The following is a 57,671-nucleotide window of genomic DNA, read 5'->3' on the forward strand; positions in this document are numbered from 1 at the left end:
GGATAACGAGCATCCACTGCTTTGTAGTTGTGAGCAGGAATAATACCAATTTAATACAATTGGTATAAATACCAATTAGGGTGATCAAACATCCGATTGTTGTGGTATAAATTATTATCTCAGTAAGGGGTTGCCAATGCTAAACAAAGACTTAGAACTCACTTTAAATGCCGCGTTTCGTGAAGCGCGCACTCGCCGTCATGAGTTTATGACCGTAGAGCACCTTTTACTTGCGCTATTAGATAATCCTTCTGCAGGAGAAGCCTTAAACGCGTGTGGTGTTAATCTTTCAGGCTTAAAAACCGAATTATTAGAATTTATTGACGAAACAACACCTGTCATCCCAGATTTAGAAGAAGAGCGTGAAACTCAGCCAACGCTTGGTTTTCAGCGTGTATTACAACGTGCTGTGTTTCATGTGCAATCGTCAGGAAAAAACGAAGTGACGGGTGTCAATGTACTGGTCGCTATTTTTTCTGAGCAAGAGAGCCAAGCTGTTTATTTACTTAAAAAGCATGATGTATCGCGCTTAGATATTGTTAACTTTATTTCGCACGGCATTTCAAAAGCTGATGATGAACTAGGCGATGACAGCGATGATATACATGAAGAAGTGCAAGAAGTTCAAAGCGAAGAAGCAAGTAAGCTAGACAGCTTTACAACTAACTTAAACGCTCAGGCTCGTGAAGGTAATATTGACCCACTGATTGGGCGCGACAGCGAAGTAGAGCGTACGGTACAAGTATTGTGTCGTCGTAAAAAGAATAACCCATTACTTGTTGGTGAAGCGGGCGTTGGTAAAACAGCCATTGCTGAAGGTTTAGCGTACCGTATTGTGAACGAGCAAGTACCAGAAGTAATTGCAGATGCAGTTGTGTACTCACTAGATATGGGGGCATTGCTTGCAGGTACTAAATATCGTGGCGATTTTGAAAAGCGCTTTAAAAGCTTATTAAAAGAGCTTCAGGCACAACCTGGGTCTATTTTATTTATTGATGAAATACATACCATAATAGGTGCTGGCGCAGCGTCTGGTGGCGTTATGGACGCTTCAAACTTACTTAAACCACTTCTTTCAAGTGGTAAGTTACGTTGTATGGGTTCAACCACTTACAATGAGTATAAAAATATTTTTGAGAAAGACCGTGCATTAGTACGCCGTTTTCAAAAAATTGACGTACTTGAACCAAGTGTTGCCGATACCACTAAAATTTTAAATGGATTAAAAGAGCGTTACGAAGAGCACCATGGTATTCGCTATACTCAAAAAGCATTAAAAGCAGCTGCTGAACTTAGTGCTAAATACATTAATGAGCGCCACTTGCCAGATAAAGCAATTGATGTAATTGATGAAGCGGGCGCTAACCAACGTTTACAGCCTAGTTCTAAACGTAAAAAAACCATTGGTGTGTCTGATATAGAGCTAATAATATCGAAGATGGCTCGTATTCCACCACAAAATGTGTCTTCAACAGATAAAGAGACGCTTAAAAATCTAGACCGTAATCTTAAAATGCTTGTGTTTGGACAAGATCAATCTATTGATGCGCTTACATCGGCTATTCGTTTATCTCGCTCGGGTTTATCAAGCGAAGAAAAACCAGTGGGTTCGTTCTTGTTTGCAGGCCCAACAGGTGTTGGTAAAACAGAAGTAACTAAGCAACTTGCTAAATGTATGGGTGTTGAGTTTATTCGTTTTGATATGTCTGAGTATGTAGAGCGCCACGCAATCAGCCGATTAATTGGTGCTCCACCAGGATATGTTGGTTTTGAGCAAGGCGGGTTATTAACCGAGGCGGTTATTAAAAACCCACATGCGGTTGTACTTTTAGATGAGATTGAAAAAGCGCATCCAGATATTTACAATATTTTACTACAAGTTATGGATCACGGTACGTTAACCGATAATAACGGTCGTAAAGCTGATTTTAGAAATGTAGTGGTTGTAATGACTACCAATGCGGGCGTACAAGAAACCACACGTAAGTCGATTGGTTTTACAGAGCAAGATCACACGCATGATGCAATGGGCGAAATTAATAAAGTATTTTCGCCAGAATTTAGAAACCGTTTAGATAACATTATTTGGTTTAATCACCTTGAACGTGAAGTTATTTTACTGGTGGTTGATAAATTTATTGTGGAACTGCAAGCTCAGCTTGATAAAAAATCGGTTAATCTTGAGCTTACGCCTAAAGCGCGTGAATGGCTCGCAGATAAAGGTTATGACAAGGCTATGGGTGCACGACCAATGGCACGTGTTATTCAAGAAGAGCTTAAAAAGCAATTAGCTAATGAAATACTGTTTGGTGAACTTGTTGATGGCGGTACAGTTAAAGTATCGGTTAAAGACAAGAAGATTCGCTTTGATTACGAGAGCAATTTAACGCCAGCGTAAAACGTTAATTGCACAACTAAGTTAAATAAAAATGGCCCGCTAAATAATAGCGGGTCATTTTTTTGCCATTTTTATAGGCAACAAAAAACCCAGTAAAAACTGGGTTTTTTGTTTATTAAATGTAATTGCTAGTCAATGTCTATCAATTACATTTAATAAACGCTTAAAGCTAGTAAAACACTAGCCAAAAACTAAATCTCGTTTACGCACTTACTTAGCGAGCACGGAATACGATACGACCCTTTGATAAATCGTAAGGAGTCATTTCTACCGTTACTTTATCGCCGGTTAAAATACGGATATAGTTTTTGCGCATTTTGCCTGAAATGTGAGCCACAACTACGTGACCATTTTCTAGCTCAACTCGGAACATTGTATTTGGTAAAGTATCAAGGACTGTCCCTTGCATTTCGATTACGTCTTCTTTCGCCATGTTTAGCGTAACACCTCTTTAATAGTTAAACGCTGCAGATTTTGCCCAAAATACACCAATAAGTAAAGGCGCAGGGGCTATATTTGCAAATTAAATAGCCACCCACTCATCATTGAGCTGTTTTTGAGCTGGTAAAAACTGAGTTTTGTACTTCATTTTATCGCATTCATCAATTTGATAGCCTAAGTACACGTATTGCTTATTTTGCTCTTTTGCAAATTTAAGCTGCTCTAATATCATCACAGAGCCTAAACTATAGTGTTCAAAGTCGGGGTCAAAAAAAGTATAAATTGCAGAAATAGAGCTGTTCATACAATCAGTTACGGCAACTGCGGCTAAAGTATCTTGGTGCCATAGTTCAATAAATGTGATTTTGAGCCAACTGCAAAGTAAAAAGCTTTGAAACTGTTCTTTTTCAGGAGGATACATACTTCCATCCTGATGGCGCATCGTTATGTATTTACTATAGAGCGGATAATACTCAGGGCGTTCTTGCGTTGAATATTTTACCTCAAACTGGTTTTTTGCTTTGTTTAGTTTACGTTTTTGCGATTTTGAAGGGATAAAGTCTTGTGCTAATACACGTACAGAATTACATGCACTGCATATTGGGCAGTGTGGACGGTATATTTGGTTACCACTGCGACGAAATCCTAAGCCTAATAATGACTCAAATTTGTCTGTGCTGTAGCAACTAGGATCTAGAATAACTAATAGTTGCTCTTGTCTGTTGGGTAAATAACTACAGTCAAACTCTTGGGTTAAACCAACACGTGCAGGAAGTTGCTCATTCATAGATTGCGTCAAGTTCTTGTGGCTCCCACATAATAGGATTAATAATATAGTTATGTGCAGCTTTTAGTTTAGTCAAAAATGTTGAGCGGGGGATTACTTGTGCACCTAAGGTCATTAAATAAGGGTTTTCTAACTGGCAATCAATAAAATGCGCATTATGACGTTTAAGCCAATTTACCAGTGCCCACATAGCAAGCTTTGAGCAATTGGTTTGATGATGAAACATTGATTCACCACAAAAAACACCATTTTGCATAATACCGTATAATCCACCTGCAAGCTCTCCGTTGCTCCACACTTCTAAGCTATGGGCAATGCCAGCATTGTGTGCATTAACGTAAGCGTTGAGCATGTCAGAGGTGATCCAAGTGCCATCGGTATCAAGGCGTTGATCGCGACAGGCTTCTATCACTTCTTCAAAGGCATTATTAATGGTTACTTTTACAGGGTGTTTTTTTAAATGTTTACGCAGGCTCTTACTTATATGGAAATCATCCAGTTCAAAAATCCCGCGCTCGCTTGGCGACCACCACATAATAGGCTCATCTTCGCTAAACCAAGGGAATATTCCGCTTTTGTAGGCATTACTAAGGCGAGGTAAACTTAAATCTCCGCCAATTGCTAACAAGCCATCAGGGGATTCTAATGCGTATTCCGGATTGGGGAATGCTATATCGGTTTCACTTAATTGGTATAGCTGATTTCTCATACAGTACTTATTTTATAATTGATCGTAAAAGTGTAACTATATTTTAGACATAAAAAAAGGGCTGAATAATCAGCCCTATTATAATTTATTTAATTGCTTATAAATTATCTAAGAAACGCTCTGCATCAAGGGCAGCCATACAGCCTGTACCCGCTGATGTGATTGCTTGACGGTAAATGTGGTCAGACACATCACCTGCAGCAAAAACGCCCTCTACACTTGTTTGAGTTGCGTTACCATTCAATCCAGACTCTACAACTAAGTAGCCGTCTTTCATTTCTAGTTGACCAACAAACATATCTGTATTTGGCTTATGACCAATAGCAATAAATACACCGGCTAAATCTAGCTCTTGTGTTGCATCAGAGTGTGCATCTTTAATACGAATGCCAGTTACGCCCATTTGGTCGCCTAATACTTCGTCAAGCGTACGGTTGTAATGTAAAACAACGTTACCGTTAGCTGCTTTTTCAGCAAGGCGGTCTGCAAGTATTTTTTCACTACGGAAACTATCACGACGGTGAATAACATGTACTTCGTCAGCAATGTTAGATAAGTATAGCGCTTCTTCAACCGCTGTATTACCACCACCAACAACCGCTACTTTCTGACCTTTATAGAAAAAGCCATCACATGTAGCACAGGCTGAAACGCCACGGCCTTGGAAATTAGTTTCAGACTCTAAGCCTAAGTATTTAGCAGAAGCACCTGTTGCAATGATTAACGCATCACATGTGTAAGTACCTTGGTCGCCAGTTAGTGTGAAAGGGCGCTTAGATACATCTACTTTATTGATGTGATCGAATATGATTTCAGTTTCAAAGCGCTCAGCGTGCTCTTTCATACGATCCATTAATGCAGGGCCCGTTAAGCCGTGTGCATCACCAGGCCAGTTTTCAACTTCAGTTGTGGTTGTTAATTGACCACCTTGTTGAATGCCTGTAATTAAAACAGGGTTTAAATTTGCACGTGCTGCATATACTGCGGCAGTATAACCAGCTGGGCCAGAGCCTAAAATTAGTAGCTTACAATGTTTTGCTTCAGTCATTATTTTTTCCTAAACGTTTAATACGGTCTTTAATGCGCTCGATTCTAAGAAAATCAAGGCGGATGTAAACAAAATCCGCGATTATTTTTTTTCGCAAATCGAAAAGCTGTGCAGTATTGTGTACTAGAGCTCAGTACTTTTACAGTTAAAACACCCAAGTAGCTCAATAAATAGACTAACAGGCAACAAAACAGCGTTAATTCATGACCCCTTTGATTTTTTTTGTTATGTTTTACCTAATTTTATTTGTCACTGATAGATTATGTGACCTAAGCGAATAGGCAACTATGTTATTTTGGCAGGAAAAACCCGCATTCGGGTTGACTTCAAAAGACGTTAACGTCTTAACCAATGCGCAAGATTACCGAACGCAATTGCTACGTTTGATAGCTAATGCAAAAAAACGAATTTATATCACAGCGCTTTATTTACAGGATGACGAAGCAGGCCGCGAGATTTTAGAAGCCCTGCATCGAGTATCATTAGAGAACCCTGCGCTTGATGTAAAAGTGCTGGTGGATTTTCATCGTGCGCAACGTGGTTTAATTGGTGCAGAGAAGTCTGATGGTAACGCAAGTTTATACTGTGACGATTTAGAAAAGTTTAAATCGAACGTACAAGTTTATGGCGTACCTGTAAAAGCTAAAGAATTATTTGGCGTATTACATTTAAAGGGTTTTGTCATTGACGATACCTTACTTTACAGCGGCGCAAGCTTAAACAACGTGTATTTGCAGTATAACGAGCGTTACAGACTCGATCGTTACTTTTTAATAACGCGGAGCGAGCTGTGTGACTCAGTGGTTGATTTTATTGAGACAAAGCTAATTAGCTCCGATGCTGTGCCACGCATAGACACACGACCGCTTAAGCGTTTACACGACTTCAAACTTGATCAAAAGCAATTAATGCGTGACTTAAAAGTCGCAAGTTACAACGCAGCAGAGCAATTAAATACGCAAGCATTAGGTATTCGTTTGTTTTTAGGGCTTGGTCGTCGTAATAACGAATTAAATCGTTTAATAAAAGCGTTATTTGATACCACAGAGCAAGAGCTTGTGTTGTATACGCCATACTTTAATTTTCCGGCGCCACTTATGCGATCACTGCGCCGATTATTAAAGCAAGGCAAGCAAGTTACGATTGTGGTAGGGGATAAAACAGCCAATGACTTTTATTTACCGCCAAGCGAGCCGTTTAGTAAAATAGGGGCGTTGCCTTATTTATACGAAACTATTTTGCATAAGTTTGTAAAAACGCAAAAACGCCACATCGATAACGGTAATTTAAATGTGTATCTGTGGAAAGATGAAAGTAATTCATTTCATTTAAAAGGTATTTGCTCAGATAGAACAAAACATTTACTGAGTGGGCATAACTTAAATCCGCGTGCATGGGGTCTTGATATCGAAAACGGTATTTTAATAGAAGATCCAGAGCAAACAATTATGGATGCTATTGATAACGAAAAGCAGGAAATTTTACAACACTGCCGCCGTTTAACAGGCCCAGATGATTTAGAAACAATGGATGATTACCCGCAGCCAGTTAAAAAACTACTTGGCCAAGCTAAGCGCGTAAAAGTAGATTTTATAATTAAGCGTTTCATATAAATTTACTTTAAATCAGACATAAAAAAAGCAGCTAATTAGCTGCTTTTTTTATGGGTTGTAGTTAAGTTACTATATTATTTAATACCAACCTAACTACGAAACGCTAAATTATGCGTTTTCTACCGCTGTGCGTGGGTCAACATATTCCATGTTGAACGCTTCAGCTACTTCTTTGTAAGTTACTTGGCCTTTAATTACGTTTAAGCCTTTTAAGAAGTGAGCGTCATCTAGTAGCGCCTTTTTATAACCTTTGTTTGCAAGGTTAATGATGAAAGGCAATGTTGCATTGTTAAGTGCAAACGTAGATGTGCGTGGAACAGCACCTGGCATGTTAGCAACACAGTAGTGAACAACTTCATCAACGATGAAAGTTGGATCAGCATGCGTCGTTGCTTTAGAAGTAGCAATACAGCCACCTTGGTCGATTGCAACATCAACAATTGCAGAACCAGGTTTCATTGCTTTAATGTGCTCAGCTGTTACTAGTTTAGGTGCAGCTGCACCAGGGATCAGTACACCACCGATTACTAAATCAGCTTCTAGTACGTGTTTTTCTAGTGCATCAGCAGTTGAGTAAATAGCTTTAACTTTATTACCAAATTGCGCGTCTAGAGCACGTAATACGTCGATGTTACGATCAAGAACGACAACTTCAGCACCAAGACCAACAGCCATTTGCGCTGCGCTACGACCAACCATGCCGCCGCCAATGATAACAACTTTAGCAGCTTCAACGCCAGGTACGCCACCTAGTAGCATGCCACGACCGTGGTTAGATTTTTCTAGCGCTTGTGCACCAGCTTGAATAGACATACGACCAGCAACTTCGCTCATAGGAGCAAGAAGCGGTAAACCACCGCGTGAGTCAGTTACAGTTTCGTATGCAATACAAATAGCTTTGCTTTTTACAAGGTCTTCAGTTTGTGGAAGATCAGGTGCAAGGTGTAAGTAAGTGAAAAGAATTTGGTCTTCACGTAGCATTGCACGTTCAACAGCTTGCGGCTCTTTTACTTTTACAATCATGTCTGCTTTTGCAAAAACATCAGCTGCAGTTGCTAAAATTTCAGCACCCGCTTGTGTGTAATCTTCGTTAGTAAAACCAATGCCCATGCCTGCATCAGTTTCTACAATCACTTGGTGACCGTGGTTTACTAATTCACGAACACTTGCAGGAACCATACCTACACGGTATTCATGGTTTTTAATTTCTTTAGGAACACCAATAATCATATCATTTGCCTTATTAAGAACGGATTAACATTTTCCACTATTATATTCATCATAAGCCCGTGTGTCTCACCTTTTTTAAAGTCAAATCTAGTGTTATCATCTAGATAATAAAAATAAACAGCATAAAAAACTAGTTGGTACTATGCATCAATTATTAGATAGAATTGACCGTAAAATTTTAATGGAATTACAACACGATGGACGCTTGTCGAACGTAGAACTGGCCAGACGAGTTGGCCTAAGCGCCACGCCCTGCTTGGAGCGAGTAAAAAAGCTAGAACGAGAAGGTTACATACTTGGCTATAAAGCGGTGGTCGATCCCGCTAAGCTTGGGCAAGGTTTATCGGTGTATGTAGAAGTGACGATTACTAAAACATCTCCCGACGTATTTGATGAGTTTAGTGCTGCGGTTAAAAAGCACGAAGAAATTATTGAATGTCATTTAGTATCGGGTAATTTTGATTTTTTACTTAAAACGCGCGTAAATGATATGTCAGAATACCGTGGCGTATTAGGCGACATATTATTAAAATTGCCTAACGTAAGTGAAAGCCGAACTTATGTAGTAATGGAAGAAGTAAAAGGTGAAGAAGGCGTAATTATTCGTCCTTATATTACTTAAGGTTATTTATATTAACTGCGTCATTTGCTTATAGTAAGCTCAAATTATAAAAACTTGTTCATAATCAGGCCATCAAGGTTAAGATAAAGTGCAACAAATTGCATTTCCTGCTAAGGTATTTCACTGCTAAGTAAGTGTGAATAAAAATAGAATAATAAAGAGGAATAGGGAACTATGCGCCTAAATGGTGTGCAAAGACTATTAGAAACAGGGCTGATTATCAGTACCTTTACGGCAATATTTATTTTATGTGCCTTGATCAGCTTTGATCCAGCAGATGCTGCATGGTCGCAAACTAGTTTTAGCGAAGTAAGCAACATCACAGGAGCAGCCGGTGCATGGATAGCCGACATTTTATTACTCACCTTTGGTTGGTTGGCTTACTTAGTGCCTGCGGCCATTCAGCTATTTGGCTACTTGCTATTTAAACAACCTCACCGCATTTTACAGCTTGATTACACCACCTTAGCGCTGCGTGTTATTGGTTTTGCTTTATTTATTACCTCAGCTACCGCTATTAGTAGTATTAATTTCGACGATATTTATAATTTTTCATCGGGTGGAGTAGTGGGCGATGTTATTGCATCAGCCATGATGCCTGCGTTTAACTTTACCGGTACATCTATATTATTGCTGTGTTTCTTTTTTGCAGGGCTTACCTTGTTGACGGGAGTATCGTGGGTTGATTTTGTAGATTACCTTGGCGATTTAATGGTTAGGCTTTATCGCTATGTTGTCTCGTATGCAAAAGGCTGGATGCACCGAGAACACACTGCAGGTAAAGTAAATAATAACGATGAAGCAGACGCCCATTTTGAAGACGATATAAAAGAGCAAATAGAGCTGCCTACATCAGCTAAAAAAGCAGATAAACAAAAAGCAATAGATAAGCCTCAAACACCATTTAGTGAACCACAAATTAGTGATGACTTTATGCCGTTTGATGAACTTGACGATATACTCGATCAAGAAATTGGCTTTAGCGCAATAGATGACGAACCAATGGACACGGCTGCTGCATTAAATGCGCTTGATCAAAGCCCAGTTGTGGAGCCTGAAAAACCAGTTACAACGGTGGTATCGCCAGCAAGACCAATGCCTAAACCAAAAGCGCAATATCAACCACCACCAACGGCAAAAGAAAAGTTTGAGCAATTATTAACGCAAGAGCCACCACCAGGGCCATTACCATCGCTCGATTTACTCGACAGACCGGATAAAGCTAAAAACCCAATTTCGCAAGAAGAGCTTGATAGCGTATCGCGCCTAGTAGAGACAAAACTTCTCGACTTTAACGTACAAGCAACCGTAGTAGCGGTATACCCAGGCCCCGTTGTTACGCGTTTTGAGCTAGATTTAGCGCCAGGTATAAAAGTTTCTAAAATTACAGGTTTAGCTAAAGATTTGGCCCGTTCGCTTTCGGCAATTAGTGTACGTGTTGTAGAAGTTATACCAGGTAAAACCTATGTTGGTATTGAGCTTCCAAATAAACACCGTGAAATAGTTCGTTTATCAGAAGTTATAAACGCCCCTAAATTTGAGCAAAATCCGTCGCCACTTACCATGGTGCTTGGTAAAGACATTGCTGGTCAGCCGGTATGTGCTGATTTAGGTAAAATGCCACACTTACTCGTCGCTGGTACAACTGGTTCAGGTAAATCAGTGGGCGTTAATGTCATGATAGTAAGCTTGCTTTACAAATCGGGTCCTGACGATGTACGTATGATCATGATTGACCCTAAAATGCTTGAGCTTTCAGTATACGAAGGCATTCCGCATTTATTGTGTGAAGTAGTTACCGATATGAAAGAAGCTGCCAACGCACTGCGTTGGTGTGTAGGCGAAATGGAACGTCGTTATAAATTAATGTCAGCATTGGGTGTGCGTAACTTAAAAGGTTACAACCAAAAAGTGCTTGAAGCCAATGAAGCGGGTTACCCAATTCTTGATCCATTATTTAAAGACACCGATGGCATGAAAGAAGGCCCCGACGAGCTAGGTAAATTACCAAGTATTGTTGTAGTAATAGACGAATTTGCCGACATGATGATGATTGTAGGTAAAAAAGTAGAAGAACTTATTGCACGTATAGCCCAAAAGGCACGTGCGGCAGGCATTCACTTAGTGCTTGCTACGCAGCGCCCATCGGTTGATGTAATTACCGGCTTAATTAAAGCTAATATCCCAACACGTATGGCGTTTCAGGTATCAAGCAAAATAGATTCACGGACAATACTAGACCAACAAGGCGCTGAAAACTTACTAGGTATGGGCGACATGCTTTATTTACCGCCAGGCACTAGCGTACCAGAGCGTGTGCATGGCGCGTTTGTAGACGACCATGAAGTACACGCCGTAGTTAACGATTGGAAAGCACGTGCTAAACCAAATTACATTGACGAAATACTCAATGGCGATGCCACTGAAGATATTTTATTACCGGGTGAAGCTAGCGAAAATGCAGATGAAGAATCTGATCCGTTATACGACGAAGCTGTGTCGTTTGTAATTGAAACCGGCAAAGTATCTGTATCGTCAGTGCAACGTAAATTACGTGTTGGCTACAACCGCGCAGCACGTTTAGTAGAACAAATGGAAACATCGGGTATCGTGAGTTCACCTGGTCATAACGGCGCTCGCGATGTATTAGTACCTAATGGAGCAAATTCATGAAAAAAGTTAACGCCTTATTATTAGTGTTAGGCAGCGTACTTGCCGCACCAAGCTTTGCTGACGACAGCCAAGCATTACAAGACAGACTTGCCACTTTAAAAAGCTTTAAAGCGCAGTTTGCACAACAAGTAACAGATAAAGAAGGCCAAGCAGTTATGCAAGGCGAGGGCACAATAGCGCTTCAACAGCCTATGATGATTCGCTGGCAGCAAACTAATCCAGACGATACGTTATTTGTATCAAACGGTGATAAAACCTATTACTTCGACAGCTTTGCTGAGCAAGTAACAATTATGAAAACCAGCAGCCTAATCGACTCAACACCATTTGTGCTACTGACATCAAAAGACCCAGCACAGTGGGAAAAATACAGCGTACTTGCAACAAGTACAGGCTTTAGCGTAACGCCAAATAAAGGCGTAGAAAGCCAAGTAGAACAACTTGATATAGCATTTGCGGGTAACGAGCAAGGGCTTGCTAAACTAGTGGTTACCGACAACTCAGGGCAGCTATCGTCATTTACGTTTAACAATGCCCAAGTTAATACACCGCTTGATCAAAGTACTTTTGAATTTACGCCTCCTGAGGGTGTTGAAATAGACGATCAGAGTAACGGTGAGTAATTTAGGTTTTAATTTTGGGCCCGATGTACGCCCACTTGCCGCGCGTATGCGCCCTACAACGCTTGATGAATACATTGGTCAGCAGCACTTATTAAGCGGTGATAAACCACTGCATCAAGCCATTGTCGCAGGTCGCTGCCATAGTTTGATTTTATGGGGCCCGCCTGGTGTTGGTAAAACAACACTTGCGCAAATAATTGCCAACCATGCTGATGCCTCACTTATTCAAATGTCTGCGGTAACTGCAGGCGTAAAAGATATACGCGACAGCGTAACGCAAGCGCGGGACAACCTAGAAAGCCGTGGCCAACGCACCCTTATGTTTGTTGACGAGGTTCACCGCTTTAATAAGTCTCAGCAAGATGCGTTTTTACCGCACATAGAAGACGGCACCTTTATATTTGTAGGTGCAACCACCGAAAACCCATCGTTTGCTCTTAACAACGCTATATTGTCGCGTGCGCGCGTGTATGTTTTAAAATCGCTTGCCGATACCGACTTATACACCGTAATAGAGCGCGCACTTAAACAAGACGAGCAGCTAAGCCAAAAACACATCACTATTGCCGACAACGCTAAAAAGGCACTGTGCCAAGCAAGTGGCGGCGATGCTCGTAAAGTACTTAATTTACTTGAACAAGCAGTTGACTTAACAACCGAGAAAAACGGTCAATACAACGTAGATGAGCACGTACTTAGCCAAGTGCTACCCACGCATTTAGCTAAATACGATAAAGGCGGCGATGAGTTTTACGATTTAATATCGGCCTTTCATAAATCAGTACGAGGTAGCTCCCCCGACGGTGCACTGTATTGGTATTGCCGAATTTTAGCCGGTGGCGGCGACCCTTTGTATGTTGCAAGGCGTTTACTTGCCATAGCTACAGAAGACATTGGTAACGCCGATCCGCGCGCAATGGAAGTAGCCTTAAATGCGTGGGATATATTTCAACGTGTTGGCCCAAGCGAGGGCGAGCGTGCAATTGCACAAGCCACTCTATATTTAGCCAGCGCACCTAAAAGTAATGCGGTGTATATGGCGTTTAATCAAGCCAAAGCAGACGCTCAAAACGAGCCAAGTTACCCAGTGCCAGAGCATTTACGTAATGCGCCAACTAACTTAATGAAAGACATAGGGTATGGCGCTGAGTACCGTTATGCGCACAATGAAGAAGGCGCATTTGCCGCAGGTGAAAAATACTTACCACCAGAAATGGACGGCAAAGAATATTACTTACCGAGCGAGCGCGGACTTGAGCAAAAAATTAAACAAAAACTCGATTACCTAAAAGAGCGCGATGCGCAAAGCCCACTTAGACGATACGAAAATGATTAAACTTTATATGATGATCGCCCTTGGCGGAGCCTCAGGTGCGTGTTTACGGTTTTTTATTAGCGAAAGCATGCTAAAACTCCTCGGTAGGGGATTCCCTTTTGGCACGTTGACGGTTAATATTCTGGGTTCATTGTTAATGGGCATTTTGTACGGTTTGATAGATAAAGAAATTATCACCGCAAGCCCCGCTAAAACCCTTATCGGTATTGGCTTTTTAGGTGCATTAACCACCTTTTCAACATTCTCAATGGACTCGTTGTTGTTATTACAACAAGGTCACTTTATTAAAATGGCCCTCAATATCATCTTAAACGTGATGGTGTGTATTTTTATGGCTTGGCTGGGCCTTCAGCTAGTAATGCAAAAAGGTTAAAAAACTAACATGTTAGATTCTAAATTTTTACGTCAAGACATCGAACAAACTGCAGCACGTTTAGCTGCGCGCGGTTACGAACTCGATGTAGCGACGGTAACGGCACTTGAAGAAAAACGCAAAACATTACAAGTAAAAACGCAAGAACTTCAAAGTCAACGTAATGCAAGCGCAAAAGCAATTGGTCAAGCCAAAGCTAAAGGCGAAGACGCACAGCCACTACTTGATGCAGTGGCTAACTTAGGCAGTGAGCTAGACGCCGCTAAAACTGAGCAAGATGAAGTATTAGCCGCGATTAACGACATTGCTTTAGCAATTCCTAACTTGCCAGACGAGTCAGTACCTGCAGGTAAAGACGAAGACGACAACGTTGAAATTTTAACGTGGGGCACACCTAAAAAATTCGATTTTGAGGTTAAAGACCACGTAGATGTAGGCCAAGACCTAAACGGTTTAGACTTTGAAATGGGCGTTAAAATTAGTGGTGCACGCTTTACCGTAATGCGCGGCCAAGTAGCGCGTATGCACCGTGCACTAACGCAATTTATGCTAGATACACATGCTGATAAAAACGGCTATACAGAAATGTATGTACCGTACTTAGTAAATAGCGCAAGCCTTTATGGCACCAGCCAACTACCTAAATTTGCGGGCGATTTATTCCACACATTAGGTCTTGTAAATGACGATGGCGAACAACAAGCCGGCTTTAGCTTAATTCCTACAGCTGAAGTACCACTTACAAACAGCGCCCGCGACGAAATTTACGATGAAAGCGATTTACCAATTCGCTTAGTTGCCCACACTCCGTGTTTCAGAAGTGAAGCAGGCAGCTATGGTCGCGATACACGTGGCTTAATTCGTCAGCACCAGTTTGATAAAGTTGAACTTGTACAACTTGTAAAACCAGAAGACTCAATGGCAACGCTTGAAGAGTTAACAGGTCACGCAGAGCAAATACTACAAGCGCTTGAACTTCCGTACCGTAAAGTAATTTTATGTATGGGCGACATGGGCTTTGGTTCAGCTAAAACATACGATTTAGAAGTATGGTTACCTGCGCAAGACACGTACCGCGAAATTTCATCATGTTCAAACATGGCTGACTTTCAGGCGCGTAGAATGCAAGCACGTTTTCGCCGTGAAGGTGTTAAAAAGCCAGAGTTACTACATACACTAAATGGTTCAGGCTTAGCCGTTGGCCGTACACTAGTAGCAATACTAGAAAACTACCAACAAGCCGATGGTTCAGTAGTAGTACCAGAAGTATTACGCCCATACATGGGTGGACTTGAAGTGATTGGTAAACAATAAAAATCAAGTTTAAGTTAAGCAAGTTTTAAGCTTGTAAATCTTAATACGAAAGCCGCTGTTTGTAATAAACAGCGGCTTTTTTTTTAGGTTAAAGGCAAAAGCTTAGAGAAAAATTTAAGTTATCTTATTAATAATATCGCTTACACCTATTTTATGGCTCATTACTTTTTTGTCCGATATTACTGATCTCTACCATTTTGGGGTATTTCTACATCAAGGAAACTTAAATATCGGCTAACTAGTTGTTTACAAGTCCTTATTAGCTGGTTAAATTAGAATCTTTGTAATATTTGGACATTTGTCGGTTTATAAAGCGACAAATGTCGGATACAAAGTTGTTATGTCTCAGAAGGAGTTGATAAATGCGGTTAACTTTTTTACTACTTCTATTAGCCAATTTTGGCTGTCTTGCCTCATCTTGCATAGTCACCGATGAAATGCGCGAGCAATTTAATTTCAAACATGGTGAAAAAGTTACTATTGATACAACCCTTAGAGATTCGAACTTCTCTGTAACTATAAAATTACCAGAAAGTATTGAAGGTCAAAGTTCTTATTCAGTATGGCTGGTATCAGACAGCATTGAGGAACCAACCTTCATTTTCCCCTTAGATTTGTATGAAGAAGATAACCGAGCTATGGCGTGGTATGAAATAGATGCAGGACTTGTGAGAAAGCACTTTGTAGTAGTCAGCTTAAAAGACTTTTGTGCTCCAAGCCTGTTCAAGGAAGTTTTTTACCAATGAGACATAACAAAAAAATCAAGTCACTCACTTCGTTCGCTGGGACGCATACACGCAGGGCGGCTTCGCCATTATGCCCCACATGTATGCGCCCCTTATTTAAAAGTTATATTTCTTTCATCAAATCCACCATCGGTAAACTTTGCAATGTTGAATTTCAGAATTACAAAATACGATCCTAAAAATAGAAATTCCGATGGTCATTACAAAGTTGATGAATGGACGTGTCCATCAGAAGTCGGGAAATCATTTAACGGTGTTGAGTTTAAAGCATCGGAATACTTTGAAGTTGAAGAAAAATATATAAATGCTGTTATAGAATGCCTCCAGTCCAAACACATTAAGCACCTTCGAGTAGTAGACCTTGAGTCTAGGTTTGTACAAGATAACCTTTCGGATAAGGATAATCAGTGGTTAGTTAGCGAAGAGTTTAAGGTTATTGATCTCTTTGAAGACAAGAAACTCGAAATAGATGATCTTAAAATTGTAATCAAGATGATTTTACGAGGTTTTCTGTGGTGCAGATTAGAGATTAATGAACAATTTAGTCTTAGGTTTGGTTGGGACTACTACATGTATATTTGTTGTATTAATTTAAATGAGAGCACGATTAAAAAAATTAGTGAAACGGGATTGTTTGTTGAGCTACTTGAACCACTTTACGATATGAAACGTTGTGACTTTTATATCCAAACTTGTCGTACCGACGAAGATGGAGATTGCTTAGTTGAAGAAGAAACACTCCTTAAAACTATGACTCGGGAAAAAATAAAGCAAGGTTTAGGTTTTTCTGATGAACATACTGGAAATCATAGTTTTGACATAACTCCTCAAAATTATGCAATTTTTAAAAATGACTTTGAGTTTAACTTCACGGAATATGAGTATTGTCTATATTGCGATAAGATTTACATATAGGTTAAAACGAAATCTAACAACACGCCCTGAGGTGGACGACTAGTAAAATTTAGCTATTAACTGCAAATTTTAAAAGTGGTGAGCCTCTGCGTTTTAAGGCCGCTAAATACGTCGATTCATCGTAGGGTGCATTCGTTTTCCAGCACCTAAATACAATCTTTATCCATTTAAAGGCCAGTGTTCTAATAATGCTGTTATGCCAAAAATTAGGATGACACCCATCCTAATTATTACGAAATAAGCCAACAAAAACAGCATGAAGAGTGCATTATTATAAATAATGGATCACGTAAGAAGCTGAACTATGTAGATAAAATGAAAGTAAAAATAGACAGCCCCATAGGTCGACGATAGCTGATTATTAAAGAATGGCAAACGACTCGGGTGTATCGAACCGGCTTTCCTTTAAATAAAAAGCGGAACATTGCGGTGAATAAAGGCATGAATAAATTGACCTTACGGGGTCAAACGAAAGTGAATGCGCAATGGCAACTGTATTGTCTTGTTCATAATATAGAAAAGCTGCAAAACACGATGCATTAAGAAGGGTAAGCCCTTTTACCCTAAATAAAAGCCACTCAAGTACCCGTAATCCCTTCCAAAATGCCAATTAAAACAATATCAAACACTTCTATATTCTGCGTAAAAATACAGTAATCAATTGAACCAAAATAGGAACTCAGCTATGGTTTGTTTATCAATAAAAACAAATTTAAAAACGAGTTAATCTACAGGCTCGTTATGTGCTTCAATAAGTCTGAGCATTACTCAAGCAAGGAGAGAGTATTTTGACATTAGATGGATACAGAAAAGAATTTGAACAATCTTCAAACAGATCTATTTCAATGCCGGTTGCTGGAAGCATTATTTGGGGTTTAGTTGGGCTTTTAAGTACACAATTTAGCTCAAATCTAGACTGACAGTCACCGATTAAAAAACGGGTAACTGTCAGATCAAGTCTGAGCTAGTACATCTATATATATTTTACTTTTTGCAACAGGCGGTATTTTTCCTATAGCTTTATTAATTGCTAAATTTAGAAAAGAGGACTTAGTTTCCTCATCCAACCCTTTAGCAAAACTAATGGGCCTATGCATACTAATGGTTAATCTTCTTTGGGCTGTCCATATACCATTACTTTTAAATGCACCTGAATTTGTTCCTTTGAGTTTGGGCGTTGGCTTAGGACTTCATTGGGTAGTATATTCTTGGATTGTTAAACATCCTGTTGGCTTAATTCATGCTGTATTAAGAAGTATTTTAATTGTAGCAGCTTGGTATTTATTTCCTAACAGCAGTATTTTAGCTATCTCTTGTGTTATCGTTTTAACTTATTTAATAAGTATTTATCAAATGTTAACTAGGGATATAGCAAGCACATAACAAGTGACTATGGTGTCAATTCCTAATTTCAAACCATTTTAGGATCCCCCATGACACCATCCCTCACCATAGAATTTATGATTACTATAAGCTTTCTTATACAGGCAATAATAGCCACTTTTTTAGGTTTCCCTGCCGCGACTAGCCGATGATAAATAGCTTTAAATTTAGAGTTACATTGGATAGCTGACATCATTGCCATATACATTGTGGTTCTAATTTTTGGGCGTCCACCTCGTATCATCCGTTTACCCTGATAAGCAACGCCTTCTCGATTAAATGGTGCAACACCAACCAGTGATGCAGCCTCTTTATTGTTTACACACCCAAGCTCAGGTATGTCACTAAGTAAGTTAAACGCGACAACATTACCAACGCCAGGCACACTTTGAATAATGTCATTCTTGACCTTATATTCGTCACATTCTTTGATGAGCTTTTGTAGTTTTAAATCTACTTTGTCAATCTGATTTTTTAATGCCGCCGTCATTGTTTTCTACGGTGAAATATATATCTAACGGTCGGATGTAAATATCGAGTTGAGTTTTACCTGTATCGACACCGACGTTAATTTCATTTTGATTATTGAGTGTATTCATAATAAGCTGACTCTGCCTTGCGATTCGGGCTCGAGGCCCCGTTGACTATCCGAGTTTAATGCTTGGAGTTTATACAGCGTTCTTTCTTGTTATCGGTCTCTCAATAGAGGAGCCTTCAATCAATCGAACTACTGTATAAAAGGCAGCCAAAGCTTGAGCCTCATATTACCCGAACTTGGTTAAAGTATTAATTAATTTATGGGTTTATTATCCATAGAGGGGTTTTAAGTCGGACAAATTACAGTTGGCTTTTTGTTCGTGCCTCACTTATTTTAGCCAACTGCAATTTGCCGCTTAAAACGGCGTTTATATGACTAGGGATGTTCCGTGCTAAAAAAATTATTGTGGAGTTTCTTCATATTGGTTGTTCTTGTTATGGGAACGATTTGGTATGAAACTTCAAGCTATATGTTCCCTTGGCGAGTAAATGACTCTATTAAGCACACTTTATCTTGGGGTGGACTAGCAGATTTACCTGAAAATATTAAAGACTTTAATATAGAAATGTATGGCGGTGGATTCAATCGAACATATGATATGGAGTTTACTAGTACTGAGACAAATCTCAAAAATTGGATAAGTAACTCAAAACGGTTAAAGGATAACAACCCAATATCTATAACAGAGTTTATTAGTGAATATGAAATATACCCTGGAGAAGAGAACGCTGTAGGTGGTTGGGTTCAAATAAATTGGCAAACCTACAAGGTTAAAGTTCATATATTGTGGTCATAATTTAAAACGTAAAAGTCATATAACAACACGCCCTGAGGTGGACAGCAAGCGCTAAAAAAATAAAGGATCAAATCTTGACTTCAGACGTCAAGTTCTAAAGCACGTGGTAAGTTGGGTTGTCCGATGTTAATTCACTATTTTTGTCGGATGGCGTGGCTTCGCCACTTATCCGACCTACGTAAAAAGGTAGGTTAGTTAAGCCGAAGGCGCCACCCAACAGAGTTCTTAAATTTATTAATACGGCCTATTGAAACCGCTTTTATCCTCCAAAAGCGAAGCGCCTCTAATCCTCTTTGTGAATTAATTTGCTTGAAACAACATCAGCTTTGCCTCTTTACCGTCTGTTAATACCGCGACGTTACCCTTATTAGTTATAAACACATCTCTTAATCGCCCTGCGGCCTTAGGAAATACGTGAGACTGTTTAAATTCACCACTTAGCAGATTAACGCTGTAGAGCTTTTTATCAACGAGCGTAGTAATTAGCACATGTTGTTGTAGTGAAGGGAAGGCGGTATGTTTAGAGCCGTAATACGCCATGCCTGATGGCGCTATTGATGGCGTCCAATTAACACTTGGTTTTTGCATGCCTTTATATTCGGTAAATGGTGAAATACGCGCTTGCGAGTAATCTTTGCCATAGGTGATTACCGGCCAGCCGTAATTAGTCCCAGCGGTTAAGTAGTTTAGCTCGTCGCCGCCTGCGGGGCCGTGCTCGTGGCTAACAATTTGCTGCGTATCGTAATCATAAACTAAGCCTTGAGGGTTACGATGACCAAAGGAGTAAACAGCATGTGCATTTAGGTTTTTGTGATTAATAAATGGGTTATCTGTTGGAATGGTGCCATCTAGGTTTATACGTAATATTTTACCAAGTTGGCTGGTGATAACTTGTGCTTGCTCTCTAAAGTCAAACCCATCGCCCGTTGAAACTAATAACGTATTGTCGGGTAGGATAAGAGCTCGACCAGCGTAATGTTGTGGTGTGTTTTTATCAGTCGCTACTTTATAAATAACGTTAGGCTTTGAAAAGTCAGTGCCATTAAACGTGGCTTTGGCAACAACCAGCCTGTTTGCGCTTGCATCACCTTGGGCATAGGTAAAAATAATTTCTTTTGAGTCGTTATAATCTGGCGATAATACAATGTCGAGTAAACCACCTTGGCCCGCAACGTATAAGCCCTCAAGGTTTAATTTTACTCTTGATTGCGCGTTGTTTTTAACTATAACTACATGACCATCACGCTCTGTAATTAACCATGTGCCGTTTGGTAGTTCAACCATGCTCCACGGAGACTGTAATTGCGTAGCCAGTGTTTTTGTACTGTATTGCTCCTTTGGTAACGCAGCGCTTGCATTAACAGAAAGCGATAAAAGCGAAAGCAGAGTAAAAAAAGAGATACATTGTTTACGGGGCAAGCCTTTGCTAGCATGGCTAGTATAAGAAAAAAGCTTTATTTTAAGTTGAGATAACCATGTCGTTTTTAACACGTATATTGCCTTCATTTTTAGTTTCTTGGTTACTTACATTCACACTTGCTAGCTTGTTTCATAGCCAATACGTTGTCAATCAATTAGTTAATGTAGGTGTAGTGGTGGGCTTTAGTGATCGTGCTAGTTTAACGCTTGATGATTGGTTAGGCCTATTACCTACCTACGGCGCTATTATTGGCCTAGCACTTGCAATCGCTTTTTTTGTTACCGTAAAGCTTAATAAAAAGGTTAAAAAATACAGTACTCAGCTATTTGTTATTGCTGGCATTGTGGCATTTTCTATTGTTTTAATTGCCATTGAATCACTTATGAATATTCATATTATAGCGGGCGCAAGAGGCTGGGGTTTTTATGCTCAACTGCTTGCAGGCGCGGTAGGTGGTTTTACATTTTCGCAATTATTTAAAGCAACTAAAAACCAAAAACCGTATTAGATGTGTGAATATAAGTACGGCTTATACGTTATTTGGTGATTAATAAATAAAGCCCGCTGTTTATTGTAAACAGCGGCCTTTAAATATGATTTTTAGAATTTAATCAAAAAATTAAACTAATTAGTTTGTAGCTACTTAACCCAAAAATTAGGATTAAAACGGGCAGGGTCACCAGGTTTAACACCAAAGAATTTGTGTAGTTTCCCATAACCCCTTTTTGATTAACCAGCCATACAAGGTAGGTGCTAACAATAGGGAGTAATAACCCGTTAGCCGCTTGCGCGAATATAATTACCGCGACAGGGTCTAAACCGAGTGACGCCACCGCAGCACCAAACAATAAAATAACAATAGCGACGCCTTTAAAACGCGAGTTACTCATATCGTTAGACCAGCCTAACATGCCACACACGGCGTAAGCACCGGCAAGTGGCGCTGTAATAGCGCTTGTTAAACCTGCTGCAAACAAGCCAATAGCAAAAAAGTAATGAGCGGCGTCGCCAAGTAATGGCTCTAGTTGCACGGCCATGTTAGCCGCACTAATTTGCCCCGCATCGGTACCATAAAATGCAACGGAAGCAGTAGATAAAATAGCTAACGTGATGACACCGCCTAAAGTGATTGATAGGCCTGTATCAACATTTGTTTGTTTAATGACTTTTTTCATATCGCTGTTACTATCGTGTCTGGCAGCGAGCACGCCGGAGTGTAAAAATAAGTTGTACGGCACAATGGTCGTACCGACTAATGCCAATATAGTTGTAATAGAACCTTCAGGCATACTAGGGATAAAACCAGCAAATACATCAGCGAGCGAAGGGGCAGCCATTACAAGTGTTGAGATAAACACTAAACTCATTAAAATAACGAGTAAAATCAGCGCGTTTTCAACCACTTTATGTTTGCCGCTATACAGTAAAGCAGCACTTAACAAAGCAATAAGTGGTGTCCATAGTTGGGAGTTAATTTGAGGGAATATTTCAATTAACCCCATGCTAGCGCCACTTAAGTTACCCGCTTCATAAGCTGCACTGCCTACGCCAATGGCGCTAATAACTAAAAATATCGCCAAGGATTTAAATAAAGGCGTTTGAATATTAGCTCTAAGAGCTTGTGCTAAATCTTGCCCGGTAGTAACGCCAAGGCGCGCCGCCATAGATTGTAATAATATAGTGGCAACTACTGAAAACAGTAATGTCCATATAAGTGCAAAACCAAAGTTTGCACCTGCCACGCTGGCGGTAGTAATGGTCCCTGGTCCAATGAAGGCAGCGGTGACGAGTAGTCCTGGTCCTAATCGCATAATTGGCCTTAATAGTGCTATTGCATGTTGCTATTTAAAGTTACATCTAACGTTTAAAACCGATATTTATACGCGATGCCTGTTTTGTTATTGCTGCCACTTAGATTAAGTGCCTTGCAGCGATGTCGCCTTTTGGCTGGTTCTTTTTTACCAGTATATGTTATACCATTCCGTAATAATACTTAATCAATTTGAGGGATTAAATCTGACGCTAACTGCGTTAAAAATCTCTGATATAGAACAACTAAATAACGAAATTTTTGCCTGGTTATCGACACGATTTTCTCACCTCAGAATAGATCACTTAATTAAGCGAATTGCTATTAAAAAAGGTCGCGTAGGATACCAATTTATATATAAATTTAAAGGGGATACAGTGCGTTTGGATAAAGTTTAAGCTAAAAGTGGGTATACAAGCTAAGGTTCAAAGTTAAAATAACGCTTACTGCACAAACAAGCAGAGTATTAAATGCAGTAAATTTTAAACGAATATGTAAGCGACACGAGTTAAATGAATGATGCCGATATTTATATCGGCATCAGTGTATTTACTTTATTAGGCTTTTAATCACTTCTAAGCCTTTTTTTAGTGTACTTGCATCGGTAGCATAGTTAATACGAATACACTCGTGCTTGTGCGCCCAACTGTCGTCAATGCCAATAAAAAAGTTGTGCCCAGGAATTACATACACATCTTGAGCTTTAAGCTCTTGATACAACACTTCGCTTGTTATTTTTGCATCTTTAAACCACAGCCACATAAAAAAGGCACCTTCAACTTTGTGCAGGTAAACAGGCAGTTCGGCAAATACTTCATTAAACAACTCAATCGCTATGTGTGCTTTATTACGATAAAAAGGCAACACGACATTACGGCAAAGTGGAAGTAGTTCACCGTCGTTAATTAAGCGCGTCACTAAGCTTGGGCCAATACTATTTGGCGATAACACCATACTGCCATTTACGCGCCCGATGGCTTTAATAATCTCATTATTGGCAACTACAATACCTGTACGCAGGCCTGGTAAGCCAAGCTTTGAAAGCGACATACATAATATAATGTTTGAGTTCCACGTTAGATTTGCGTCGGTGTAAATACAACCTGGGAACGGATCGCCGTACGCGTTATCAATAATGAGTGGAATACCATATTGCTTAGCGAGCAAATCAAGGTGTTTTACTTCATCGTCAGTAATTACATTACCTGTCGGATTGGTAGGTCGTGAGACGCACAGCGCGCTTATGCTGTTGTCGTTTGCTAGTGTTTTTTCAACTGCTTTAAAATCAATGACGTATTTAAACTGTTTTGATGTGCTGCCTGTATTTAAAATTTCGATATCAGGCTTTATGGCAACAAACATATCAGCCGATAAACCTTGATCGGCATAACCTATGTACTCTGGCGCAAGGGGAAATAAAATCTTTTTATGGCTGCCATCCGGCATTTCACCTGCCAACATATTAAACAATACAAAAAAGTTAGCTTGGCTGCCATTACCAAGTGCTACGTTATCGGCGCTAATATCCCATGCTAACTCTTTACTTAGCTGGCCAGCTAATGCAGCTCTAAACTCGTCGTTACCAGTCGGGCCGTCGTAAAGGCCAAATACCTGCGATACCTTGTTACTGGCAACGAGTTTTTGTAATTCACTTAAAAAAACCTCATTTACTTGTGGTACTAATGCGGGGTTACCGCCACCGAGCATAACAATATTAGGATTGTTGCTGTTTTTAGCACCGCCTAAATCTTCCATTAACTGAGTAATGCCGTTGGGTTGTGTGAATTTAGTGCCGAAGTTTGAGTAGTTCATAATGCATAGCGTTTGTTAGTAATGGGGAGGGCAGTATAGCGTAAATAAAGGGCTTAAATTCGATGATGAGAATAATTCAATGCTTGGTTTAACAGCTAATTATGGCAAGGTAATTTATTATAAGACCAGGGCTAAGTTAAGGCTTTTTAACGCCGTATAAAAACTCTTCGCCACAGTCCATATACAAATCAAATTTGGTCATAACTTTGGTAAACATGGGGGCGTGCAAAAATTCGTTTAACCAGGCGCGCACATGCGTGTATTCACTTTGCAAGTACCAGTGTTTATCTACACGGGCAAACTGTCTAATAAATGGCAGCAGGGCATAATCGGCTAGGCTTTTTTCATTGCCCATTAAGTATTTATGCGTGGTTAGTTTTGCTTCAAATTGCTTAATAAACTCTTCGCAGGCTTTTTGGTAATAAATTTGTGCCATGTCTTTTGTGCGAGCGTAAAATTTGTACTTTTCGAGCACTGGTTTAAATTGTGTGTCGTTTAACTTAATTAATTCAAGCATGCGCTCAAGTGCTAATGGGTTTTGAGTATGCAGTAAATTATGCGGGTCATTTTGCTCTAATGCCCAGAGCATAATGTCTAGACTTTCGTCTATTACTTGGCCATTAGGTAATAATAAAACAGGCACCGTGCCTTTTGGTGATATTTTCAAAAGATGCGGTGGCTTGTTTTTAGTTTTTATAGCGCGTAGGAGCACGTGTTGCTCTGCCATTAAAATACCCATTCGTGCACGTATTGCGTATGGGCAGTGTTGTAATGAATATAATAATGGCAATGTCATGTCAGTTACCTTAGCTGTTTAAGCCTTCAACATATTGCTGACGTGTTTTTACTTTTACCATGTGATTTAACTGATCGGCCGCGTGTGTTTGCCCACTAATTAAATCTTGGAAGTGTGCAAGTAACACGGTTTTATCTAGCTTTTCTTTATCGCCTGAGCCAATGTCGGTTAAATCAATCATAAACTCGTCAAACTTGTCAGCGTAATCGGTCACAATATCCATATTTAAAAATTGCTCGTGGTTATAAATGCTCGGGTAGCCGCCTTTTTGTTTATCAATTGCAAAGCTAATGCCTTTAACATTAGTAACGGTTGTTTCTTTTTTACAGCTCAGCATACAGCTTGCGTCAATGCGTGGTTTTTTACAGCCTACGGTTTGCTGGAAAAAACACTGACGGCTGGTCATCATTAGTATTGGATGATAAATGCTGTACATCATTTTAAAGTCGTTAGGGCGTTTAATACTACGCATTTGCTGTTTGTTAATCTCGTTTGAAATAAACGCGCCTTTAGCATTTAAATCCTCTTGTAGCGTTAATAACGCATAAGAGTTTGTGGTGTTTAATAACGGGCCTGCAATCCAGTCAATACCCATTTGCACTGCTTTGTATGCTACGCCTGTGTTATTACTAATAATAAGTTTAGGTTTGACAACCCCGAGTAAACGTACAGCTTCTTCAAAATCTTTACCAATTAGTACAGCTGGAAACCACGGAATTAACTGCGGATGTTCTAAAAATACATTTATGTATTTATCGTTATCGGTTCTAAAGCTCTCAGGTAATTTAAAGTAAACGTCACCATCTGTTAAATTACATAAGTGAGCGTCTTTTATGTCCGATATTAAAATAGAAAGTGTAGTTATATTTTCGGCTTTTTCGTGATTCACTAGTTTAGGTAATTCAACTGGCGCTATAACGTCTTTCCCTTCGTTTAATAAAAAAGCGACTTGCTTTTTAATACGCGCTAGCTCTTTAAACGGAATGCTTAAGTTGTCGCCGAGGTTTGTGTAATCCATATTTTTAATTTCAAAATTGGCATTACTAAATGTTTTAAAGCGCTTATCAATGGCAGCAATATCAACAACTGATTTGTCGGCTATTTGCATAGGCATTTGCGATTGAACTTCAAAGCGTAGAGGCTCTTTTGCGTTTTTATTTGAAAGGGTAATATCGTTTTTATCTTCAATAATTATGTTTACAGTGAATGGCTGATTTAATTGCCCTGTAAATTCTAATGTAAGCTCGCGCTTTGAAATATCTAAAAACTCAATTTTCTTTTTAACTAACGAATCAATTTCACTTTTTTGGGTAGAAAGCTCTTGTTGCGCATCGTAAATTTGCACTACCGAAATTGCGTTGTTTTTTTCGTTAGCGTGATCAAAGCTATGGTCGCGTGGATTGTCGGTAAACATGTTTTTGGTCATGTCGCCGGTTAAAAACTTATTAGTAAAGTTACGGTTAAACACTTTATATAAGCTTGAGTCGTCTTCAATTAAGTTACCGGTTTGTACAAACGTATCTATTTGCTTGCGCCAGCTGTCAATAACCGTATGTACGTAATTAGCGCCTTTAATGCGGCCCTCTACTTTTAACGAATCAACGCCTGCGGCTACCAACTCTGGTAGGTCAAAATAAGCTGAGTTATCTTTTAAGTTTAATGGGTGTTTGTTACCCATTGCCGTTGGCTCATATTCATCACGACATGCTTGCGAGCAGCGACCACGATTACCCGAGTTACCTACACTTACTGAGCTTGAATAACATTGCCCTGAAAACGCAATACATAATGCGCCATGTACAAACACTTCGGTTAGTACGTCGCATTTGTGCGCTACGTCGGTCAATATTTTAATTTCAGTTAAGTTAAGCTCGCGCGATAAATTTACACGTGTAGCGCCAATGCGCGCTAAAAACTCAACTTGCGATTCGTTATGCGTAGTTAACTGCGTTGATGCGTGAATATGCAAAGTAGGAAAGTGTTTTTTAACAATGTTGAACAACCCTAAATCTTGCACAATAATGCCATCAAGAGTTGTATTTACTAGCTGATTTAACAGCTTAAATAGCGCACCCATTTCGTGCTCTAAGATTACCACGTTAAGCGTTAAAAAAATCTCACAGCCGTATTCGTGGGCTAAGCGAAGTGCGCCGTTAAGCTCATCAAACGAAAGATTAGACGCTCGGTTACGTGCATTAAAGGTATCTAACCCACAATAAACCGCATTAGCACCGGCTACAATGGCGGCTTTTACCGCGTTTACATCACCGCCTGGGGCTAATAGTTCAATCTTTCTACTCATGACAACTTCACTTCGCTCATATTTAATTGCCGCGAATTTTATCTGGTTAAGCACGTTAATGCTATTTATTGAGAGATATAATAAAGACTAAAATAAAAGAGTGTATAAAATTACAATTAAGCTGGCTGATTTATTACGTAAACATGTAATAAAATGATAGTTTATAAGCCAGCTAGACTTTCAACTTTACTTAGGCGATACCCATCAGCAATCAAGATCTTAAACAGTTAGATACAGATTTAAACAGTAAAGAATCTGTAATTAATAACACCCATCTAAAAATAGCCACATTTAACCTGTTTAATTATTTAGAGCCACCCAATGCATACTATGAGTTTGAGAAAATTTATACCGCGCAGCAGTGGGCCAAAAAGCAGCGTTGGATTGTTGATTACTTAACAGAACATGCGCCTGATGTAATTGGTTTTCAGGAAGTGTTTAGTATTGATTCGTTAAAAGAGCTAGTTGCTGATCAAGGCTATAACTACTTTGCAGTAGTTGATACGCCAGAGGTAATTGATGATTTTATTTATAGACGCCCCGTTGTAGCGATTGCCTCTAAATATCCCATAGTTGAAGTAGCAGCGGTTGAACACGATAGTGAGCTTGCGAGTTCGCTTGGCCTTAATAGTGAGTTTACCTTTAGTCGCAAAGTACTAAGAGCAACTATAACGCTGCCGCATATAGGTAATACTGATTGTTATGTGGTGCACTTTAAATCTAAGCGCCCAATGATTGAAGTTGATGAACACAATAAAGAGCTTGCACCTGAGCAAAACATAATTGAGATTTTAAAAGCGAATGTAGCGGGCGGGTGGGGCTCAACTATTCAGCGTGGCAGTGAAGCCACATTACTAATGATACAAATGATTACTCGCCGTGAAGGTACGCAGCAACCCATGCTATTAATGGGGGACTTTAATAATGAACTTGCGGATGGCGTATTAAGCCATTTACTCACAAATACATTACGCTTTGCTCCTGCGTTTGACGCTAAAACCTACCTTGCTAAATATTGTTTAAATGATTCATGGGATCTGTTTATTAAGTCGCAGCTAAGTATTGATGAGGCTTCTAGCGATGAAGCAATAACAAACGATGTACAAAGCGATTGTGATAGTGGTAACAGCGAGATTGCTGATTCTGCGGATAAAAGCCAAGTAAAAAATATAAACATAGCAAAACCAGCACTGTTAAGGCCACCAACACATTACTACGGCGCAAGCAGCTCTGTGCTTGATTACATTTTATTGTCGTGTGAGTTTGACGCTAGTTACGATGACAGCTTTTTTGAAGTCAGTAATTATAGCACTTACGATAGGCACTTAATAAACCCTGAGTACGAACGTGATGATTTAACTACCGACCACGGTGTTGTATTGGTTACCCTTAAACTGAGAAGCTAGGTTTTCTCATCTAATAACTTACAGCACACGATTAAGCTAAAAAAAGAATTAAGTTGCGATATGCATAATTATGCTAAAATCATAAATTAGCAATTACCCATATTGCAGCGAAACTTGACCTGCAGTCTTTATGTGTATATTTTATCGCCAGAATTTTTGCATTAAATTAATAACAAATCACTAAAATGGTAAATATGGAATTTTACACTCACTCGTATCACACGCGAAAGATGGACTTAATTTCGCAAGTACACTGTTTATTCGTAAATCGAATTTATAATTCTAAATTTTTAGTAAAAGCTTTGCTTTGTGCTTTGTTTATTAGCTTAAGCAGCGCTTACGCGCAAGAAACTACCTCATACAGTTTAATCAACGAATCCAGCGAAGGGCTACTAAAAAGAGCCGAATTACTTATGGATACTGACGTCATAACAAGTATCGAACTTAGTAAGGAATTGTTGTCACAAGCGCAGAGTGCCGATGACACATTACTCAGTGCAAAGTTGCATAACTTGTTAGGTAAAGCGAATAAAAAAAATAACAATATTAATGAATCGCTTCATCACTATTCACAATCCTCTGTTTATTACAGCAAGCTAAATGATGCTAATAACCAAATAAAAGCCTCTATTAATTATATAAAAATATTATTAGATGAAAAACGATATGACGAACTTGCTACAAGCATTGAAACTTTGTTACCTACAACACTTGTGTATGGCGATGAGTTTTTTATAGCGCAAGTACTTCTTACTAAAGGGGATTCGTTTTATGACCAAAAAAAATATATTGATGCAAACGCACAATACTCATCTGCTTTAAAGTATCTCGTTGATGAGGATGAATCTGTACAAAAAAAGTTAGGTGAAACATATAAAAAATTAGCTCAGTCGTATAAACGGCTTAAAAATAGAGAGCAAACGGCTTATTTTTATACCAAAGCTTTAGGGATATACACCAATTTAGGTGATTTAAAGTTGATGGCGCGCACATTAAATACACTAGCAGAAGCGCAGCGTTATTTAGATAATTTAGTTTTAGCCCTTGATTACTCCACTCGCGCATTAGAAATACATAAAAAAATTGACGATCCTGTTGGCTTGGCTAAAGCATTATTAGGTGCGGGTATTATTTATCGTCATATTAACCTTTACGAAAAATCACTCGAGCATGTAAATAAGGCATATTTATATTATAAAAAAGTAAATAACGTGCTTGGGATTGCTAAAACATCGAACCAAATGGGACTGCTATATACGCGATTAAAGCAATTTGACCAGGCCGAGCTTTTTTATCAAATAACCATTGATTTACCAGAAGGTATGGTTGAGGAAAAAACGCTGGCAACGGCTTTGAGAGAGATGGCTGTTATTAACTATGAATCTGGCGACTTAGATTCGGCGATGAAATTTGCACAAAAAGCTTACGTAACTTATAAAGCTGAAAACCTTAAGTCTTACATTTCCATAACGTCGCGGATTATTGCTAATATTTATCGCGCTCATGGGGATAAAAAGAAGGCTATTGAGTATTATAAAGAGTCATTATCGGTAGCGAGAGTAACGGGTAATAAACTTTATGAAATAAAGTCGCTAACAGCGTTAGCCGCGATTTTAATTGGAATTGATACAAATGAGGCGATTATCTTACTTAAAAGATCACTCGCTTTATCAACGCAGTTAGATGATAAGTTACATATGCTATACGCTTATCGTGAAATTCGAATAGCCGAAAAGCTGCGTGGGCGCATAGACGAGTCACTTCGTTACGCGGAAGAAGAAATAGCCCTGACCGAAATTCTTCAAAACGAAAGAGACGAAAATAAGCTTGCTCTTGAAAAAGCACATTTGCATTCTCACAAGATGGAAACAGAGCTGGAGACCTTGAGAGAAAAAGAAAAACTCCATCAACTTGAGCTTGAAAAGAAAAACAATGAAATTGAAATATCTGACCAAGCTAGGGTTATATCAGAGCTAGAGCTTTCAAAAAACAAATATGCGAGTATTGCGCTCGCATTTTTATTAGCTGCTTGTTTAGCTATTGTTTTACTGGTTTATAGAAGTTTTATTGCTTCTAAAAAACGTAATGAAGAGTTGGACTATTTGGCTGCAAGAGATCCTTTGACCAATTGTTATAACCGTCGCATTTTATTTGAGGTTATGAATCGTGACTTTTTGAATTTACCTCAGATTGAAGAATATTGTATTTTAATGGTCGATATCGATCATTTTAAAAGTGTTAATGATACTTATGGGCATAGCATTGGCGACACTGTACTTTGTGGCGTGGCTGAGCTGTTACAAGCCAATATACGTAAAAGTGATCGTGTTGCTCGTTTTGGTGGCGAAGAGTTTTGTATTATTTTACCCAATACAACTCAAGAGCAAGCAATTCGGATTGCTGAGGCAATTCGAATTAAAGTAGAAAAAGCAATCTTTGATGAGATTCCTGTTACGTGTAGTTTTGGGGTTACTTCAATCAAATTTAAAGCCAGAACTCCTTCTGAGTTAATTGAACAGGCCGATTTAGCTCTTTATGAAGCTAAGTCTTTGGGTCGTAACCAAGTTGTATTGTGGGATGCTTCGTTTGAAGAATTTAAGCTTTTTAGATCGGAGTAAACCCAACTGTATATAGCTCAGTTTTGATGTGGTTTTTAAAATCATAACAAGTAAATTTTATACAACGCTGTGAGTTACTTACATATGTGATTGGGCTTGAAAAATTAATCCTTTAAATATCAAAGTATTAACTTTGGCTTTGATATTGCTCCCCTAACTAAGTTAAAAAACAAAACAGGGAACTTAACAATGACAGAAGTTGCACTTTCGGCCTATTTGGCATTTTACCTCTATTTAATTATGTTGCTTGTACAGTGGGCGGTCGCTACGTTTAGCAAAGCTAAAGAGCCTAATGCTGTACCAGGTAAAATTAGCGATGATTTATCGCACGACAGCTTTATATTTAGAGCGCATCGTACGTTTCATAATACGCTTGAAAACAGCGCGTTATTTATAGGTACTGTTATATTTGCGTTTGTAATTAATTTACAGAGCCCTATTTTTGCAATGTGTGTTTGGGTGTACTTAATTGCGCGCTTAATCCATATGGTGCTGTACTATGCTATCGCAACAGAGAAAAACCCAAGCCCACGTAGCTACTTCTTTTTAATAGGGGTGCTTGCTAATGTGGTTATGCTGATAATGATAGGGTTAAGACTAATCTCTTAATTTATTAAAAAAGTTATAAACTCTATTTATAACTTTAAACAAAAAAGCGAAGAGCCTTCAAGGCATCTTCGCTTTTTTGTTTAGGTAGCAGCAGAATATAAACCACGTCTACAGTAAGGCAATATTGATGGCTAATCGATGCCTATAAACCCACCTGTTTGATGTGTCCATAGAGCTGCGTAAATTCCACCTTTAGCGATTAGTTGTTCATGAGTGCCTTGCTCAACTACGCCGCCATCATCAAGTACAATTAATCTATCCATTTGTGCAATGGTTGAGAGCCTATGCGCTATCGCGATGACTGTTTTGCCTGTCATTAAATCATCAAGGCTTGCCTGAATTGCTGCCTCTACTTCTGAGTCGAGTGCGCTGGTGGCTTCGTCGAGTATAAGTATGGGTGCATTTTTAAGTAGCACACGTGCAATAGCAATACGCTGGCGCTGACCGCCCGAAAGAGTAACGCCGCGTTCGCCTACTTGTGCGTCAAAGCCTTTGTTACCTTTGCTATCTACTAAGTCATTTATAAACTCAAGTGCTTTAGCTTGTTTAGTAGCGGTTATCATCTCAGCTTGCGTTGCATCAGGGCGACCGTACAAAATGTTGTCTTTTACTGAGCGATGTAGCAGGGACGTATCTTGCGTAACCATCGCTATATAACGGCGTAGGCTTTCTTGGCTTACATCTGTGATGTTTTGACCATCAATTTTTATTGTGCCAGAGTCGGTATCGTAAAAACGCAGTAGTAAGTTAACAAGTGTTGACTTACCTGCACCAGAGCGACCGACTAAACCTATTTTTTCGCCAGGTTTAATATTTAAGTTTAAACCATTCATTACTGGGCTGCGATTAGTCTCGTTTGCAGCTTTTCCGTAGTTAAAGTGTACGTTGTTAAACTCAATGGCACCTTGGCTTACGTTAAGTGTATCGGCATTTGGTTTATCGGCAACTTCAATAGGGTTAGAAAGTGTTTTCATACCATCGGCTACGGTGCCAATGTTTTCGAATAAGCTGCTTATTTCCCACATGATCCACTGCGCCATACCGTTTAACCTAAGCGCTAAACTAACAGCCACTGCAATAGCACCTGCGCTAATTGCGCTAAGTGACCATAGGTAAAGCGAGACCGCAGCCACCGAAAATACCAATAGGTAATTTAAGCTTTGAATAACAAAGTTTAAGCTGGTGACCAAGCGCATTTGTTTGTACACCGGCTGCAAAAAAACATCCATGCTTTGTTTTGCGTATTGTTCTTCACGTTGGGTATACGAAAACAGCTTAATAGTAGAAATATTTGTGTAGCTATCAACAATTCGACCGGTCATTTCTGAGCGAGCATCTGCTTGTGAGCTGGCAATTTTTTTAAGGCGCGGTACAAAGTAAAGCTGCACGAAAATGTATAAAACTAACCAAACCAGTAGCGGAATCATTAACCGCCAATCAGCTTCGGCCACTAAAAACACCATAGAGCCAAAGTAAACCACTATGTACATTAATACATCGAGTAGCTTTGTAACGGTTTCGCGAACAGCTAAAGAGGTTTGTAATACTTTAGTGGCTATTCTTCCTGCAAATTCATTTTGATAAAAGCTAACACTTTGACGCAGTAAATAACGATGCGCTAACCAGCGAATCGACATGGGATAATTGCCTAGTAATGCTTGGTGCAAAATAGCAGAATGAAAAAATACAACAACGGGCAGCACAACTAATAGCATAACAGCCATTTTGATAAGTTCTGACTTTTGCTCTACAAACAAGGTTTCGGGTGTGTAGGCGGTTAACCAATCCACAAGTTGGCCCATGTAGCTAAATAAAGAAACCTCTAAAATAGCGAGCATGGCGGCGCTGATTGACATTAGCAGCAGCGAGAGCTCCATTCCTTTGGTGTAGTGACGGCAAAAAGCAAATAAAGTAGAAGGCGGCTGAGTGGGTTGGTCCTCAGGAAATGCTTTTGTCATTTTTTCAAATAATCGATACATTTTAAAAACTTAAATGGCAAATAATGATGCGTATCATACCATTTAAGTATTTTTAAATGCAGGTTTGTAAGGTATTAATTGTGAATATGCTAGAGCATTATTTATATAAACCTATGTCAAAAAGAGCATCAAAAAAGCACTTTACTTACTTTTATAGCATTGGGTTATTTAGGTTTGTGCCTTTGCTCATGTATAAATCGTCATATCTGAGGCCACCATTTCCGTAAGGCTTTTTAATCGGGCCTGTATTACAGTTTGCTAAAAAGTATATAAGAGGTTGTTCGCGCTTCATTCTAAATTGTGCATTTTTATACACCAGTGTTTGCTTGCTAAATTCACCGCCTTTTACGTAAACATCGTATTGCTGACCTTGCTTTGAGGCTGCTGCGTTATTAACAACGTACCACACATCGTACCATGTATTTGTTTGCAGTGGCTTGGCCGATTGTTTGGTAGTGTAGTTTTGAATGTTGCTATACCCATTGCCGGTTTTAACCATTAATGCGCCATCATTTACAAGCCCATTTGATTCTGTTTTATCGGTTACGCGAAGTGTAGGCTCAAACGCATCGTACGCATGTTTATTAATTAGCTCTGGCGTGAGGTTGCTTAATCCAAAAGCATGGTTATTAGGGAAAGCAGCCACGTTTATACGTATATAAAATGTGTAGGTTTGACCAACTTCAACCGCTTGTGGAAGCTTTGTATAAGAAAGCGCTTTGCGATTGCCAACAATGCCATCGCGTGCAGGCTTTTTTAGTAAATAATGATTTGTAGATGTAGATGTAGATGTAGATGTAGATGCTTGTTCTGGTTGTATAACCGTTATTTGTGGGTTTTTAACCTGTGGTTTAGTTTCATTTTGCGTATCGACACTCTGCCAGTCGCTAAGTGAATTTTCAAAATTATCAATAAGCAGCCAATCGCTCGATGTACTTTTTTGAATGGTTGAACATGCTGATAGCGTGCTAAACAAACATAGAATTAAAATTTGTTTGGAAGACATAATTGGCTCTCGTAATATTATTGATATTTGGTTAACCAATTTAAATTTTGGCTATAGTTTTTATTGAGAGTTATGTAACCAATTTAATGTTTTTATGTCAATCATTAAAGCAATAGGTATGGTTTGATAGAGCTTGAAAATGTAATATAACCCTTTGCATTCAATCAGCTCGGCAAGCTTTAGCTGAGTTTAAATTATTAGGACGTTTTATGTATACGGGTTCGTGTTTGTGTGGTGAGGTAAATGTTGAAGTGTCGGGTAGTATAACCAGCATTATTCATTGTCATTGCTCACTGTGCAGAAAAAACAGCGGGACTGCATTTGCAACCAATGGCTTTGTAAATATAGATGACTTTACAATAATCAAAGGGCAAGCACTACTTAGTGAATTTAGTTTTAAACCAGGGCGCACTCGTTACTTTTGTAAATGTTGCGGCTCGCCGGTTTACAGTAGCAACAATGATGATAAAAGCAGAATACGAATTCGTTTAGGAATATTCGATAGCGATATTACTGAGCTGGTATTATCGCATAATTTTGTTACGTCTAAAGCTAACTGGGAGCAGCTAGAAACAAGCTTACCGTGCTATGAAAAACATGAACCTGGGCGGTAACGCATTTTATTCAATGTGGTAAATACTGTTAATACTTTTATAAAGGTTTGGCGCAAAATTTATAAACACAGGTGAGTTTTGTATTTCATCAACGTTTATGTGCATTAATGTTTGCTGGCTTAGTATGATTACTATATTTTTGTATTCGTTAAACTCTATTATCGCTAAGCACTTAAAATGTTGCCTTAAAAGCACTAAAAGCATTTGCAACTCTTTGCCAGTTTGCGGGTTTAAATTAATGATTACTTGAGTACTTGGCTCACTACAGCGGTTTATGTTTTGCCAAAAGCTATCGCTGGTTAAAAAAGGCTGATGATATTCACCACTAAAAATATCGATAGTGATCACGTTAAAGTGATCAGAGCATTGCGAAATATATTGCTCGGCGCATTGTAAATAGCTGCTGTGCTTAATTGGTAACTTAAAGTGCTGAGCAGCAATTAAAGCAATGCTTGGGTTTATTTCTACCGTCTTAAATGTATTTATAGTCTTTATGTAAGGCGTACTACTTTGCAAGTGATACATAATTCGCTCAAACCCTGCAGTGCCTAAACCTAGATTTAATATGTTTAGTGTATCTACCGGTTTAAGTAAAAACAGCAGCATGCACTGGTTTACAGGTACGATTACTTGCTCAGGGTGTGTTAGGTTCATAACACCTTGAATAGTTATGTCATCATTGGCCTTTTGTGCAAGGGTTAGCCAACGATATTCTTTATTTTGGTACACACATACGGGACCGTATGCACTTTGCTGCGATTCAATAAGGTTACTTTTAACTGTATCTTCTTTTAGCTGGCGCATAACTTAAACTATTTATATAAACACAATGATAGTGTGCCATGAAAAACACACTTTATAATAGATTATTGTGTAACAAGGTTTGTAATTTAACCTCTAAATATAATATTGTATTAGCAATTAATTAGTTAGACGTTATTCAAGGATTGAAAATGGGATTAATTTTAGGGCCTGCTGTTTTGGCATGGTTTGCAGTATTTATCTATTCTTTACGATTAGGGTATGTGCTTATTTATAAAAACATGAGCGCACTGACCACAGTGACTACTTTTGCAATTGGTATTATTGGTATTATTGGTCTGTTGGCTTTTATGACGTATGGATATAGGCAGTTTGTAAACAACACCTCTGTTTGGGCATTTGAGATCCCAAGTTATTTTTTATTTAGCAAAATTGCTTTTATAGGTGTCTTGAGTGGTTTTTTACTTAACTACTATATTAATCCTGAAAATAGTTCGGAGTTTTTGATCTGTTTAGCATTTGTATTAATATTTATGTTTTCTGCTGGTGTGCTTGCAAGCTTAGGGGGACATGAGGCCTTTTTAAAAGAATTTGATATTAAAACCACTTATTAAAAATATGCATAATAAATTTTGGCCAGAACCATTCAAGGTAGTGGGCTTTTTACTATCCTAGTAACCTCTTGTAAATGCGCTTTAGCGTGCTCCTTTCTGCATCTACCTCAAATGTATTGCCATAAAATCTTACTTAGGTAATGGTTACACTATAATAATTAGGAGCTAATAGATGCTTAAAACACCTTTGAAAATCACAACAACGTTACTTAAATTTACTGCAATTGCAGGTGCCTGCACACTTGCATTATCAGCACATGGTGAAACACAATTACAATATACCGACCAACAAAAGTTACATGACATAGCAAGTGAAGTGTCGGCTACCCGTATTGGTAGTGATATTCAAACGCTGGTGGATTTTGGTACTCGTCATACGCTCTCAGATACTAAATCGGATACTCGAGGTATTGGTGCGGCTAGGCGCTGGATAAAAAAAGAATTTGAAAAAATATCGGCACAGTGTGGTGGTTGCCTGGAAATTATTGAAGTAAAGGACACTATATCGGGCGAAAAACGCATTCCTAATCCTGTTGAAGTGGTTAACATAGTGGCTATTCAACGCGGATCAAGCGAGCCTAATCGAATGGTGATGATGTCGGGTGACATAGATTCACGTGTAAGTGATGTTATGGATTTTACTAGCGACTCTCCTGGCGCAAATGATAATGCATCAGGTGTAGCTGGTGTTATAGAAGCTGCTCGTGTTTTAAGTAAATACAAATTTAATGGTTCGGTAGTTTACGCGGCGCTTTCGGGCGAAGAGCAAGGTTTGTTTGGCGGTAAAATATTAACTGCTTATGCACAAAAGCATAACTGGCAAGTTCATGGCGTTTTAAACAACGATATGATTGGCAATATTACCGGTATTAATGGTGTAACTGATAACACGACTGCACGTATATTTTCAGAAGGTACCCGTGTTGTTGAAACTAAAAAGCAAGCTAATACTCGTCGCTTTACAGGTGGTGAAGTTGATTCTGCGAGTCGTAATTTAGCTCGCTACATAGACACTATTGCTGACAGATACATTCCTAATTTAGATACAATGCTTGTATATCGATTAGATAGATTTGGCCGTGGTGGGCATCATCGTCCATTTAATGACGCAGGTTTTGCAGCCGTGCGTATTATGGAAACTAATGAGCACTACGATCGTCAGCATCAAGATTTACGCACTGAAGATGGTGTTGAGTATGGTGATACCATTGAAGGTGTTGATTTTGATTATACGGCTAAGCTAACCTCACTTAATGCGGTAACTATGGCGTCTATGGCGTGGGCACCCGCACCGCCAAAAGAAGTTAAAATAACGGGCGCTGTTACTGCTAACACTTCTTTCTCATGGGCGAAAAATGATGACGAGAACATTGCTGGATATAAAATTTATTGGCGTTATACGAGCGAGCCGCAATGGCAGTTTAGTAAATACGTGGGTAATGTTTCAAAATATACGCTTGAAAATGTGGTAATTGATAATTATTACTTTGGTGTAGCTTCTGTTAGTAAAGACGGTGTTGAGTCACCCGTAGTTTTTCCGGGTGATGTAGGTTCGTTTGATCACAATATAAAATAATAGTTTGCCTAAAAACACAGCAAACAGAGAGCTTTAAGGTGCAAATGGGAGTTTTATGCTTGCACCTTATTTACTAAGCCCTTAGAGTGTAAAAAAAAGAAGTAAAAGGTTATTAAAAATGGAACAACAAGAAAAAAAGCCGTTAACAGCAAAAGAGCAAGTTATAACTGATGAGCAAAGAATGCAGTGGCAACGGGAATGTTTTCAAGCAGCGCAAAAGCATTTAGCCGAAAAAGGCATTATGCCAAAATCAGTAGTTGATAAAGACAGCCGATTTTTAGCACCACTTTGTGCTATGTGGAAATTTAAAGCCCAGAACGGTAAAACATATTGGGTAGTTACAGGACGATTACCTACAGATCATGCTGAGGTAAGTGCAGCTACAGATGCTCGCGATGCAATGCGTTATTTTTCATTGCAGTGGCAATTAAAAGCGGATCAAATTATGAGTACAGGCGCGCGTGATAAAACTCAGGTAGATTTTGCTAACTTACTTATAAATAGAGCACATGGCTTATACGAAATGTATGATAATGAACCACTGTGGGCTAATGAACCAAAGTAGTTTAGGTAACTTAAGTTTAGTTTAAAATAATAATGTGGAGGGCGTTAGTTTATTTATTGCCCTTTTCTTTATCTAATGAACAAGTGTGAAGGGGGTTGTTTTAAACGCTGAAACAGGGCATTGCATGCGTTGCCTGGGTATTCCCGCTTCGATAAAAACATTTCCTTGCTGAATAAAGCCATTTCGCTTAAAACGCTCTACCTCATTTAAAATACAATTAATGCTTACTTCCTCTATACCTTGGTTTGACGCTAATTCAACAATAAAATTGAGAAGTGATTTATATACCTTGCGGTTACGATGCTCGGGTAATACAGCTATTCTGCCGATTAAGCCATCTGTACATAATCTACCTGTTGCAATAGGGCAGTTTGCATCGTCTGTGACAAGTACATGTAATGCAATTTTATCTAGGCTATCGAATTCGATGTGCTTGGGGATATGTAACTCGTAAACAAAAACTCGCTCTCGAATTTTTTGTAACATATCTTTTTTTATATCCCATTCAACTTTATCAACCAGATAGCCCATTGCAAACTCCTATTGATACCAAATTAAAATGAGTAAGTAATCGCAGCAAAATTATTTAAGCCAATATCAGGTAAAATTAAAATTTTTAGCTAACCTGTATACATAATATTTTACGCCGCAAAATGCTCATCATTACTAATAAAATTGGTATTATTATTCTTGGTCTATATTAAACCAGATCCCCTCATTAACAAGTGTAGTAAAGGTTTGAGTAAATACTAAACTTGGGTTTGTTAAGTTTAATGCTGAACTTTCAAACTCAGTATTATCGGTAAGTAGTTTTACCGCCGCTAAGTCAGTTAATGGCATAGCGTAATTTTCACCGTTAACACTTAATAGCACTTCGGTATCGAGCTGCTGGTAAATAGCACGCGTACCACCTAAACGCTCAAACACAGTTTCTTCATCACTTAAATCATCGCTTATTTGCTCTGATGTAAATGGAGGCTCTACTGGTGCTAAATCCATTTCATGTTTGGGCTGACTAAGCGTTGAGCCTAACCATTGTTTAAATAAATCGTCATTTTCTAAAAGTGCCGCCATCAGTGTTTTAACTTTATCAACTTCAAGGTTTGTAAGTTCACCTTTTGATTTTCTTAGTGTGATGTTGTGATCGGTATAACGTTTTTGTCCGCTTTCGGTATCAATAATATGATCGGCAAAGCTCGACAATAAATCTTGTTGATTTGGGGCTCTAAAACCAACTGAATAATTTAGTGCGTTTTCTACAGCGTAACCTTCGTGAGGGCACCCTGGTGGAATATACAAAATATCGCCAGGTTCTAAAATGCAATCTATTACGGCTTCAAATGCTTCAACCTGAAGTAGTTTTTTGTTTTGAGCAAACTGCTTAAGTGTTGGATCGGGTAAGCCTACACGCCAATGACGTTTGCCTTCACCTTGAATAATAAATACATCGTATTGGTCTAAATGTGGACCCACACCACCATTAGGCGTTGAATAGCTGATCATTAAATCGTCTATGCGCCAGTTGGGAATAAACCTAAAAGGTTCTAGCAGTTGTGCAGCATCGCTATGCCAGTGATCAACTGCTTGCACGAGTAAAGTAGAGTGATCGTCAGTTAATTGCTCAAAGTCTTCAAATGGACCTTGGTGTGTTTGCCAATCATTTTTATGATTGGTGATAATACGCGACTCTATGCTTTCTTCCATTGCTAGGCCGGCAAGTTCATTAGCATCAAGCGGGTCTTGAAAATCAGCAAAACCTTGTTTGATTAAAAGCGGCTTTTTTTGCCAAAAATGGCTTAAAAACTCTTGCTCAGACAAATTATTTATTTTTAATTGGTACATACATTATGCCTACTAGTTAGTGCAATGAGGTTAAAACAAAAAAAGCGAAAGGATGATCCTTTCGCTTTTTAAAAGAGCAATTTAGTTTTAAACTAAATCATCAATAAACTCAACAGCGCGGCCAATGTAGTTGGCAGGCGTTAATTTTTTCATTTCTACTTTAGCGTGCTCTGGAAGGTCTAAACCATCGATGAAGTCAGCCATAATTTCTTGATTTACGCGTTTACCGCGTGTTAAATCTTTAAGTTTTTCGTATGGCTTTTCAATGCCATACTTACGCATAACCGTTTGAATCGGCTCAGCTAGCAATTCCCAGTTTTGATCAAGCTCGTCAGCTAAACGTTGCTCGTTTACTTCTAGCTTGCTTACACCTTTAAGTGTTGATTGGTATGCAATAATTGCATAACCCATACCAACACCTAGGTTACGTAATACCGTTGAATCAGTAAGATCACGCTGCCAGCGAGAAACGGGTAATTTTTGTGCAAGATGAGAGAAAATGGCATTTGCTAAGCCTAAGTTACCTTCTGAGTTTTCAAAATCAATTGGGTTAACTTTATGTGGCATTGTTGATGAGCCAATTTCGCCAGCAATTGTTTTTTGCTTAAAGTGATTAAGGGCAATGTAACCCCACATGTCACGGTCAAAATCTAATAATATAGTGTTGAAACGTGCAATTGCGTCAAATAACTCTGCAATATAGTCATGCGGTTCAATTTGTGTAGTAAATGGGTTTAGTGTTAAACCTAAACTTGATACAAATTTATCTGCATGTGTGTGCCAGTCGTAATCTGGGTATGCGCTAAGGTGAGCGTTGTAGTTACCAACAGCACCATTAACTTTACCTAGCATTTCTACTTGTGCAATTTGGTCACGTTGACGCTTTAAACGCATGTATACGTTAGCAAACTCTTTACCCATAGTTGATGGTGTTGCAGGTTGTCCGTGCGTACGAGTCATCATTGGGATTGTTTTGTATTCAATTGCTTTAGCTTTAATTGCACTTAAAAGTTCGTCGCAATAAGGAAGTAAAACATTTTTACGTGCTTCGCTTAGCATCAAACCATGAGATAGATTATTAATATCTTCTGAAGTACAAGCAAAGTGAATAAATTCGTTTATTGCATGGAGCTCACTGTTATCGGCTACTTTTTCTTTTAGTAGGTATTCAACAGCTTTAACATCGTGATTTGTAGTGCGTTCTATATCTTTAACGCGCTGTGCATCAGCTTCACTGAAGTTATCTACAATGGCGTTTAGAAGTGCATTAGCTTGTTCGCTAAATGCAGGTACTTCTTTAATATCGCTTGCTGCAGCTAACGCTTGCAACCAACGCACTTCAACAATTACGCGGTATTTGATTAAGCCAAATTCGCTGAAAATACTGCGTAGTTCAGTGGTTTTGCTGCCGTAGCGACCATCCACTGGAGAGATAGCCGTTAACGCTGAAAGCTCCATAATAACTCCTAAATTTTAGTTTGAACGATAGTTAAATTTTTGTTTTAGCAATGGCGAGTATTTTTCTTTTTGCAAAGAAAAAGTGACGGCGTTTACCGCCCATTTGTCGCCATAATACTGCACTTCTAATGCCGGCTAATAATAACGCACGGATTTTATTTTGAGTGAGCTGCTGTTTTAATAACTCGGGTTTACCATAAACCTGTATTCGGTGCCCAAGGGGGCTCAGCACCGACGAGTAAATATCTGCTAAACCGGCAACAACACTCTCATCGGTAATAGCAAAGTGGTCTAAACGACGATGAATATCATCAATTCGTTTACCTAATTCGTTTAAGCTTTTTTCGTTAGCACTGAGTGCTCGCTCAAGCTGCATTAAACCACCTACGTACTTTACTATTTCAACATCTTTTTGAGCGCCAGCAGTAAGCTGCGCCATTAATGTTTTATAGCCATCACGTAAGTTGTCAGTACCTTGGTAAACATCTTCTGGCGATGCCGGAGATGTTTGAATAATGCTTGAAAGTAAGATTTCTAAATCATGTTCGTTATTGTTGCCGTATTGGGCAATTTTTTGAACTTGTTTAGCAGCCTGGCACATGGCGGCAAGCGCCATGACTTGGTGTTCATTCATTACTTAATCACCGAGTCAATAATACCACCACCTAAACACACATCTTCTGCGTAAAATACGGCAGATTGACCAGGCGTAACTGCTTTTTGTGGCTCGTCGAACAATACGCGGGCCATGCCGTCTTCACCTACAAGTAGGGTGCAGCTTAAGTCTTCTTGGCGGTAACGCGTTTTTACTGTGCAGCGAGTGGTGCCTTTAGGGCCAATACGGTCTACCCAGTGAAGTTGGTTTGCGTTAAGACCGTTGCTGTATAGGCGAGGGTGATCTTTACCTTGCCCCACAATAAGTACATTTCGCTCAAGGTCTTTATCTACTACGTACCAAGGCTCACCAGAACCTTCCTTCATACCACCAATTAACAAGCCTTTGCGTTGTCCAAGTGTGTGGTACATTAAGCCTTCGTGCTCGCCTACGTTGTTACCGTCTGTGTCTTCGATAACGCCAGGTTGTGCTGGTAAGAACTTTTGTAAAAAGTCTTTAAATTTACGCTCACCAATAAAGCAGATACCTGTGCTGTCTTTTTTATCGTGAGTGATTAGGTCTTGCTCTTCTGCTATGCGGCGTACTTCTGGTTTTTCGATATCGCCTACAGGGAATAACGTTTGGCCAATATGTTCATAGCTTAGAGTATATAAGAAATAGCTTTGATCTTTATTGTTATCAAGTCCGCGACACATTACGTATTTGTCATCGCGAAGCTCACGGCGAACATAGTGACCCGTTGCAATAAAGTCAGCACCGAGTGCTTGCGCAGCAAATTCTAAAAAGGCTTTAAATTTAATTTCTTTGTTACACATTATATCTGGGTTAGGTGTGCGACCTGCTTTGTACTCTGCTAAAAAGTACTCAAATACATTGTCCCAATATTCTGCTGCAAAGTTAACTGTGTGAAGCTCAATGCCTAATTTGTCACACACTGCTTGCGCATCTTTTAAATCATCAGCGGCAGCACAGTATTCATCATTGTCGTCTTCTTCCCAGTTCTTCATAAACAGGCCTTCTACTTGGTAGCCCTGTTGTTGTAATAAATATGCAGATACAGAAGAATCAACACCGCCGGACATGCCAACAATGACTTTAATGTGACTATTTTCGCTCATGAATAATTTCGCTTATACAGATTGCTGTTAACTTGGAAAGGCCGCGATTATAGCATGTATTTTGTTTGTGCTTAAAGAGACTAAGGACGCAAAGAGGGGAATTAGTCAGTATTTTATTTATATAACAAATAGCAAACTAGACTTAAGCGCTTTATTAGGCTGTAACTTTAGTAATATTAAAGTGATCTTTACTAATAAATTAAGAGTATAGAATAATTCATGTAGTTATTGAGTTTTATTAATAGTATTTTTCTTTTAAAACTACTAGGGTAAATATACACTTAATAAAAATAAAATAGTGGTGAGTATATGGTTGTAAACCATTTTAAAGCCGCTTGAAATATAGTCAATGGAATGAATATATGAATTATGCCTATCAAATAAACAAGATAAATTCTTTAGTCGAGCATTACACACAAAAACCGGATTTTGTGGATAGCGAATTACTTTCTAGCAAGACGACAGAGTTTAAAAAATCAGCCTATAATCTTTTTTATGAGTTAATAAAACTAAAAAAAACCCATATTTACCAAGAACCAAATCATGTACATGAGTTATTTAGCTTAATTAAGGGCTCAACCGCTAAAAAGAACATTGAGCTAAAGGTACTTGATCATGTAGAGCACTGGTGGCTTGAATGGTATTTCGCTTTAGAAATGGACGAAAAGCTTAGTATAGAAAAAAGTGATATGCCAATGAGTTACTTACCTCAAAGTACACTCAACCCTATGCGCAAACATGAGATAAGTCACTACGCTAGGTTATTTACCGTTTTGCCAATGCCGGTATGTAATGTGTGTTCTAAGACGGGTGATATTTTGAAAGTTAATCAACGCTTTGTAGATGTTTTTGGTTATACAGTAGAGCATGTACCTAATCTTAAATTGTGGTGGGAAAAAGCGTGCCCAGATCCACAATATAGAGAGCTTGCAAAAAAGCTGTGGCAAGATTCACTTGAAAAGGCGCTGAATAATAATAACGATATACCTGCAAATAACTATCGAGTTTCTTGTCGTGATGGCTCACAAGTGATGATGGAAATTTCAGGAATTGATATAGGTGAAGAGTTTTTAGCTGTTTTTAATGATGCTACAGAGCGTTTAGAAGCAGAGGATATACTTAGGGATATGGCTTTTTTGGATGCATTAACCAAAATTGCAAACAGGCGTCGGTTTGATGAAAAACTAACACAAGAGTATGAACAATCAAAAGAATGCGAAGGCATGCTATCGATAATTATTATCGATATTGACTATTTTAAACAATTTAATGACCGGTATGGGCATGTAGCCGGCGATACGTGTTTATATGATGTGGCTCAAAAAATTGCTTCAACTGTTAGTCGCCCAGAAGATTTTGTGGCTCGATATGGCGGAGAGGAATTTGTTGTTTTATTACCTCAAACCGATAGGCAAGGGGCATTGTTTATAGCTGAGCAAATACAAAAGGCTGTAGAAAACTTAGCTATTGCACATCAGGATAGCTTTACCGGATTTTTATCTATAAGTATGGGTATTAATACCATCAGTGACTATACAAATAGTAATGAAGTCAGCTTTGTTAAAGCCGCTGATAACGCCCTTTATTATGCTAAAAAACAAGGACGTAATTGTATAGCGCTAAGCTCAGAGTAAATCAATTATAAATAGTTTCTAAGCTTAACGGTGGTCGATTCAAGCTGTCGTTAATGCACTTGAGCACTAAAGGGCTTCTAAGAGGTAATGATTTTATTTGCTCTAATGTATACCAGCTAGCGCTGATGATGTCGGAATCCATTGGTGTTGGTGCTTTTATATTATTAGGCGCTTCAAATAAAAAGCAGAATCGCAAATAGTGCACTGCGTTATCGGCATGCAAATTATAAACACCTAAAAACCCAATAGGCTCAAGCGTTAAGCCTGTTTCTTCTAGTAGCTCTCTGCTTGCAGCTTGTGCAAGTGTCTCATTTTGCTCTAAATGACCCGCAGGTTGATTGTAACAAATTTGCTTTGTAAATTTATCTCGCTCTTTTACAAGTAAAAACTCGTTTTGCTTTTTTACTATTGCTGCAACCGTGACATGCGGTTTATGCATCAACTACGCCCTTAATTACTTTGTATTCACCACAATTAATATCATCCAACGTATAGTTGCCAATGCTATAGCGGATGAGGCGAAGTGTAGGGTGTCCAATATGCGCGGTCATTCGACGAACTTGTCTGTTTTTACCTTCATTAATTGTAATACTTAGCCAAGTGGTAGGGATTGCTTTTCGCTCGCGTACAGGAGGATTACGAGTCCAAATTATAGGTTCATCAATTATTTTAACGTTAGCGGGGAGTGTAAGTCCGTCTTTAAGTTCTACGCCATTACATAAATCATTAATTGATTCGCTTGTTGGTTCACCTTCAACTTGTGCCCAGTAGGTTTTATTCGTCTTTTTATCAGGTGCCGTTAGGGTGTTTTGTAATTTTCCACAGTTTGTTAAAAGCAATAAACCTTCACTGTCTCTGTCTAACCTTCCTGCTGCGTAAACTTCTTTAATAGGGATAAATTCAGCAAGCGTTTTTCTGTCTGCGTCATCTGTAAATTGGCATAGCACATCAAACGGCTTGTTGAATAACACAATTTTTCTGTCTTTAGATGCTATTTGCGGCTTTATTTCTCTTTTACCAGATGGCGTTTTGTTAAGTGCACTGCGTGAATAAGTACGGCCTGTACTTCTTTTTGGCTTGGATTCAGTTACTTGATTATTGCCTGATTTAGATCTCATTATATGCACCTAGCTGGTTTTGGTAATCCGGCGATTTTTGTTGCTTGCTTAGCAGGGCCTTTAGGGAATAATTTATATAAATAAAGGCTATTACCTTTGTCTTCACCGAGTGCTTTTGCCATTGCTTTTACAAGCATCCGAATTGCTGGGCTGGTGTTATATTCAATATAAAAATCACGAACAAAGTTAATGACTTCCCAGTGTTGAACGCTAAGGGTAATGTTTTCTTGGATAGCAATTACAGGTGCAAGCTCCTTTGACCACAAAGTATGGTCAAGCAAGTAGCCTTGTTTGTCGGTTTCAATCTGTTGGTTGTTAAATTCAAGCATGAGTTACCACGTAATTGATTGATTAGTTGATAAAGTGAGTGCTACAAAGTCTTTATAGCTAATGGCTTTATCGTTATCTGCTAATTTTATTGCACGTACTTGCGCGTCTTGTTCAAGTATTAACAGTGTATCTGCAAATTGTCTAAATTGTTTTTTTGCAAAGCAGGCATCACCAACAAGTAGCACGTTATCGTCTGATAAAATTAAGTTCTCTAGCTGATTTGCCGAGTAATAGTTAAGCGGCTTTGAAAATATATGTAACGTACTCATAGGTTCACCACATGTTGCTGCGCTTTAATTAGTGTTTGTTGTTGGCTAAAGTTGAGTGCTTTTGCCTCTATGAGTAAATCATGTTTATTTAAACCATAATCAAGCAATGACTTTTCACACACGTAGATGTTTTCAACATCATAGATTTCGAGTGTTTTAATGTTTTTAAAAAAATCTTTTAAGCCAATATCGTTTGGTTGTTGATGCTTTTTTAAAGCCAAAACGGCGGGGCCGCTAAACAACCAACTCACATTTTGGTCAACGGCCGCAAATATCAATGTCATATCAAGTGCATCACGAATATTTAAATCGTCAAATGGGCTGCACTGACTCATTACTAATACGTTTATCATTTAAATTGCACCCATTTATCTGCGTCGCTTGCAAGCATTGCAAATTCAGCTAACCCTGCGACTTTAAATACACCTGTGTTTTTAATATCTAACCCGCGCTTTTGCGCGGCGGTAACACACAGCATTAAATTTAGTTTTTGATCAGCAAGTTGCTGCCAAAGTGCTGAAATTTGAAGCTCGTCTGAGGATAAATCAAAGTGGGTAGATGCATGATAAATACCTTGCTGGTATAAAAAAATAGCATCAATGGTGTGCCCTTGGGCTAAACATGCATTCGCAAATTTAACTATGCGTTGCGTGGTATCGTGATCGGATGGTGGTGTATGTAATGAAAGAACAAAGCGTGCCAAAACAATTCCAATAAAAAAGCCCCAATAAAGGGGCTATTTTAACAGAACTATTTAATTAGTCATCACTTGCGCCAAGTAGAGCAAGTAAAGAAGTAAATAAGTTATATACGCTTAGGTATAAAGACACTGTTGCGCGAATGTAGTTAGTTTCACCACCGTTTATGATTCGGCTTGTATCAAATAAAATCAAACCAGACATAATCAGTACAACTGCTGCATTAAGCACCATAAACATCAATGAACTGCCAATAAAAATATTAACGATGCTTGCTACAATCACAACGATTAAGCCAACAGTTAAAAAGCCACCCATAAATGAGAAGTCTTTTTTAGTATTTAGTGCATAAGCAGATAAACCAAAAAAGATAAGCGCTGTAGAACCTAAGGCTTGCATAATAAGCATTGGGCCATTAGGTAATGCAGCATAATGGTTAAGCAATGGACCTAAGCCTGCCCCCATTAAACCTGTGAAAGCAAAAACCCAAAATACACCAGATGCTGTATCTGCTTTTTTATTTACAACAAATAATAAACCGAACGAAACGAGTGTAAACACAATTCCCATAAAGTAAGGTAATTGTAGTGCCATTGAAATACCGGCTGTAACTGCACTAAATGCAAGTGTCATAGCTAGTAAAAAGTAGGTGTTTTTAAGTACCTTGTTTGTTTCAATGGTAGACATTACCGGTTTCGCGGTATTGTACGATTGATTAAACGCCATTGTAGAGCTCCTTTAAGTGAAACGTGTGTGTTTCGATAATTTAACTAAAATTAGATTACCAACTCTTATATGTTTGGGCAAACCTTTGTAGATCAATAGAGTTAAATATTTAAATAAAAGTATATTGATGGCTAAATTAAAAACATTTTGTTTTAACTTTAAACAAATCAATTGTTTTTTAGGCACTTAAACAATTAATTAAAAAAAAAGCTTCACAAAAGGGATGGGTTTCCCTATTATGCAGGCCGTGCGGAGAGATGGCAGAGTGGTCGAATGCACCGGTCTTGAAAACCGGCATGGGTTTATAGCCCATCTAGGGTTCAAATCCCTATCTCTCCACCACTTATTTAATAAGTGTGTGGTAATTAAAATATCATTCATTTAAATAGTTATTAGTACACTCTTACTTTTAACTTAGCAGTATCGGAGAGATGGCAGAGTGGTCGAATGCACCGGTCTTGAAAACCGGCATGGGTTTATAGCCCATCTAGGGTTCAAATCCCTATCTCTCCACCATATAACAAAATAGCCCGCTAATTTAGCGGGCTTTTTTGTGCCTGTAAAATAAATAACTACGGGTAGAAATAGCGCGATTTATCATCATAAATTACGACCATAGTCTCTATTTCTAAGCTTTAGATCTTGGTGCATGCTTAATACATTAAAATTTATACTCTGTATTAAGGATTATTAGATGAAACATCAACTCGCAAAAAGCGTCGCGCTTTCATTATTGTCCCCGGTAATTATTGGCAGCTTGTTAGGATTGTATTACGCACTAACGCTACAGGGTGATTTCCTATCCGTATTTTTTCAACTTTTGATGACTGCTATCTCAAATGCGCATATTGTAGGTTTAACAATGGCGGCTTTTGTCGTGCCAGGATATTTACTTATGTTTAAGTATTCTAAAGTTAATTATTCAGGTGTATTAACCCTTGGTTTGTTAGGTGGCGCTATATTCAGTTACTTATTAAGTGCATCAACTGGTGAGATATTTTTGATTAATAGTGTTATGTCAGCATTTGCTGCTGGACTGTTTTTATTTGGTCTTCGTAAATCGGTAAAAAAATAATCGCAGCATTATTAACCAAGCACGCTGATAAACGGTGCAATTTCCTTTTTTTTACCTCCAAAAGGTTCCAATTTTTCACGACAAAGAGTACCTTTAGCTACTGTATGTTTAATAAGAAGTAGTTTGGTATGCAAAAGCACGATTTTTACCAGTCATTAGTTAAGCAAACTGAATCGCTGATAGCTGGTGAATCTAATGTAATTGCCAATTTGGCAAACATAAGCGCGCTGTTATTTACCTCTTTAGAAGATGTAAATTGGGCGGGCTTTTACTTTATGGATTCTCCTACTGAATTAGTACTTGGCCCGTTTCAAGGTAACCCCGCATGCATCCGTATTCCCGTTGGGAAAGGGGTATGTGGAACAGCTGCGGCAACCGCAGAAACACAATTAATTGAAGATGTTCACGCTTTTGACGGGCATATAGCCTGCGATGCAGCGTCTAATTCTGAAGTAGTTGTACCTATCATGAAACATGGTAAAGTATTCGCAGTACTAGACATTGATAGTCCAAGTATTGGCCGATTTGATGCTGATGATAAAGTTGGCCTTGAAGCATTAGTGAAATGCTTAGAGGCGAGCATGTAATGAAAGATTTGCTAAATGTTCAAGACTACCTATTTGCTGTGCAAGATGTTGGCGATTGGGAAGGCGAAGAAGAGCATGTAGCGGAAACGCTCAATGATTTAATTCATATTGCATGGGATCGTCTTCCAGATGATTCAGAATGTGAATTTATTGATGAAACAATTAATGGTATTTGGGAACACCTTCGGGGTGATATGGCTGTAATAGAAGCCGATTTCGAAGAGTTGGTCGACTGGGTAACACACTACGTCGATTCGTCCCTTGATGAAAAGATGTGAAAAATAGGTTCTAAAATGGAAACCACAAACAAGCTAAAAGATATTAATGAAGTGTTGGAATTTTTATATCAAGAATTCCCACAATGTTTTAAACAAAAAGATGGCATCAAGCCGCTTAAAGTAGGTATTTTTAAAGATATTGCTGAGCGTATTGAAGGGTCTGAAAAAGTAAGTAAGACTCAAGTTCGTCAAGCGCTTAGAAAATACACGTCTAATTGGCGTTATTTAGAAGCTGTGACTAAGTCAGAGTTTCGTATTGACCTTGATGGTAATCAAGGTGAAAAAGTTGAGCAAGAGCATATCGACCATGCACAAAAAGCATTGGAAGAAAGCCGTGCTAAAATGGCAAAACGCAAAAAACAACAGCGTCCACGCCAAGATTCTGATTCTAAATCTTTCAAGAAAAAACCAGCTCATGCTAGTAAAGCAGGCGATAAAAACGCACCTGCAGCTAACAAACCTGCTAAAGCAGCGCCGGCTAAACGTTCAGGAAAAATTGAACCTTTACCAGCAACTGAGGTCAAGGTTAATAATAAGGTTAAGGTTAAACTTGGCCAAGCACTTGTAAACGCAGTAATCACTGAAGTGAACAAAGATGATGTTCATGTTGAATTAGTTACAGGCATGCAAGTTAAAACCAAAGCTGACAGCTTATATATTGTTTAAGTTGTAAATAAATTAAGGAGTTGTGTATGAGTAAAAAGTTTACGCTCATTCCGTTAGTTGCTGCCCTGTTTTCAGGTTCATTATTTGCTGCTGTTGAAGCCGTTACAATTGACGATTTACCCCAGCTTAAGCAAGAGAGTCAACATGGTACTGCTAGCAAACGAGTGGCTAGCTTATTTGCTCGTTCACACTATACACCGGTTCGATTTAACGATGAGCTTTCTAGTAAAGTGTACGATCGTTATATCGAATCCCTTGATTTTAATAAAAGCGTTTTCTTAGCCAGCGATATTGCCTCTTTTGAGCAATATCGTGATGACTTTGACAACGCGATTACTACCGGTAAATTAGAATTTACGTTTGATATTTTTAACTTAAGTCTTAAACGCCGTTTTGAACGTTACGAGTATTCACTTACTTTACTTGAAAAAGAAATGACGTTTGATAAAGAAGATGAATACTTTTATGACCGTGAAGATTCGGCATGGCCTGTGTCACAAGCTGAGCTTGATGAAATTTGGCGTGAGCGTGTAAAGTACGATGCACTGCGTTTAAAAATGACGGGTAAAGATTGGGAAGGCATTAAAGAAGTACTGACCAAACGTTATAAAAATGCAGAAAAACGTTTAGTACAATCTAATTCAGAAGATGCTTTTCAAATTGTTATGAATTCGCTAGCACGCAGTATTGAGGCTCATACGTCTTACTTATCGCCACGTCGTGCAGAGCAATTCAAAATGGATATGGACTTAGAGCTTGAAGGCATTGGTGCCGTGCTAAGCCCTGATGAGGACTACACTGTTATTCGCAGCTTAGTGCCAGGAGGCCCTGCAGATAAAACAGATCAAATTAAAGCTGATGATCGCATTATCGGCGTTGCCCAAGATGGCGAAGAATTTGTAGATGTAATTGGCTGGCGTTTAGATGACGTAGTTGATTTAATTAAAGGCCCTAAAGGGACTAAAGTACGTCTACAGTACTTAAAAGGTGTTGACGCTCACGGTGCACCTAAAGTTGTTGAAATCACTCGTGATAAAATTCGACTTGAAGATAGAGCGGCTAAATCAGAAGTATTTGAAGCCAAATACTCTGACTTAACAAGTAAAGTTGGAGTGATTGAAATTCCAGGCTTTTACAATAATCTTTCTAAAGATGTAAAAGTTGAACTGGCTAAGCTTAAAGAAGAAAAAGTTGATGGCATTATTATCGACCTACGCCAAAATGGTGGTGGTTCTTTATATGAAGCGACTCAATTGTCAGGTTTGTTTTTTGACCAAGGTCCAGTTGTTCAAATTCATACCTTAAATAACCGTATAGAAGAGCAAAAAGATCGCGATGGTATAACTTATTACGATGGCCCTTTAACTGTTTTAGTTGATCGCTACAGTGCCTCTGCTTCTGAAATATTTGCAGCAGCAATGCAAGATTACGGTCGTGCGGTTATTATTGGCGAGCAAACATTTGGTAAAGGTACTGTACAGCAGCACAAAGGCTTAGGCCGCGCTTACGACCTATACGATAATGCGCTGGGTAGCGTGCAATATACAATTGCTAAGTTCTACCGTATTAACGGTGGTAGTACACAACATAAAGGTGTGATCCCTGATATTTCGTTTCCATCAGCAATCGATCCTGCAGAGTGGGGCGAAAGTAAGCAAGATAATGCACTTCCTTGGGATAGCATTGTTAAAGCGAAATACAAAAAACTAGGTAATTTAACGCCTATTATTACCTACCTTGAGAAGCAACACGAAGTACGAATTAAATCAGAACCAGAATTTGGTTATGTATTTAATGACATTACCTTATACAACGAAGAGAAAGACCGTAAAACTATCTCTTTAGTTGAAGCTACGCGTATTAAAGAAAAAGATGAAGGTGAAGCACGTGCACTTGTACGTACTAACGAACGTCTTAAGCGTTTAGGTAAAGACCCGGTAGAAAACTTAGATGATTTACCAGAAGTAATTGAAGAGCTTGACCCATTTTTAGAAGAAGCTGCATTAATTACTCAAGACTATATTAATTATGGTCGTATAGCTAAGAAGTAATAACTGGTTTTACCTCTATAAAAAAGGCGCTTTAGCGCCTTTTTTACTACCTAAAATTTACTAAATTGTTATAATCTTTGATTACATAAATTTGAGCTAGATTAATGACGCTCAGTTAATGCGCTTAACGTGCTAAAAATAATAATTAAACACACAGTAAGTGTGTCTAGGAGTCTCTACTTTGAAGCTATTGGATGACAAACCAATCAAGCCCGCCTCGTTTTTTGATGCGTTAATTCCTATCTCTGTATTAATTTGTTTGCTAGGTGCTGCAGTTTACTTATTTGGTGATAACTCTTCATCAGGGCCCAACCAAATTGCGCTTTTATTTGCTACTTTTGCAGCGGCTTTAATTGGGCTTAAAAACGGTTATACATGGAAAAAGTTAGAACAAGCCATGATTGAAGGTATAACGCTTTCGCTTGGTGCTATCCTAATTTTACTTATGGTAGGTGCGTTAATTGGCACTTGGCTACTTTCTGGAACGGTACCAACTTTAATTTATTATGGCTTGCAAGTTATAAACCCAAGTTGGTTTTACGCAGCGAGTTGTTTAATTTGTGGCATTGTAGCTATGAGCATTGGTAGCTCTTGGACTACTGCCGCTACAATAGGTGTTGCTTTATTAGGTGTTGCAACGGGTCTTGGACTTGAGCAAACAGTAACAGCAGGCGCTGTTATATCTGGCGCGTACTTTGGTGATAAGCTAAGCCCGCTGTCTGAAACAACAAATTTAGCGCCAGCAGTTGTAGGCGCAGATTTGTTTGAGCATATTCAACATATGCTGTGGACGACTGTACCTAGTTTTGTAATTGCACTGATTATATTTATATTCATGGGCTTTAACGCAACTGCTTCAAGCGAAGCGGGGCGTATTGATGAAATAACGGCTATTTTACAGCAAAACTTTAATATTGGTTTTGAAATGCTAATTCCGCTAATTGTACTTTTAGTTTTAGCGATTAAAAAAATGCCGGCCTTTCCTGCTATCTCTATCGGTGCTGTTGTAGGCGCTGTTTGGGCCATGTTGTTTCAATCTGATTTAATTGCTAGCCAAATTGATGTTTCTCAAGGACAGCTAGTTGGCTACTTTAAGCTTGTTTGGACGACGTTTTTTGATGGTTTTAGCATAAGTACAGGCGATGACAAAATGGACTCTCTACTTAGTGGTGGCGGTATGTCCGGAATGCTTACAACCACATGGCTTATTATGACTGCACTGATGTTTGGTGCAATTATGGAAAAAACAGGCCTTTTGGATATTTTTGTTAAAAGCATACTTAAAATAGCTAAAAGTACGGGATCGTTAATTGCGGCAACAATAGCAACGTGTATTGGTACTAACGTGATAGCGGCCGATCAATATATTGCAATTGTAGTACCTGGTCGTATGTTTAAAGATGAATATGAAAAACGTGGTTTGAAGCCTGTTAATTTATCTCGGACATTGGAAGATGGCGGTACAATTACCAGCCCACTAATTCCATGGAACACGTGTGGCGCATATATGCAAAGCGTTTTACTAATAAACCCTTTTGATTATGCACTTTACGCTTTCTTTAACTTAATTAACCCTGTTTTAGCGGTTGTTTATGCCTACTTAGGCATTAAAATTTTACGTATTAAGCCAAAACAATCCGCCTAATTTTAAACAGCTCCTTTTAACTTAAAAGGAGCTGTTTTGGAGTATCTATGACTGAATCAAGTAAACCTCAAGCACAATATCTTAAAGACTATAAAGCTCCTGATTTTTTAATTGACCACACAGAGCTAACCTTTGACTTACAGCCATTATCAACCAAAGTAAGCTCTTTGCTAACACTAACGCGGGTTGGTGATAAAAAAGCACCTTTAGTACTTGATGGTATTGAATTACGCTTACTGTCTTTATCTATTGATACGGTCGATATAACTGATTATGAAATTATTGGTGAGCAGCTAATAATTAATAATTTACCGGATAGTTGCCAATTAAGTATTGTGACCGAGATATCACCTGAGACAAATACTTCTCTAGAGGGTTTGTATTTATCTGGCGGTGCGTATTGTACACAGTGTGAAGCGCAGGGTTTTAGAAAAATCACCTATTACATGGATCGCCCTGATGTACTTGCCACGTTTGATGTAACTATCATTGCCGATAAAAAATATCTGCAACTTCTTTCTAATGGTAATCAAGTAGACAGTGGTGAAACACAAGATGGTCGTCATTTTGTAAAATGGCAAGACCCATTTAAAAAGCCGAGCTATTTATTTGCACTTGTAGCGGGCGATTTTGATGTTTTAAAAGACACGTACACAACTAAAAGCGGCAGGGATGTAGAGTTAGCATTGTTTGTTGATAAAGGTAATTTATCTAAAACACCCCATGCTATTGCTTCACTTAAAAAAGCAATGCAGTGGGATGAAGAGCGCTTTAATTTAGAGTATGACCTTGATATTTATATGATTGTAGCCGTCGATTTTTTCAACATGGGCGCGATGGAAAATAAAGGGCTGAACGTTTTCAATAGTAAATGCGTATTAGCTAATCAAGAAACAGCCACAGATAAAGACTACCATACGATTGAATCTATTGTAGGGCATGAGTATTTTCATAACTGGACTGGTAACCGAGTTACTTGTAGAGATTGGTTTCAGTTATCGTTAAAAGAAGGTTTAACGGTTTTTAGGGATCAAGAATTTAGCAGTGATTTAGGCTCTCGTGCACTTAACCGAATTGATGCGGTTAAAGTAATGCGTACGCATCAGTTTAGTGAAGATGCAGGCCCTATGGCTCATCCAATTCGCCCAGAGAAAGTTATTGAAATGAATAACTTTTATACAGTTACTGTATACGATAAAGGTGCTGAAGTTATCCGTATGATGCACACATTGTTGGGTGAAACGAACTTCCAAAAAGGTATGACACTTTACTTTGAGCGCCACGATGGGCAAGCAGTTACATGTGATGACTTTGTTAGTGCGATGAGCGATGCATCAGGCGTTAATTTAGAGCAATTTAAACAATGGTACAGCCAATCAGGTACACCGCGTTTAAATGCAATTCAAAAATTTGATAGCAGCTCAAATACATACACTTTGATAATCGAGCAAACAGCGCCGGCTAATCAGCCAGAGAATAAACCGCTTCATATACCTTTTGCTATTGAACTACTTGATGCCAACGGGCAGAGTATTGCTCTGCAATATAAAGGTAAAAAGCTAGATCATGTACTTGATGTAACAAATACGACCCAAACATTTAGCTTTGACAATATTTTAGAAAAGCCTGTTGCAGTTTTACTCGAAGACTTTTCTGCTCCTTGTATTTTAAATCAGCAAACAACAGAGCCAGAACTATTGCATATTATGCGTTTTGCGCGCAGTGATTTTTCACGTTGGGATGCACAACAGCAGCTATTCATTAAGGCGATTAAATCTCAAATCACCGATGCAACGAATAGCGTATTAAGTAGCGAAATTATAAATGCGCTACGTGTGCTTATAAACACCAAGGAGGGCGATTTAGCTTTAATTGCAGAGCTGTTTAAATTGCCAAGTTTTGACACGTTAGCTGCTGAATTTGATGTAATACCTGTTGATGAGATTATCGAAATAACAGAAAAGTTTGAGCAACAAATTGCTGATGAACTTGCTGATGAATTACTTAGTTGTTACGAATCTCTTGAAGATGATGGCAGTGTAAGTGCAACCTCCGTTGCGAATCGTGCTTTAAAACAAATATGCTTGCACTACCTTGCTAGAACACAAAAACCTGAGGCTGTAACC

At 38.8% G+C, this 57,671-nt stretch carries 55 protein-coding genes, 2 tRNA genes and 2 pseudogenes (2 of these 59 running past the window's edge); 32 read left to right on the forward strand and 27 right to left on the reverse strand.

From position 1 onward, the window contains the following. Both clpS and clpA read left to right on the forward strand, forming a co-directional pair. Positions 1-43, forward strand: partial view of an ATP-dependent Clp protease adapter ClpS gene (clpS, locus tag I6E69_RS06975; protein ID WP_021032429.1) — the end only. The gene continues 266 nt to the left of window position 1, outside the view; the window shows 43 of its 309 coding nt (coding positions 267-309); its start codon lies beyond the left edge, outside the window; its stop codon occupies positions 41-43. A gap of 93 nt (positions 44-136) precedes the next feature. Next, the gene (gene clpA / locus I6E69_RS06980; protein WP_197120908.1) at positions 137-2,398 is read left to right on the forward strand and encodes an ATP-dependent Clp protease ATP-binding subunit ClpA; all 2,262 of its coding nucleotides are present in this window, start codon (positions 137-139) and stop codon (positions 2,396-2,398) included. A gap of 214 nt (positions 2,399-2,612) precedes the next feature. Here the strand turns inward: clpA and infA are convergent, their stop codons facing one another. The 4 genes from infA to trxB all read right to left on the reverse strand — a co-directional run bounded on the left by infA (position 2,613) and on the right by trxB (position 5,383). Further along, complete coding sequence (infA, locus tag I6E69_RS06985; RefSeq protein ID WP_002962494.1) at positions 2,613-2,831, reverse strand: translation initiation factor IF-1; 219 nt, start codon at positions 2,829-2,831, stop codon at positions 2,613-2,615. A 90-nt stretch (positions 2,832-2,921) separates the two neighbouring features. Next, on the reverse strand, positions 2,922-3,626 hold the full coding sequence (locus tag I6E69_RS06990; protein ID WP_024606094.1) for an arginyltransferase: 705 nt from the start codon (positions 3,624-3,626) through the stop codon (positions 2,922-2,924). Further along, positions 3,619-4,335 (reverse strand): leucyl/phenylalanyl-tRNA--protein transferase, encoded by a 717-nt coding sequence (gene aat, locus I6E69_RS06995; RefSeq protein WP_024595507.1) that lies wholly within the window; start codon positions 4,333-4,335, stop codon positions 3,619-3,621. The genes I6E69_RS06990 and aat overlap by 8 nt, the downstream gene beginning before the upstream one ends. Before the next feature lie 97 nt (positions 4,336-4,432). Next, positions 4,433-5,383 carry a thioredoxin-disulfide reductase gene (gene trxB, locus I6E69_RS07000; protein ID WP_002962484.1) on the reverse strand — a complete coding sequence of 317 codons (951 nt, stop codon included), beginning with the start codon at positions 5,381-5,383 and terminating at the stop codon, positions 4,433-4,435. Between the two features lie 287 nt (positions 5,384-5,670). On the opposite strand from trxB, the gene pssA reads away from it, so the two are divergent. After that, the gene (gene pssA, locus I6E69_RS07005; RefSeq protein WP_197120909.1) at positions 5,671-6,996 is read left to right on the forward strand and encodes a CDP-diacylglycerol--serine O-phosphatidyltransferase; all 1,326 of its coding nucleotides are present in this window, start codon (positions 5,671-5,673) and stop codon (positions 6,994-6,996) included. Positions 6,997-7,104: 108 nt separating this feature from the next. Here pssA and ald read toward each other — a convergent pair whose 3' ends face one another. Continuing rightward, entirely contained in the window at positions 7,105-8,226 is a 1,122-nt protein-coding gene (gene ald / locus I6E69_RS07010; RefSeq protein WP_039489605.1) for an alanine dehydrogenase, read from the reverse strand. Between the two features lie 142 nt (positions 8,227-8,368). Here ald and lrp point away from each other — a divergent pair, with 142 nt between their 5' ends. The 8 genes from lrp to I6E69_RS07050 all read left to right on the forward strand — a co-directional run bounded on the left by lrp (position 8,369) and on the right by I6E69_RS07050 (position 16,828). Further along, positions 8,369-8,848: a leucine-responsive transcriptional regulator Lrp gene (lrp, locus tag I6E69_RS07015; protein ID WP_007582985.1), complete on the forward strand. Its 480-nt coding sequence runs from the start codon at positions 8,369-8,371 to the stop codon at positions 8,846-8,848. Positions 8,849-9,022: 174 nt separating this feature from the next. Further along, entirely contained in the window at positions 9,023-11,521 is a 2,499-nt protein-coding gene (locus I6E69_RS07020) for a DNA translocase FtsK (protein ID WP_024595504.1), read from the forward strand. Continuing rightward, a complete protein-coding gene (lolA, locus tag I6E69_RS07025) occupies positions 11,518-12,144 on the forward strand; it encodes an outer membrane lipoprotein chaperone LolA (RefSeq protein WP_138489158.1) in 627 nt (208 codons plus the stop codon). The genes I6E69_RS07020 and lolA overlap by 4 nt, the downstream gene beginning before the upstream one ends. Further along, positions 12,137-13,480, forward strand: coding sequence for a replication-associated recombination protein A (locus I6E69_RS07030; RefSeq protein WP_197120910.1), 1,344 nt, complete (start codon positions 12,137-12,139; stop codon positions 13,478-13,480). The genes lolA and I6E69_RS07030 overlap by 8 nt, the downstream gene beginning before the upstream one ends. Continuing rightward, positions 13,473-13,853 (forward strand): fluoride efflux transporter CrcB, encoded by a 381-nt coding sequence (gene crcB / locus I6E69_RS07035; protein ID WP_021032117.1) that lies wholly within the window; start codon positions 13,473-13,475, stop codon positions 13,851-13,853. Before I6E69_RS07030 ends, crcB begins: the two co-directional genes overlap by 8 nt. A gap of 9 nt (positions 13,854-13,862) precedes the next feature. Continuing rightward, positions 13,863-15,167, forward strand: a complete 1,305-nt coding sequence (gene serS / locus I6E69_RS07040) for a serine--tRNA ligase (RefSeq protein ID WP_008133608.1) — start codon at positions 13,863-13,865, stop codon at positions 15,165-15,167. A gap of 362 nt (positions 15,168-15,529) precedes the next feature. Then, positions 15,530-15,913 (forward strand): hypothetical protein, encoded by a 384-nt coding sequence (locus tag I6E69_RS07045; RefSeq protein WP_197120911.1) that lies wholly within the window; start codon positions 15,530-15,532, stop codon positions 15,911-15,913. 144 nt (positions 15,914-16,057) lie between these two features. Continuing rightward, positions 16,058-16,828: a hypothetical protein gene (locus tag I6E69_RS07050; RefSeq protein WP_139048249.1), complete on the forward strand. Its 771-nt coding sequence runs from the start codon at positions 16,058-16,060 to the stop codon at positions 16,826-16,828. A 49-nt stretch (positions 16,829-16,877) separates the two neighbouring features. Here the strand turns inward: I6E69_RS07050 and I6E69_RS20625 are convergent. Beyond that, positions 16,878-17,027: pseudogene (locus I6E69_RS20625) on the reverse strand (IS110 family transposase); the annotation flags it as partial. 242 nt (positions 17,028-17,269) lie between these two features. Between I6E69_RS20625 and I6E69_RS20630 the strand changes: the two are divergent. Then, positions 17,270-17,371 (forward strand): transposase, encoded by a 102-nt coding sequence (locus I6E69_RS20630; protein ID WP_087531795.1) that lies wholly within the window; start codon positions 17,270-17,272, stop codon positions 17,369-17,371. Positions 17,372-17,929: 558 nt separating this feature from the next. Further along, the gene (locus tag I6E69_RS20635) at positions 17,930-18,211 is read left to right on the forward strand and encodes a hypothetical protein (RefSeq protein WP_231619731.1); all 282 of its coding nucleotides are present in this window, start codon (positions 17,930-17,932) and stop codon (positions 18,209-18,211) included. A gap of 28 nt (positions 18,212-18,239) precedes the next feature. On the opposite strand, the pseudogene I6E69_RS07065 reads toward I6E69_RS20635, so the two are convergent. Next, positions 18,240-18,810, reverse strand: a pseudogene (locus tag I6E69_RS07065) (transposase). A gap of 327 nt (positions 18,811-19,137) precedes the next feature. Here I6E69_RS07065 and I6E69_RS07070 point away from each other — a divergent pair. Further along, a complete protein-coding gene (locus tag I6E69_RS07070; protein WP_024595227.1) occupies positions 19,138-19,545 on the forward strand; it encodes a hypothetical protein in 408 nt (135 codons plus the stop codon). A gap of 300 nt (positions 19,546-19,845) precedes the next feature. Here I6E69_RS07070 and I6E69_RS07075 read toward each other — a convergent pair whose 3' ends face one another. Continuing rightward, complete coding sequence (locus I6E69_RS07075) at positions 19,846-21,036, reverse strand: PQQ-dependent sugar dehydrogenase (protein ID WP_197120912.1); 1,191 nt, start codon at positions 21,034-21,036, stop codon at positions 19,846-19,848. Here I6E69_RS07075 and I6E69_RS07080 point away from each other — a divergent pair. Next, positions 21,021-21,473 carry a hypothetical protein gene (locus tag I6E69_RS07080; protein ID WP_197120913.1) on the forward strand — a complete coding sequence of 151 codons (453 nt, stop codon included), beginning with the start codon at positions 21,021-21,023 and terminating at the stop codon, positions 21,471-21,473. The genes I6E69_RS07075 and I6E69_RS07080 overlap by 16 nt on opposite strands. A gap of 103 nt (positions 21,474-21,576) precedes the next feature. Here the strand turns inward: I6E69_RS07080 and I6E69_RS07085 are convergent, their stop codons facing one another. From I6E69_RS07085 to I6E69_RS07100, 4 genes are all read right to left on the reverse strand, one after another. Next, a complete protein-coding gene (locus tag I6E69_RS07085) occupies positions 21,577-22,776 on the reverse strand; it encodes an Nramp family divalent metal transporter (RefSeq protein WP_197120914.1) in 1,200 nt (399 codons plus the stop codon). A gap of 548 nt (positions 22,777-23,324) precedes the next feature. Beyond that, positions 23,325-24,587 (reverse strand): valine--pyruvate transaminase, encoded by a 1,263-nt coding sequence (locus tag I6E69_RS07090; protein ID WP_197120915.1) that lies wholly within the window; start codon positions 24,585-24,587, stop codon positions 23,325-23,327. Between the two features lie 136 nt (positions 24,588-24,723). Next, a complete protein-coding gene (locus I6E69_RS07095; RefSeq protein ID WP_197120916.1) occupies positions 24,724-25,383 on the reverse strand; it encodes a glutathione S-transferase in 660 nt (219 codons plus the stop codon). Between the two features lie 10 nt (positions 25,384-25,393). Continuing rightward, on the reverse strand, positions 25,394-27,685 hold the full coding sequence (locus I6E69_RS07100) for a peptidase U32 family protein (RefSeq protein WP_197120917.1): 2,292 nt from the start codon (positions 27,683-27,685) through the stop codon (positions 25,394-25,396). Between the two features lie 296 nt (positions 27,686-27,981). Between I6E69_RS07100 and I6E69_RS07105 the strand changes: the two genes are divergently transcribed. The 3 genes from I6E69_RS07105 (at position 27,982) to I6E69_RS07115 (ending at position 32,318) form a co-directional block, all read left to right on the forward strand. Continuing rightward, positions 27,982-29,091, forward strand: a complete 1,110-nt coding sequence (locus I6E69_RS07105) for an endonuclease/exonuclease/phosphatase family protein (RefSeq protein WP_197120980.1) — start codon at positions 27,982-27,984, stop codon at positions 29,089-29,091. Positions 29,092-29,504: 413 nt separating this feature from the next. After that, on the forward strand, positions 29,505-31,709 hold the full coding sequence (locus tag I6E69_RS07110; protein WP_231619733.1) for a tetratricopeptide repeat-containing diguanylate cyclase: 2,205 nt from the start codon (positions 29,505-29,507) through the stop codon (positions 31,707-31,709). Positions 31,710-31,898: 189 nt separating this feature from the next. After that, positions 31,899-32,318, forward strand: a complete 420-nt coding sequence (locus I6E69_RS07115; RefSeq protein WP_197120919.1) for an MAPEG family protein — start codon at positions 31,899-31,901, stop codon at positions 32,316-32,318. Positions 32,319-32,449: 131 nt separating this feature from the next. On the opposite strand, the gene I6E69_RS07120 is transcribed toward I6E69_RS07115, so the two are convergent. Together I6E69_RS07120 and I6E69_RS07125 are read right to left on the reverse strand one after the other, a co-directional pair. Then, positions 32,450-34,297, reverse strand: coding sequence for an ABC transporter ATP-binding protein (locus tag I6E69_RS07120; protein WP_197120920.1), 1,848 nt, complete (start codon positions 34,295-34,297; stop codon positions 32,450-32,452). Positions 34,298-34,448: 151 nt separating this feature from the next. Further along, entirely contained in the window at positions 34,449-35,303 is an 855-nt protein-coding gene (locus tag I6E69_RS07125; RefSeq protein WP_197120921.1) for a hypothetical protein, read from the reverse strand. A gap of 209 nt (positions 35,304-35,512) precedes the next feature. Between I6E69_RS07125 and I6E69_RS07130 the strand changes: the two genes are divergently transcribed. After that, on the forward strand, positions 35,513-35,917 hold the full coding sequence (locus I6E69_RS07130) for a GFA family protein (protein WP_197120922.1): 405 nt from the start codon (positions 35,513-35,515) through the stop codon (positions 35,915-35,917). Between the two features lie 6 nt (positions 35,918-35,923). Here I6E69_RS07130 and I6E69_RS07135 read toward each other — a convergent pair whose 3' ends face one another. Next, a complete protein-coding gene (locus tag I6E69_RS07135; protein WP_197120923.1) occupies positions 35,924-36,721 on the reverse strand; it encodes a hypothetical protein in 798 nt (265 codons plus the stop codon). 149 nt (positions 36,722-36,870) lie between these two features. Between I6E69_RS07135 and I6E69_RS07140 the strand changes: the two genes are divergently transcribed. The 3 genes from I6E69_RS07140 to I6E69_RS07150 all read left to right on the forward strand — a co-directional run bounded on the left by I6E69_RS07140 (position 36,871) and on the right by I6E69_RS07150 (position 39,434). After that, positions 36,871-37,293: a hypothetical protein gene (locus I6E69_RS07140; protein ID WP_197120924.1), complete on the forward strand. Its 423-nt coding sequence runs from the start codon at positions 36,871-36,873 to the stop codon at positions 37,291-37,293. A 172-nt stretch (positions 37,294-37,465) separates the two neighbouring features. After that, positions 37,466-38,869, forward strand: coding sequence for a M28 family peptidase (locus I6E69_RS07145; RefSeq protein ID WP_197120925.1), 1,404 nt, complete (start codon positions 37,466-37,468; stop codon positions 38,867-38,869). Between the two features lie 118 nt (positions 38,870-38,987). Continuing rightward, positions 38,988-39,434: a DUF4826 family protein gene (locus I6E69_RS07150; RefSeq protein ID WP_024597931.1), complete on the forward strand. Its 447-nt coding sequence runs from the start codon at positions 38,988-38,990 to the stop codon at positions 39,432-39,434. A gap of 72 nt (positions 39,435-39,506) precedes the next feature. Here the strand turns inward: I6E69_RS07150 and I6E69_RS07155 are convergent, their stop codons facing one another. The 5 genes from I6E69_RS07155 to mnmA all read right to left on the reverse strand — a co-directional run bounded on the left by I6E69_RS07155 (position 39,507) and on the right by mnmA (position 44,468). Beyond that, positions 39,507-39,965, reverse strand: a complete 459-nt coding sequence (locus tag I6E69_RS07155) for a GNAT family N-acetyltransferase (protein ID WP_197120926.1) — start codon at positions 39,963-39,965, stop codon at positions 39,507-39,509. A 153-nt stretch (positions 39,966-40,118) separates the two neighbouring features. Continuing rightward, positions 40,119-41,276 (reverse strand): cupin domain-containing protein, encoded by a 1,158-nt coding sequence (locus I6E69_RS07160; RefSeq protein ID WP_024597929.1) that lies wholly within the window; start codon positions 41,274-41,276, stop codon positions 40,119-40,121. Positions 41,277-41,363: 87 nt separating this feature from the next. Continuing rightward, complete coding sequence (gene purB, locus I6E69_RS07165) at positions 41,364-42,734, reverse strand: adenylosuccinate lyase (protein ID WP_024597928.1); 1,371 nt, start codon at positions 42,732-42,734, stop codon at positions 41,364-41,366. A gap of 31 nt (positions 42,735-42,765) precedes the next feature. Then, a complete protein-coding gene (gene hflD / locus I6E69_RS07170) occupies positions 42,766-43,368 on the reverse strand; it encodes a high frequency lysogenization protein HflD (protein ID WP_024597927.1) in 603 nt (200 codons plus the stop codon). Next, a complete protein-coding gene (gene mnmA / locus I6E69_RS07175; protein ID WP_197120927.1) occupies positions 43,368-44,468 on the reverse strand; it encodes a tRNA 2-thiouridine(34) synthase MnmA in 1,101 nt (366 codons plus the stop codon). Before mnmA ends, hflD begins: the two co-directional genes overlap by 1 nt. Before the next feature lie 362 nt (positions 44,469-44,830). Between mnmA and I6E69_RS07180 the strand changes: the two genes are divergently transcribed. Then, the gene (locus I6E69_RS07180) at positions 44,831-46,102 is read left to right on the forward strand and encodes a sensor domain-containing diguanylate cyclase (protein ID WP_024600510.1); all 1,272 of its coding nucleotides are present in this window, start codon (positions 44,831-44,833) and stop codon (positions 46,100-46,102) included. Between the two features lies 1 nt (position 46,103). Here I6E69_RS07180 and I6E69_RS07185 read toward each other — a convergent pair whose 3' ends face one another. From I6E69_RS07185 to I6E69_RS07215, 7 genes are read right to left on the reverse strand one after another with little or no spacing between them, the layout of a single operon-like run. Then, the gene (locus I6E69_RS07185; protein ID WP_024600509.1) at positions 46,104-46,541 is read right to left on the reverse strand and encodes an NUDIX hydrolase; all 438 of its coding nucleotides are present in this window, start codon (positions 46,539-46,541) and stop codon (positions 46,104-46,106) included. Continuing rightward, on the reverse strand, positions 46,534-47,220 hold the full coding sequence (locus tag I6E69_RS07190) for a pseudouridine synthase (protein WP_024600508.1): 687 nt from the start codon (positions 47,218-47,220) through the stop codon (positions 46,534-46,536). The genes I6E69_RS07185 and I6E69_RS07190 overlap by 8 nt, the downstream gene beginning before the upstream one ends. Continuing rightward, positions 47,220-47,549 (reverse strand): TusE/DsrC/DsvC family sulfur relay protein, encoded by a 330-nt coding sequence (locus I6E69_RS07195; RefSeq protein ID WP_007580207.1) that lies wholly within the window; start codon positions 47,547-47,549, stop codon positions 47,220-47,222. The genes I6E69_RS07190 and I6E69_RS07195 overlap by 1 nt, the downstream gene beginning before the upstream one ends. 3 nt (positions 47,550-47,552) lie before the next feature. Further along, positions 47,553-47,819, reverse strand: coding sequence for a DsrH/TusB family sulfur metabolism protein (locus I6E69_RS07200; RefSeq protein WP_024600507.1), 267 nt, complete (start codon positions 47,817-47,819; stop codon positions 47,553-47,555). After that, on the reverse strand, positions 47,816-48,172 hold the full coding sequence (gene tusC, locus I6E69_RS07205) for a sulfurtransferase complex subunit TusC (protein WP_024600506.1): 357 nt from the start codon (positions 48,170-48,172) through the stop codon (positions 47,816-47,818). Before tusC ends, I6E69_RS07200 begins: the two co-directional genes overlap by 4 nt. Next, positions 48,169-48,522: a sulfurtransferase complex subunit TusD gene (gene tusD, locus I6E69_RS07210; RefSeq protein ID WP_024596911.1), complete on the reverse strand. Its 354-nt coding sequence runs from the start codon at positions 48,520-48,522 to the stop codon at positions 48,169-48,171. Before tusD ends, tusC begins: the two co-directional genes overlap by 4 nt. A gap of 55 nt (positions 48,523-48,577) precedes the next feature. Beyond that, complete coding sequence (locus I6E69_RS07215; RefSeq protein ID WP_008133668.1) at positions 48,578-49,243, reverse strand: Bax inhibitor-1/YccA family protein; 666 nt, start codon at positions 49,241-49,243, stop codon at positions 48,578-48,580. A 251-nt stretch (positions 49,244-49,494) separates the two neighbouring features. Here I6E69_RS07215 and I6E69_RS07220 point away from each other — a divergent pair. The 9 genes from I6E69_RS07220 to pepN all read left to right on the forward strand — a co-directional run. Continuing rightward, positions 49,495-49,585: transfer RNA gene (locus I6E69_RS07220), tRNA-Ser, on the forward strand. An 83-nt stretch (positions 49,586-49,668) separates the two neighbouring features. After that, positions 49,669-49,759 (forward strand) — tRNA-Ser (locus tag I6E69_RS07225). Positions 49,760-49,937: 178 nt separating this feature from the next. Next, on the forward strand, positions 49,938-50,318 hold the full coding sequence (locus I6E69_RS07230) for a hypothetical protein (protein WP_007586920.1): 381 nt from the start codon (positions 49,938-49,940) through the stop codon (positions 50,316-50,318). A 128-nt stretch (positions 50,319-50,446) separates the two neighbouring features. Then, positions 50,447-50,905, forward strand: coding sequence for a GAF domain-containing protein (locus tag I6E69_RS07235; protein WP_024600505.1), 459 nt, complete (start codon positions 50,447-50,449; stop codon positions 50,903-50,905). Further along, positions 50,905-51,183, forward strand: a complete 279-nt coding sequence (locus I6E69_RS07240) for a hypothetical protein (RefSeq protein WP_002961910.1) — start codon at positions 50,905-50,907, stop codon at positions 51,181-51,183. The genes I6E69_RS07235 and I6E69_RS07240 overlap by 1 nt, the downstream gene beginning before the upstream one ends. A 15-nt stretch (positions 51,184-51,198) precedes the next feature. Next, complete coding sequence (gene proQ, locus I6E69_RS07245; RefSeq protein ID WP_024600504.1) at positions 51,199-51,849, forward strand: RNA chaperone ProQ; 651 nt, start codon at positions 51,199-51,201, stop codon at positions 51,847-51,849. Between the two features lie 26 nt (positions 51,850-51,875). Further along, positions 51,876-53,900, forward strand: coding sequence for a carboxy terminal-processing peptidase (gene prc / locus I6E69_RS07250; protein WP_076924574.1), 2,025 nt, complete (start codon positions 51,876-51,878; stop codon positions 53,898-53,900). 181 nt (positions 53,901-54,081) lie between these two features. Next, a complete protein-coding gene (gene nhaC / locus I6E69_RS07255; protein ID WP_007586912.1) occupies positions 54,082-55,545 on the forward strand; it encodes a Na+/H+ antiporter NhaC in 1,464 nt (487 codons plus the stop codon). A 47-nt stretch (positions 55,546-55,592) separates the two neighbouring features. After that, on the forward strand, positions 55,593-57,671 hold the 5' portion of the coding sequence (gene pepN, locus I6E69_RS07260; RefSeq protein ID WP_197120928.1) for an aminopeptidase N. Its footprint extends 516 nt past the window's final position; only the first 2,079 of its 2,595 coding nucleotides appear in the window; it begins with the start codon at positions 55,593-55,595; its stop codon lies off the right edge, out of view.

Origin of the sequence: Pseudoalteromonas sp. NZS100 (genome assembly GCF_015864815.1) — a bacterium.
GTDB lineage: Bacteria > Pseudomonadota > Gammaproteobacteria > Enterobacterales > Alteromonadaceae > Pseudoalteromonas > Pseudoalteromonas distincta.

Excerpts from the sequence above, each read along its gene's own strand:
- serS (WP_008133608.1), top strand. The coding sequence starts at position 13,863 with ATGTTAGATTCTAAATTTTTACGTCAAGACATCGAACAAACTGCAGCA.
- I6E69_RS07130 (WP_197120922.1), top strand. The coding sequence starts at position 35,513 with ATGTATACGGGTTCGTGTTTGTGTGGTGAGGTAAATGTTGAAGTGTCG.
- I6E69_RS07100 (WP_197120917.1), bottom strand. The coding sequence starts at position 27,685 with ATGAGTAGAAAGATTGAACTATTAGCCCCAGGCGGTGATGTAAACGCG.
- proQ (WP_024600504.1), top strand. The coding sequence starts at position 51,199 with ATGGAAACCACAAACAAGCTAAAAGATATTAATGAAGTGTTGGAATTT.
- aat (WP_024595507.1), bottom strand. The coding sequence starts at position 4,335 with ATGAGAAATCAGCTATACCAATTAAGTGAAACCGATATAGCATTCCCC.
- I6E69_RS20635 (WP_231619731.1), top strand. The coding sequence starts at position 17,930 with ATGGTTAATCTTCTTTGGGCTGTCCATATACCATTACTTTTAAATGCA.
- I6E69_RS07150 (WP_024597931.1), top strand. The coding sequence starts at position 38,988 with ATGGAACAACAAGAAAAAAAGCCGTTAACAGCAAAAGAGCAAGTTATA.
- lrp (WP_007582985.1), top strand. The coding sequence starts at position 8,369 with ATGCATCAATTATTAGATAGAATTGACCGTAAAATTTTAATGGAATTA.
- purB (WP_024597928.1), bottom strand. The coding sequence starts at position 42,734 with ATGGAGCTTTCAGCGTTAACGGCTATCTCTCCAGTGGATGGTCGCTAC.
- I6E69_RS07125 (WP_197120921.1), bottom strand. The coding sequence starts at position 35,303 with ATGTCTTCCAAACAAATTTTAATTCTATGTTTGTTTAGCACGCTATCA.
- I6E69_RS07085 (WP_197120914.1), bottom strand. The coding sequence starts at position 22,776 with ATGCGATTAGGACCAGGACTACTCGTCACCGCTGCCTTCATTGGACCA.
- I6E69_RS07215 (WP_008133668.1), bottom strand. The coding sequence starts at position 49,243 with ATGGCGTTTAATCAATCGTACAATACCGCGAAACCGGTAATGTCTACC.
- lolA (WP_138489158.1), top strand. The coding sequence starts at position 11,518 with ATGAAAAAAGTTAACGCCTTATTATTAGTGTTAGGCAGCGTACTTGCC.
- I6E69_RS07145 (WP_197120925.1), top strand. The coding sequence starts at position 37,466 with ATGCTTAAAACACCTTTGAAAATCACAACAACGTTACTTAAATTTACT.
- I6E69_RS06990 (WP_024606094.1), bottom strand. The coding sequence starts at position 3,626 with ATGAATGAGCAACTTCCTGCACGTGTTGGTTTAACCCAAGAGTTTGAC.
- ald (WP_039489605.1), bottom strand. The coding sequence starts at position 8,226 with ATGATTATTGGTGTTCCTAAAGAAATTAAAAACCATGAATACCGTGTA.
- clpA (WP_197120908.1), top strand. The coding sequence starts at position 137 with ATGCTAAACAAAGACTTAGAACTCACTTTAAATGCCGCGTTTCGTGAA.
- tusC (WP_024600506.1), bottom strand. The coding sequence starts at position 48,172 with ATGATAAACGTATTAGTAATGAGTCAGTGCAGCCCATTTGACGATTTA.
- I6E69_RS07190 (WP_024600508.1), bottom strand. The coding sequence starts at position 47,220 with ATGAGATCTAAATCAGGCAATAATCAAGTAACTGAATCCAAGCCAAAA.
- I6E69_RS07020 (WP_024595504.1), top strand. The coding sequence starts at position 9,023 with ATGCGCCTAAATGGTGTGCAAAGACTATTAGAAACAGGGCTGATTATC.
- I6E69_RS07135 (WP_197120923.1), bottom strand. The coding sequence starts at position 36,721 with ATGCGCCAGCTAAAAGAAGATACAGTTAAAAGTAACCTTATTGAATCG.
- I6E69_RS07110 (WP_231619733.1), top strand. The coding sequence starts at position 29,505 with ATGGATACTGACGTCATAACAAGTATCGAACTTAGTAAGGAATTGTTG.
- I6E69_RS07115 (WP_197120919.1), top strand. The coding sequence starts at position 31,899 with ATGACAGAAGTTGCACTTTCGGCCTATTTGGCATTTTACCTCTATTTA.
- infA (WP_002962494.1), bottom strand. The coding sequence starts at position 2,831 with ATGGCGAAAGAAGACGTAATCGAAATGCAAGGGACAGTCCTTGATACT.
- I6E69_RS07050 (WP_139048249.1), top strand. The coding sequence starts at position 16,058 with ATGTTGAATTTCAGAATTACAAAATACGATCCTAAAAATAGAAATTCC.
- I6E69_RS07140 (WP_197120924.1), top strand. The coding sequence starts at position 36,871 with ATGGGATTAATTTTAGGGCCTGCTGTTTTGGCATGGTTTGCAGTATTT.
- I6E69_RS07240 (WP_002961910.1), top strand. The coding sequence starts at position 50,905 with ATGAAAGATTTGCTAAATGTTCAAGACTACCTATTTGCTGTGCAAGAT.
- trxB (WP_002962484.1), bottom strand. The coding sequence starts at position 5,383 with ATGACTGAAGCAAAACATTGTAAGCTACTAATTTTAGGCTCTGGCCCA.
- prc (WP_076924574.1), top strand. The coding sequence starts at position 51,876 with ATGAGTAAAAAGTTTACGCTCATTCCGTTAGTTGCTGCCCTGTTTTCA.
- I6E69_RS07155 (WP_197120926.1), bottom strand. The coding sequence starts at position 39,965 with ATGGGCTATCTGGTTGATAAAGTTGAATGGGATATAAAAAAAGATATG.
- I6E69_RS07230 (WP_007586920.1), top strand. The coding sequence starts at position 49,938 with ATGAAACATCAACTCGCAAAAAGCGTCGCGCTTTCATTATTGTCCCCG.
- I6E69_RS07080 (WP_197120913.1), top strand. The coding sequence starts at position 21,021 with ATGTCGTTTTTAACACGTATATTGCCTTCATTTTTAGTTTCTTGGTTA.
- I6E69_RS07090 (WP_197120915.1), bottom strand. The coding sequence starts at position 24,587 with ATGAACTACTCAAACTTCGGCACTAAATTCACACAACCCAACGGCATT.
- pssA (WP_197120909.1), top strand. The coding sequence starts at position 5,671 with ATGTTATTTTGGCAGGAAAAACCCGCATTCGGGTTGACTTCAAAAGAC.
- I6E69_RS07160 (WP_024597929.1), bottom strand. The coding sequence starts at position 41,276 with ATGTACCAATTAAAAATAAATAATTTGTCTGAGCAAGAGTTTTTAAGC.
- mnmA (WP_197120927.1), bottom strand. The coding sequence starts at position 44,468 with ATGAGCGAAAATAGTCACATTAAAGTCATTGTTGGCATGTCCGGCGGT.
- I6E69_RS07235 (WP_024600505.1), top strand. The coding sequence starts at position 50,447 with ATGCAAAAGCACGATTTTTACCAGTCATTAGTTAAGCAAACTGAATCG.
- I6E69_RS07045 (WP_197120911.1), top strand. The coding sequence starts at position 15,530 with ATGCGGTTAACTTTTTTACTACTTCTATTAGCCAATTTTGGCTGTCTT.
- hflD (WP_024597927.1), bottom strand. The coding sequence starts at position 43,368 with ATGAATGAACACCAAGTCATGGCGCTTGCCGCCATGTGCCAGGCTGCT.
- I6E69_RS07095 (WP_197120916.1), bottom strand. The coding sequence starts at position 25,383 with ATGACATTGCCATTATTATATTCATTACAACACTGCCCATACGCAATA.
- I6E69_RS07195 (WP_007580207.1), bottom strand. The coding sequence starts at position 47,549 with ATGCTTGAATTTAACAACCAACAGATTGAAACCGACAAACAAGGCTAC.
- I6E69_RS20630 (WP_087531795.1), top strand. The coding sequence starts at position 17,270 with ATGAATAAATTGACCTTACGGGGTCAAACGAAAGTGAATGCGCAATGG.
- I6E69_RS07200 (WP_024600507.1), bottom strand. The coding sequence starts at position 47,819 with ATGAGTACGTTACATATATTTTCAAAGCCGCTTAACTATTACTCGGCA.
- I6E69_RS07180 (WP_024600510.1), top strand. The coding sequence starts at position 44,831 with ATGAATTATGCCTATCAAATAAACAAGATAAATTCTTTAGTCGAGCAT.
- crcB (WP_021032117.1), top strand. The coding sequence starts at position 13,473 with ATGATTAAACTTTATATGATGATCGCCCTTGGCGGAGCCTCAGGTGCG.
- I6E69_RS07185 (WP_024600509.1), bottom strand. The coding sequence starts at position 46,541 with ATGCATAAACCGCATGTCACGGTTGCAGCAATAGTAAAAAAGCAAAAC.
- I6E69_RS07120 (WP_197120920.1), bottom strand. The coding sequence starts at position 34,297 with ATGTATCGATTATTTGAAAAAATGACAAAAGCATTTCCTGAGGACCAA.